37 protein-coding genes and 3 tRNA genes are annotated in these 41863 nt (G+C 47.0%); 14 read left to right on the top strand and 26 right to left on the bottom strand.

The annotated features are described in order from the left end of the window. The 19 genes from ABY044_RS10350 to ABY044_RS10260 all read right to left on the bottom strand — a co-directional run. Positions 1-434 (bottom strand): GTP-binding protein (locus ABY044_RS10350; RefSeq protein WP_373020463.1); only part of this gene is annotated, 434 nt, incomplete at its 3' end. Between the two features lie 65 nt (positions 435-499). Continuing rightward, positions 500-575: transfer RNA gene (locus ABY044_RS10345), tRNA-Thr, on the bottom strand. A gap of 62 nt (positions 576-637) precedes the next feature. Further along, a tRNA-Gly gene (locus ABY044_RS10340) sits at positions 638-712 on the bottom strand. A gap of 1 nt (position 713) precedes the next feature. Further along, a tRNA-Ser gene (locus tag ABY044_RS10335) sits at positions 714-803 on the bottom strand. A gap of 56 nt (positions 804-859) precedes the next feature. Continuing rightward, positions 860-2374, bottom strand: a complete 1515-nt coding sequence (locus ABY044_RS10330) for a hypothetical protein (protein ID WP_373020462.1) — start codon at positions 2372-2374, stop codon at positions 860-862. Then, positions 2375-3016, bottom strand: a complete 642-nt coding sequence (locus ABY044_RS10325) for a tetratricopeptide repeat protein (protein ID WP_373020460.1) — start codon at positions 3014-3016, stop codon at positions 2375-2377. Beyond that, positions 3017-3922: a type II secretion system F family protein gene (locus tag ABY044_RS10320; RefSeq protein WP_373020459.1), complete on the bottom strand. Its 906-nt coding sequence runs from the start codon at positions 3920-3922 to the stop codon at positions 3017-3019. Beyond that, entirely contained in the window at positions 3919-4860 is a 942-nt protein-coding gene (locus ABY044_RS10315) for a type II secretion system F family protein (RefSeq protein ID WP_373020457.1), read from the bottom strand. Before ABY044_RS10315 ends, ABY044_RS10320 begins: the two co-directional genes overlap by 4 nt. Then, positions 4860-6275: a CpaF family protein gene (locus tag ABY044_RS10310; RefSeq protein WP_373020455.1), complete on the bottom strand. Its 1416-nt coding sequence runs from the start codon at positions 6273-6275 to the stop codon at positions 4860-4862. Before ABY044_RS10310 ends, ABY044_RS10315 begins: the two co-directional genes overlap by 1 nt. Then, positions 6276-7559 carry a CpaE family protein gene (locus ABY044_RS10305; protein ID WP_373020453.1) on the bottom strand — a complete coding sequence of 428 codons (1284 nt, stop codon included), beginning with the start codon at positions 7557-7559 and terminating at the stop codon, positions 6276-6278. 1 nt (position 7560) lies between these two features. Further along, positions 7561-9129 (bottom strand): type II and III secretion system protein family protein, encoded by a 1569-nt coding sequence (locus ABY044_RS10300; protein WP_373020451.1) that lies wholly within the window; start codon positions 9127-9129, stop codon positions 7561-7563. Next, the gene (gene cpaB / locus ABY044_RS10295; protein ID WP_373020450.1) at positions 9126-10010 is read right to left on the bottom strand and encodes a Flp pilus assembly protein CpaB; all 885 of its coding nucleotides are present in this window, start codon (positions 10008-10010) and stop codon (positions 9126-9128) included. Before cpaB ends, ABY044_RS10300 begins: the two co-directional genes overlap by 4 nt. 53 nt (positions 10011-10063) lie before the next feature. Next, positions 10064-10567, bottom strand: coding sequence for a hypothetical protein (locus ABY044_RS10290; protein ID WP_373020448.1), 504 nt, complete (start codon positions 10565-10567; stop codon positions 10064-10066). Further along, the gene (locus tag ABY044_RS10285; protein WP_373020446.1) at positions 10567-10764 is read right to left on the bottom strand and encodes a hypothetical protein; all 198 of its coding nucleotides are present in this window, start codon (positions 10762-10764) and stop codon (positions 10567-10569) included. The genes ABY044_RS10290 and ABY044_RS10285 overlap by 1 nt, the downstream gene beginning before the upstream one ends. Positions 10765-11098: 334 nt before the next feature. Next, entirely contained in the window at positions 11099-11602 is a 504-nt protein-coding gene (locus tag ABY044_RS10280) for a heme-binding protein (RefSeq protein WP_373020444.1), read from the bottom strand. Between the two features lie 261 nt (positions 11603-11863). Then, entirely contained in the window at positions 11864-15187 is a 3324-nt protein-coding gene (locus ABY044_RS10275) for an efflux RND transporter permease subunit (protein ID WP_373020442.1), read from the bottom strand. Positions 15188-15192: 5 nt separating this feature from the next. Continuing rightward, the gene (locus tag ABY044_RS10270; protein WP_373020441.1) at positions 15193-16287 is read right to left on the bottom strand and encodes an efflux RND transporter periplasmic adaptor subunit; all 1095 of its coding nucleotides are present in this window, start codon (positions 16285-16287) and stop codon (positions 15193-15195) included. Between the two features lie 78 nt (positions 16288-16365). Continuing rightward, a complete protein-coding gene (locus tag ABY044_RS10265; RefSeq protein ID WP_373020440.1) occupies positions 16366-17787 on the bottom strand; it encodes a TolC family protein in 1422 nt (473 codons plus the stop codon). A 243-nt stretch (positions 17788-18030) separates the two neighbouring features. Next, positions 18031-18663 carry an alpha/beta hydrolase gene (locus ABY044_RS10260; protein WP_373020438.1) on the bottom strand — a complete coding sequence of 211 codons (633 nt, stop codon included), beginning with the start codon at positions 18661-18663 and terminating at the stop codon, positions 18031-18033. Between the two features lie 72 nt (positions 18664-18735). Here ABY044_RS10260 and ABY044_RS10255 point away from each other — a divergent pair, with 72 nt between their 5' ends. From ABY044_RS10255 to ABY044_RS10240, 4 genes are all read left to right on the top strand, one after another. Continuing rightward, positions 18736-19869: a 4-phosphoerythronate dehydrogenase gene (locus tag ABY044_RS10255; RefSeq protein WP_373020436.1), complete on the top strand. Its 1134-nt coding sequence runs from the start codon at positions 18736-18738 to the stop codon at positions 19867-19869. A gap of 225 nt (positions 19870-20094) precedes the next feature. Next, a complete protein-coding gene (locus tag ABY044_RS10250; RefSeq protein ID WP_373020434.1) occupies positions 20095-20592 on the top strand; it encodes a DUF302 domain-containing protein in 498 nt (165 codons plus the stop codon). Positions 20593-21089: 497 nt separating this feature from the next. Further along, positions 21090-22346 (top strand): OmpP1/FadL family transporter, encoded by a 1257-nt coding sequence (locus ABY044_RS10245; protein ID WP_373020432.1) that lies wholly within the window; start codon positions 21090-21092, stop codon positions 22344-22346. A gap of 193 nt (positions 22347-22539) precedes the next feature. Next, complete coding sequence (locus ABY044_RS10240; protein ID WP_373020431.1) at positions 22540-23379, top strand: SDR family oxidoreductase; 840 nt, start codon at positions 22540-22542, stop codon at positions 23377-23379. 40 nt (positions 23380-23419) lie between these two features. On the opposite strand, the gene ABY044_RS10235 is transcribed toward ABY044_RS10240, so the two are convergent. Beyond that, complete coding sequence (locus tag ABY044_RS10235) at positions 23420-23920, bottom strand: FxsA family protein (protein ID WP_373020430.1); 501 nt, start codon at positions 23918-23920, stop codon at positions 23420-23422. A gap of 248 nt (positions 23921-24168) precedes the next feature. Between ABY044_RS10235 and ABY044_RS10230 the strand changes: the two genes are divergently transcribed. The 10 genes from ABY044_RS10230 (at position 24169) to ABY044_RS10185 (ending at position 34830) form a co-directional block, all read left to right on the top strand. Further along, entirely contained in the window at positions 24169-26397 is a 2229-nt protein-coding gene (locus tag ABY044_RS10230; protein ID WP_373020429.1) for a protein-disulfide reductase DsbD, read from the top strand. A gap of 204 nt (positions 26398-26601) precedes the next feature. Beyond that, positions 26602-27039: a type II 3-dehydroquinate dehydratase gene (gene aroQ, locus ABY044_RS10225; protein ID WP_373020427.1), complete on the top strand. Its 438-nt coding sequence runs from the start codon at positions 26602-26604 to the stop codon at positions 27037-27039. 96 nt (positions 27040-27135) lie between these two features. Then, complete coding sequence (accB, locus tag ABY044_RS10220) at positions 27136-27588, top strand: acetyl-CoA carboxylase biotin carboxyl carrier protein (protein ID WP_373020425.1); 453 nt, start codon at positions 27136-27138, stop codon at positions 27586-27588. A gap of 12 nt (positions 27589-27600) precedes the next feature. Continuing rightward, complete coding sequence (gene accC / locus ABY044_RS10215) at positions 27601-28950, top strand: acetyl-CoA carboxylase biotin carboxylase subunit (protein WP_373020423.1); 1350 nt, start codon at positions 27601-27603, stop codon at positions 28948-28950. Positions 28951-29127: 177 nt separating this feature from the next. Then, positions 29128-30003 carry a 50S ribosomal protein L11 methyltransferase gene (gene prmA, locus ABY044_RS10210; protein ID WP_373020421.1) on the top strand — a complete coding sequence of 292 codons (876 nt, stop codon included), beginning with the start codon at positions 29128-29130 and terminating at the stop codon, positions 30001-30003. A gap of 106 nt (positions 30004-30109) precedes the next feature. Then, a complete protein-coding gene (dusB, locus tag ABY044_RS10205) occupies positions 30110-31108 on the top strand; it encodes a tRNA dihydrouridine synthase DusB (RefSeq protein ID WP_373020419.1) in 999 nt (332 codons plus the stop codon). A 26-nt stretch (positions 31109-31134) separates the two neighbouring features. Then, entirely contained in the window at positions 31135-31380 is a 246-nt protein-coding gene (locus ABY044_RS10200) for a helix-turn-helix domain-containing protein (protein ID WP_373020418.1), read from the top strand. 53 nt (positions 31381-31433) lie between these two features. Further along, complete coding sequence (gene purH / locus ABY044_RS10195; protein ID WP_373020465.1) at positions 31434-32996, top strand: bifunctional phosphoribosylaminoimidazolecarboxamide formyltransferase/IMP cyclohydrolase; 1563 nt, start codon at positions 31434-31436, stop codon at positions 32994-32996. Between the two features lie 159 nt (positions 32997-33155). Then, on the top strand, positions 33156-34445 hold the full coding sequence (gene purD, locus ABY044_RS10190; RefSeq protein WP_373020417.1) for a phosphoribosylamine--glycine ligase: 1290 nt from the start codon (positions 33156-33158) through the stop codon (positions 34443-34445). Positions 34446-34554: 109 nt separating this feature from the next. Then, positions 34555-34830: a late competence development ComFB family protein gene (locus ABY044_RS10185; RefSeq protein ID WP_373020415.1), complete on the top strand. Its 276-nt coding sequence runs from the start codon at positions 34555-34557 to the stop codon at positions 34828-34830. 137 nt (positions 34831-34967) lie between these two features. Here the strand turns inward: ABY044_RS10185 and ABY044_RS10180 are convergent, their stop codons facing one another. Genes ABY044_RS10180 through ABY044_RS10155 form a run of 6 tightly spaced genes read right to left on the bottom strand, consistent with a single transcriptional unit; the run spans position 34968 to position 41447 of the window. Next, on the bottom strand, positions 34968-35774 hold the full coding sequence (locus tag ABY044_RS10180) for a sulfite exporter TauE/SafE family protein (protein ID WP_373020413.1): 807 nt from the start codon (positions 35772-35774) through the stop codon (positions 34968-34970). Between the two features lie 10 nt (positions 35775-35784). Then, positions 35785-37380, bottom strand: a complete 1596-nt coding sequence (locus tag ABY044_RS10175; protein WP_373020411.1) for a gamma-glutamyltransferase family protein — start codon at positions 37378-37380, stop codon at positions 35785-35787. Positions 37381-37383: 3 nt separating this feature from the next. Then, positions 37384-38709, bottom strand: a complete 1326-nt coding sequence (locus ABY044_RS10170; RefSeq protein ID WP_373020410.1) for a TRAP transporter large permease subunit — start codon at positions 38707-38709, stop codon at positions 37384-37386. A gap of 3 nt (positions 38710-38712) precedes the next feature. Next, the gene (locus ABY044_RS10165; RefSeq protein ID WP_373020409.1) at positions 38713-39219 is read right to left on the bottom strand and encodes a TRAP transporter small permease subunit; all 507 of its coding nucleotides are present in this window, start codon (positions 39217-39219) and stop codon (positions 38713-38715) included. A 1-nt stretch (position 39220) separates the two neighbouring features. After that, positions 39221-40315: a TRAP transporter substrate-binding protein gene (locus ABY044_RS10160; RefSeq protein ID WP_373020407.1), complete on the bottom strand. Its 1095-nt coding sequence runs from the start codon at positions 40313-40315 to the stop codon at positions 39221-39223. A gap of 28 nt (positions 40316-40343) precedes the next feature. Further along, the gene (locus ABY044_RS10155) at positions 40344-41447 is read right to left on the bottom strand and encodes a hypothetical protein (protein ID WP_373020405.1); all 1104 of its coding nucleotides are present in this window, start codon (positions 41445-41447) and stop codon (positions 40344-40346) included. Positions 41448-41863 lie beyond the last annotated feature (416 nt).

Genomic DNA, 41863 nt, shown 5'->3' with positions numbered 1-41863 from the left:
TCTTCGTCGTCAACCATGTCGGCTTTGTTTAGGAATACTACGATGTACGGTACACCTACCTGACGAGATAGAAGGATGTGCTCACGTGTTTGTGGCATTGGGCCATCTGCGGCAGAACAATCTAGGATCGCGCCGTCCATTTGAGCGGCACCGGTAATCATGTTTTTAACATAGTCGGCGTGACCTGGGCAGTCTACGTGCGCGTAGTGACGCGTTTCTGATTCGTATTCTACGTGAGCCGTAGAGATCGTGATACCACGCTCTCTTTCTTCCGGTGCGTTATCGATAGCGGAATAGTCTTTTGACTCCCCACCAAACTTCTTACCTTGTACGATTGTTAGAGCCGCTGTAAGAGTTGTCTTACCATGGTCAACGTGACCAATCGTACCAACGTTTACGTGCGGCTTACTACGTTCAAACTTTTCCTTTGCCATGATGCAAACTCCGTTAAAACAGCGACAAACCTCTAAAGGCACGCCCGCCTATATTAAATGAAAAATGGAGCTCTCAACCAGGATCGAACTGGTGACCTCATCCTTACCATGGATGCGCTCTACCTACTGAGCTATGAGAGCAAATAACAAAAAGGCCCTCCCTATCGGCCAAATAAAACAACCAACAAAGAGAGCCTAGAAACTGGAGCGGGTAGGGGGAATCGAACCCCCCTCATCGGCTTGGAAGGCCGAGGTAATAGCCAATATACGATACCCGCATGGCGGAGAGCGGGGGATTCGAACCCCCGATAGGTTTGACCCTATACCCGCTTTCCAGGCGAGCTCCTTCAGCCGCTCAGACAGCTCTCCAAAAGGAATGGCGTATTATATAGATACGTCCGGTAATTGTCTACAGGTACTTAGCATTATGAAATCTGCCAAGTAAACCCACCTCCCAGAAAAGGCAGTTTGATACTGAAATAACGCATTTTCTGCACACTGCAATCAAGCTGCTCGTAACTGGTATCAATACTGGTGAAAGGCCCAAAGAAAATGCTCATCATCCACTGGAAAAAGTTAAGCCGGGTCTTTTCATTACTATTAAAGTCGATACAACTTTGTTGGGCGTAACCGGTTACGTCGGACGTGACCGTTTTGGTTCCGTCCCAACAATCCGGATTCATCATGTCTAACATATTAAACATATTACAGGCGACTTCCGTGGTGGTCGTGCCAACCGTCTTCTGATAACTCAAACAGCGAACCACTTCCGGATCACTGGTTGATTGCGCCACATTGTTGATATCCGTTAAACCGCCCGATATATTCGGTACATCGGAATCCGCGGTGCCAGTCACGCAAGTCCCCTTTCGACCTACATAAAAATAACCGTCAACAAAGACCTTATCAGCCGTCCAGCTCCAACCATCACTATCCAATTCATAAAAAGCCTTATAGCTACTCACATAACTATTATTTTCTTTAAGGTCGTTACCAAGCCAATCCTTTGCATAATAACCGCTGGTTCCAAACAACCAACTCAGCATCCAAAAGTTCCATTGCTGCTGTCCTGAAAACGGGTCGGTGCCGCTAACCACTTCCAAGGGTTCCTGATTAACGACCGTTTCATAACTCGCTTTTTGAGTTGCGTTAGAAAAATCAATTAACACGGTACCGTCATCGGCCTTATCTTTACCAAGCCACTGAGGGGAAAGAACGACGGATGGATACTTGGTTTTATTGACATTTCCGGGATGAGAATCGACATAACCGTATTCACAATAATTTTGACGCGCAACAGAACCTACTGTACCAACGGTGCCTGGAAAGCTTGCCGTCACACCGGCCATGTCCGAAACCAAACACATTTCATAGCGCTTATCGCAAAAGCAGTTGGCAATATCGGGGCTGTTAATATCGGCTTCGGGCAGACCGTATATCGCTTTGCCCGACGGAATAAAAATCGGCGCCTGACCGGGAATTACGGAATACCCTTTTGACGTACTCCACAACTCCACGGCTACCGCGCTAAATTCGATATAGTCGTCACTCGCTTTCGGGTTATCTGCAAAACTGTTCAAAGGCACAAACTTGCCGTCGACGATATTTCCAAAAGTAATTTTCTTTTCCAAATCAAAAGCCGCATCCGGATTGCCCGGATTGGGAAGTGCCATCCCCCCTGCATTCAACAACTGGGTCACCGTCGTATCGGTCAATCCTCTATCCATATCCTGAGTAATGGCTAATTCCGAACGCAACGCCACGCTGGCAACCGTTCGAGCATAGTTGTCCAGTTGTCGGTCTAAAATCTTGGCGTTACCGTACTCCAAAACTTCCGTAAACCCGAATAAAGAAAGCACGATCGAAGCGGCTCCCAATAACGAAATCGCGCCCTTCTGCTTTTCCAAAAACCGATTAAACAACCACCCGCTTTGCTTCATTTAATTCACCAGAGTTTTAACCAATTTCAGATTATTTAACGCTTTACCATTTAGCGGGTCTTGCTGTAACGCCTGCTCAAAATAGTTTTGCGCCTGAACATAACGCTTTTGCAACAAGGCACTAAATCCCAGGTTGTTCAATGCACTGACGTGAAGAGTCGCGTCCTGTTTCTTCAACCACCCTTGATAAACATTTTCCGCAATCGAGTATTGACCCTCGACCAAGGACAATCGCGCCATTTCAGATTCGTCGTCCAAGGTTTTATCCGCCAACTTATTGGCTTCCTGCCAAGCAATCAAAGCCCGATCATTTTTTTTCTGAGCTTCATAAACCTGCCCTAATAAACGGTAAAGACGAATGTCTTTGGATTCCGCCTTACGTAACTTCTGCAACAACATTTCAGCCCGTTGGTAGCGCTTTCGATCAACCTCCAGACGTGCTAAGTCCAACGCGAACTGATACTCTTCCTTTTCACCCAGCTCTGTCGCTAAAGGCTTTACCTGCTGCGAATACTTGGCGTAATCGATTTGACTAACCGGTTTTTTGGGCATTTGCGAACAACCGGACAACAACACCAACAGAACGGCCATAAGCACAGCCTTCACACTCAGATCATGGTGACCCAGCACATCAATATTCATTTAAAATCCTCTCCCCAACATGACCATCTTTTCGCCCAACAGTAAAATCAAATACGGCACCATTAAAAACGGCATGATCACGATCGCCATCTTGGCCGATGTTTTGGCCGCCTTCTCTTCCATCGCCTGCTCCCGGTTCAAATACATTCTTCGCGAAAATTCGCTCAACGCATCCCCGATCGAACTTCCCAGTTTTTCATTTTGGATCAACACCTGTACCAAGCCCTGAATATCGCGCGTTGGATTACGTTCCGCAAACTGGCGAAGCGCTTCGATTCGCGGCACGCCCAACTGAATCTGATCCAATAAATATTCGAACTCGTAACAAATTTCCGGGTGAATCTCTTTCAACTCTTGAGCGACGCGCTTCACCGCCACCAAATAACTTAACCCCGCATTCATGCAGATATTGCACATATCCAAAAAGTCCGGAAGGTTCTGGCTGATTTTGCTCAGCCGACTCTGTCCCAGATGAATTAACATTCGCTCCGGCAACAAGAGCATCGCCGTAGGCGCGACCAGAATCCAAACGGCGGAAAACCCCGTCCAACTCCACAATAGCGCCATAATCAAAGCCGACAGTAGCACCGCGCCGTATTTAATGAAAAAGTAAGCTCCGATATAACGTTCATGACGGAAACCGGCACTGATTAACTGGCGTTGCACCGTAGCGATCTCTTTTGCACTTTTAGATCCGATGGCTCGTCCCAAAGTGCACCACCAACAGTTCGAATTGCCGACTTTCTGCTTAGCATAATGATTCGCAAGCCCCACTCTGGCCTTAAGGCGTTCTTTCTGAACTTGTTTATTTTGAGCTTGCAATAACCGGTTAAGCAGCAACCAGGTACTAAAAAAAACCAGGCCGGAAGTCAGCAGTAATAGCGTCGTAAAAGAGAGCAATTTCAAAACCTCATCTTTAACATATATCGCAGAATCATCGTTCCCGTTCCGATTAAAGTAATCGAGAGCAGAAACAACTTATAACCCATCGGATCGTTCAAAAAGAAATCCATGGATTCGGGATCAAAAAAATATTTGTAGCCAAGATAAAGAATCGGTGCTCCGCCGATAAACCAAGCGGTAAAACGCGATTCGGCCGTTAAGGTTTTGAGTTTGGCCTGAAAGTTTTCGCGACGTCTCATCAAGCGCGAAAGTTCAGTCAAAATCGCAGCCAACTGCCCGCCGGTTTCCCTCTGGATAATCAACGTAATGACAAAAAACTGTGCTTCCGGTAAATCCACTCTGCGCTGAAATTCGCGCAGGATATCCCGCATACTGATACCCAGCGTCAGTTGTTTATTCACTTCTTTCAACTCCTGCGCCAACGGCCCTTTCATATCTTCACCGATCGCCGCCAAAGCGCCGTCGATGCCGTAACCGGAATGTAACGAACGCACGATCGAGTCCAACATATCCGGAAACTGTTTACGCAATTCGCGCTGTCTTCTGCGAATTTTCAACGCCACATAAAACATAGGAAGCAATGGCAGCACCATGCTGACGAACACCATCTTTTCGTTAAGTACGTTGTATTGGGTCGAAAAAATAAACGCGCTGACGAATAGCAAGACTGCCTGAATCACTAATAAACGGACTATCTCGTTTTTTTGGTTAATCCCCGCCTGCTTGAATTTACCGCTTAGCCACACAAACCAGGGCTTTTGCTGCTGCGACAGTAATTGGTCTTGAATGCTCTTTTGCTCGGCCCGATTAATCCCGACTCGAACCAGCAAAGCCTGAAGTTCCTGCTGTTTATGCCGTTGACGCTTCAACGTCAACGCAAAGCCCAATAACAGAAACGGCAAACAGATTGCCAACGCAACAATCACAAAGCCGACGTCCATTAAGCGACTTCCTGAGTAAAGTTAAATAGATCCGCAGGAAGACGATAGCCAACCGCCTCACATTTCTTGCCGCACCCCGGGCGTAACCCGGTGGCGCGGAACACGCCACGCATCCTGTCGGTGGTTTTATCCAAGACATTCTCGAACACGAAAATTTCCTGCAAGACCACGTTGTCCTCTTCGATACCGACCACTTCAGTGATCGATTCAACACGGCGCTTTCCGTCCTTACCGCGATTAACGTAAATAATCAGATCGATCGCACTGGCGATCTGCTTGCGAATTGACGCCGCCGGAATTTCCACCCCACTCAAGTTAATCATCAATTCCAAACGGGCAATGCTGTCGCGCGGGCTATTCGCGTGAAGCGTCGCCAAAGAGCCGTCATGCCCGGTATTCATCGCCTGCAACATATCCAACACTTCGCCGCCTCGCACCTCACCAAGCACAATGCGATCAGGGCGCATACGCAATGCGTTTTTCAACAACTCTCGCTGAGAAACTTCACCCACGCCTTCCGCATTCGGCGGGCGGGTCTCCAAACGCACCACATGAGCCTGCTGCATTCTCAACTCGGCGCTGTCCTCAATGGTAACGGTTCGTTCGTTTTCGGGAATCAGCCCGGAAAGCATATTTAAGGTCGTCGTCTTACCGGAACCGGTACCACCGCAAACCAGGATATTCAAACCGGCTTTTACCGCATAATCCAAAAATTGGAACATCTGCTCGGTCATGGAACCGAAAGCGATCAAATCTTTGGGACGTAGATGCTGTTCGGGAAAACGGCGGATCGAAACGCTGATACCGTCGACCGCCAAAGGAGGAATAATGATATTGATACGCGAGCCGTCGGGAAGACGAGCATCAACCAACGGCGAGGATTCATCCACACGGCGCCCGGTGGTGTAGAGCATTCGATCGACTTTGTTGCGCAAGTGCTCTTCACTAATGAAGCTGACATCGCTTAACTCCAATTGACCGCCGCGCTCGACGTAAATCTGGTTATAGCCGTTAATTAAAATATCGGAAATCGTCGGATCGGCCAACAAAGGCTCGATCGGCCCCAAACCGTAAATCTCATCCAGTAACTCGACCCCCAGTTGGCGTACTTCGATGTCGGACAACGGGTACCCCATATCCGCAGCAATCTCACGTACCAACAACTCCAATCTGGGTTTAAGTTCCTGGCGGGTTTCCTTACTGTCCGCCTGATAAAAAGCATCTTCTTCCGCCGCTTTTTTCTGGCATCGACGTTTGATTTCAAGAAAAGAAGAATTTTGCGCCATATTGACGTCGTTCATCGCACTGCGAGCCGCCGAACCAATGCCGGAACCTTCAGAGGGTTTCTTCTCACCTAAATCGGCAGCAACCTGACGTTGCTGCTCAACTTGCCGTAGACGGTCTCGAATACTCATTTAAGACACCACAACCTGCTTATCGTTCAACGTGGAGGATCTTTTTTTCGAAACGCCTTTACCTTTTGATTTGAACTTTTTTCGATAAGCCGACAACCAACCGCCAAACACGCCCTTCACGGCATTAGACTTAACGGCTTTCTGTTCAACCTCCAGTTTCAAACTGCCGTTATGCAACATATTGGCGATATTGAGCAACTGCTTATTCACGATCGACTCCGGCTTATAATCTTTAAGCAGACGGCCTTCTTTCAACGATTCGTTAAAGCCCAAATAGTCGTTTGCAACACGTGCAACCGTACTGACATCAAAAGCGTCGATTACTTCTTCAAGCAGTTCGTCGTCCTGACTGGTACTGCGGTTGACGACCAACTTAACGGAATCTTTTAAATACCCCAGTTTCTGGGTCAATTGAATTGCGGTATTAACCGCTCTGAAAGACGATAACGAAGGCTCAGCCACCAAAACGATATTGTCGGATTCGTCCAGGCAACTCAATGTCATATCGGACAGGTCGCTGGCACAGTCGATAATGACGTGATCGTAATAACGGCGCAGCGATTGAATGATGGTCTTAATCAATTCGCCGTTCAGATTATCCAGCTCACTGACTTCGCTAGGTAACGAAAGCACATAAAGTCCGGATTCATGACGACTTAAGGATTTATAAATCAACTTCTCGTCAAAGCGATTCAGGTTATAGACAAAGTCGGTCAAAGAGTACAAGCGCTGACCTTCCATATTCAGATACAAAGAGGTGTCCCCCAATGGCATATTCAAATCGACCAGAACGGTTTTCCCTTCGGTCAAATCGTTCAGATGCGACGCCAAATTAGTGGCCAAAGCGGTACAGCCCACTCCGCCTTTCAGGCTGAACATAGAGGAGACATTACCGTTTTTACCCTGGCGGCGGCGATCTTGCATGTGCAAAATCGAAAGAATGCTGAATACTTCGTTAGGACATTCGATAAAACCTTGCACCCCTTGATGGTTCGCCTCGATAATGAAATCGACATCCTTTTCCTTTAGCAGAATATAGACGGAAACACCTTTCGCCAGAGTCAAAATCTGGTTGGTTTTTTCTAAAATCTCTTCCGAATTACCATGGTATTCAAGCAATACCAAACTGATGTCTTCCGGCCAGATATGAGGAATTTCTTCCATCGTCTCTAAAATATATTTAGACATGACCGAGACTCTGACCGCCTCTTTCAGGTCTTCGTCCGCGCCGAAATAAAGGGCCTGTTTCAGGGCTATTGAATTGGTAGGCAGTGATTGGCTCATATTATGGTTTCTCCAATCCGATCTTAACGGAAAGTTCCGGTAAAACGCTCTCTCCTTCCGGCAGTAATTCGGCGACTTTCCCCATAAAAAATCCGTCAGCGGCACTTGGGCGATCCAATCGTTCCCCCGGCAAGGTGACTTTTGTTCCTTTTTCAATCGGCTCAACAAAGGTCGGCGTTACCAGTATCGCCAATTCCGATTGATCTTTTTCATAGCTGGTCGAACGGAACAATGAACCAATGATCGGAATATCGCCTAGAAAAGGCACCTTTGAAACCGATGAACGCAGCGTATCTTGAATCAACCCACCAATCACAAAACTTTGTCCCGGAGCCAATGTAATTGTCGTATTCGCTCTACGCGAGCGGAATCCCGGCACCACGATGCTCCCTGTCTGCGCTCCGGCACTTTCGTCGATATTGCTGATTTCCGGTGCCACCGTCATTTGAATATCGCCGGATTCCGTAATAACCGGACTAAAACGCAACCGTACACCAAACTCTTTGTAGGTAACGGTAATCGTATCTTGGTTTTGAGCGGTAGGAATCGGTACTTCTCCACCGACAAGGAAGTCTGCCGTTTCGCCCGACTGCACGATCAATTCCGGCTTAGCCAATACCCTTGCCAGTTTATTGCCCTCCAAAATCGATAAAACGCCGAATAAGTTTCCACCACTCGGCTGGATACCGATTTGAAATGCATCCTGATGCGCAACCGGTAAAGTCGCCTTAGACAAGTTGGAATCCAAATCCAGTAGGAAATCCATAGTCGATCCAAGCACTCCGGCCGACACCAAATTAAAGCGATCACGACGATCCAGAATTGATGCACCGCTTCTAAACGGATTCCCTTTAACTACTTCGGCGACGCGCACCGATAACTTGACCTGTTGAGGACCGTTCACCTTAACCATATTGACCACACTCAGTCCCAATGCCGAAATGACCGAATGAATGCGTTTTTTCTGAGCCTTATTCGGTACCTCACCGCTGAGTAGAACCATGTAGTTTCCAGCCAACGGCTGGATGCTCAAGCTACCGGCCGACTCTTCCGACTGCAAAATGCTTTTGTCTTTACGCTTAAGCGCCTGCAAAGTGGCGTCGTCATCAATCTTGTTTCCGATCTGATCCACTTCCCGGCGCACCGCGCTTTCCGAACTCACCCAAATGTTTTTTAATTCAAATTTGACCGTTCCCTGCGGATTCAATTCTTGAAGCAACTTGGTCAAAGTCGACTCGATCTCCTCGCGACGCGACTGGTCGGGTGCCACATTCAATACCACCTGGTGATCGACATTCGGGGTATCTCGATAGGTCACGATCAATTGCGTGCGCCCCGCGCCTTTCCCGGTCAGCAATAACTCTTTATTATTCAAAACCTTAACCGCAGCCAAATCGGGATTGGCAATCAGAGCGCGCTTTAACGGTTGCTCGAACTTGATAATTCGGCTATCGGTTTCGGTCAGGTTATATTCCTTGTCCAGTTTGGCATGAACGTCAAGCGGTAAAACAATCAACCCAAGGCTTGTTATTAATGCGGTCTTTTTAATCCAGTTCGAAATCAAACTCATTGCGTAATCACCTCTTGAACACTATCGCCTTGCATAATTTGAATCACTTCACGTTTTTGCTTAGGTTTAAATTTTGGCGGACGCTGTTTTCCGCGTTCCATGACTTTGACATTCACACCGTCCGTTTCAACCAAGCCGACATCAGAAGGTCCTCTCAAAGCCAAATGAATCGCTCCGACGTTCATAGCCAGTGCGACTTGTTCCGCCTGTTGCGTATTCACATTCAGGGCAACCATCGATGCTTTAACGAAAGCCTCGCCCTGGCGGTTTTTATTCGCCTCCTGAACTTCTTCCTGCTTCATTTGTCCCATTCGATTCGTCTGTCCGATGGATAACACTTCGATATTCTGCAAAATAGTACGGCTGATCATGCGCTTGCCGTCCGCGCTTTCAAACACACTGATTACATCGACGTGATCGTTCGGGTTCAACATACCCAACAAACCGCTCTCTGCCGAAACCGGAATACGAATCGCACGCATCCCTTTTTCCAACAAAGCCTCCACACTGTTTTCCGCTTCCTGTTGCACACCGACCTTCTGATCGATCAACCACTCGCCTGCAAAAATATGCTGTTTGGCTATGTGCCCGACCACGGCATCCGGTTGCGTCACCACACCTTTCGCAATCACCCCTTCGGTTGGCACCATCAACACTTTAATATCATCGAGCTCGATCTTTTCGCCCCGGTATAAATCACGGTTAGCGACGACCACCGAACGCAATTCCGGCTTTTCGATCACGGTTACCGTTTTGACTTCGGTCTTGCTTTCCGCTTCGGCAACCCGGTTTTCCACATAACCGTATACCAAGCCTACCGCCAAAACGGCAGACAAAAGCGCAACGCCATACAGGATGAAATCACTGCGTTGAATTTTCATAAACCACTCTTAAATTAGGATTTCGATGATCCACAAGGTTCATCGCAAAGAATTTAGTGACAGCTGTCTTTAATGCTGATAATCGTATCGACGCTCATTGGAAGCATCGCCTCTAATACGCTTGGCAATACTAGAGAATTGGCTGTCGCCTTAAAATTAATCACATAGACTTCAAAACCTGAAATCGTACTGTTTGTGACCGTTGCAGCAATCGGCTGGCTTGCATCAAACGTTACGCCTTTCGTCTCTAAAGACTGTTTGATAAAAGTTGTCAGCTCCGCACCTGCCGTGGATTTAAGCGCCACTTTCCCTGTCGACCCGCACTCAACGTACTTAATACTCGGATCGGGTGTAGCCCCTGCCGCTAAGTTACTGACTTCCGATACCTCTACCAAAATGGCACTATGAACATCGGTCAGTACATCATTGGCCGCGAAACTGTTCATCGCATAAGCAACCGCCTCTACCACAAACAGAATCACACCCAGCATAATCGGCAAAACATAGGCCGTTTCCAACATCACGGCCCCACGCTGCCTGTTTAAAGCTAACATCATTAAGCGGCTGTAATTCCGGCTGCAGTTAACTTGTCGTTAATGAACCCGCCGACACCTGTCGTTGTTCCGGTAAAGAATGCCGTACCGATAGCGATAACAACCGCAATGACCAATGCATATTCGATCATCGAAGCGCCTTTTTGCTTTTTGACTTGTTTCGCTTTAACCATTTCTAATACTTTTGCTTCATTCAACATATCCAATTCCTCATTTTTTCTAAAAGGCCGTTTCCGGTGGAGGCCATTTAATAAGAATCGATTTTGAACTTCAATAAAATTTATGAGGTTTTATAAACAAATCTTTTGATTGCTTAATAAGTATTTTTTGTAGGGTTAAATAGACGTATTTAATAAGCGGTTAAGTGGCTGTTATTTAAGGACATTATTTTTTTTCTATGGACATAAGTTATTGATATATAGTTATATTCTAATATTATTACTTTCTAATATTTATAGGCCCATAAGGCGCTTAAAAACAAAAAAAGCCAGCAAAATTGCTGGCTTTTTAAATAAATCGACGACGGAAATCGCATTACTGCATTTCTAAATCATCCTGGACCGATTCCACTCCCGCAACCGCACAAGCTTCATCATCTTTACCATCCGGAGCACCACTTACACCCACTGCGCCATACAACTTGCCGCCTGCCTGAATAGGCGTAGAACCGGCCATGAATGCCAACCCTTCACCCATGCTTTGCAAAGGGCTGTTGGCACGATCGCCAAGCTGAGAACCTTTAACGTTAAACATCACAGCGGTATAAGCTTTCTTCTTACTAATACCCAATGAAACCGGCGGAGCAATCGTATCTCTTAACTGCGCCTGAACAATACCATTACGGTCAACCACCGTCACACTGACAGGAATTCCTTTCTCACGGCATGCATTAATGGTGTTGACAGCGATCGTGTTCGCTACATCCATAGAAAGACGGGAAACATTCACCGTCATCGGCTCTTCAGCCATAACCGGTGCACTAACCATGGCACCAAGCCCAAGAATTGCCACAACTCTTTTTAATTTTCTAACCATCATACCTGCTCCTTATTCAAGTTTAGTATTCGTCCAACATCCAGAGTAAGATCATCTTTTGTATTTGGATATTAGAAACTACATTCTAACAATCGTTTTTACAAAAAACACCTTTAAAATCCCTAGTTTTAAGCTTATAAGGAGCATTTAAGACATTCGTCCATAAGACATTTGCCTCAAATAATCGGTCAGCTTAAAAGCAAAAACGCCCCGCTGAATCACTTCAACGAGGCGTGTTTGAACATTAATAATTAAATAGCTGTTTTATTGACGGGCCTGCGCTTCCAACGCTTCCTGCTGTTTCACACCTCCGTGCCACTGCCAAATGTAATATAACAGCGGAATTACCAGCAAAGTCAGAACCGTTGATGACAAGGTTCCGAAAATTAAGGATACCGCCAAGCCGCCGAAGACCGGATCGGTAATCATAATCATCGACCCGAACATGATGGCCAACGCCGTCAACAAGATCGGACGGAAGCGTACCTTACCGGCCTCAATGACGGCATCTTTCAACGACTGGCCTTCCTTACGGTATTCCAAAATAAAGTCGATCAACAGCAAGGAGTTTCTGACGACGATCCCGGCAAGTGCAATTACCCCGATCATCGACGTGGCGGTAAAGGCCTGTCCCGTCAACCAGTGCCCTGGGAAAACCCCGATCATGGTTAACGGAATCGCTCCCATTACAATCACCGGCATCATGAACGAACGGTAGTAACCGACCAATATCAAATAAATAAAGATCAAGGCAACAATGAAAGCACTCCCCATATCTCGGAACACATCCAGTGTAAGACGCATTTCTCCACCCCATAATAAGGTGTAGTCCATCACATCATCCGGCTGAGCGGTCACAAAGCCCAGGTTCGCAGTATGGAAAGTCACGCCGGAATCAGGCAACGTGACGCCATCCAACATTTTATCCAGCGACAATACCGCGTAGACCGGACTTGAACGCAACAACTCGCCACCAACCATGACCATCTGATGCTGATCACGATCCATAATCGGCTTAGCGTATGTTGTCTCTTCAATGCTTGCGACTGCGGACAAAGGCACTGCCTCGCCGGAGCGTGCCTGTACACGCAACGACAGTAACTGCTCGGCAACCGTACGTTCGGACTTAGGTAAACGCACCAGAATATTGACCGACTCGCGGACATTATCCAAGTGCATATAACCCAACTCGTAACCATTAATGTAATCCCTCAACATCTTAGCCACTTGCGCAGGTGCGACACCCAGCAAATTCGCCTGCTCACGGTCGATATTAATTTCGTAACTGCGCACATCGGACGTCACCGAATCGTCGACATTAACCATGCCATAGATACCGGCAAACTTTTCATCGATTTCAGACGCAGCCGCACGAAGCTTATCGTAATCCGGCCCATATAACTCAGCCATGATCTGCGTGGTAACAGGTGGCCCAGGAGGGGTTTCGTAAATTTTAATATTCGCTTCCGGGAAGCTCTTACGAATTTCATCCAGCTTTTCATCCAGCATAATCGCGATATCGTGCGAAGATTCGTCACGGTGGTGCTTGTTGACCAAATTCACGCGAATCTGTGCAAAGTTAGGACCTTGCTTAATCAAATCGCCACGAACCAAAGCGGCAAAATCGATCGGTGCCGGCTTACCAAGATAAATGCTGTAATCCGTTACATGAATTGTTTTGGCGATTTCAGCACCGACATGGCGCACGACTCGATCCGTCGCCTCCAGAGCGGAATCTTCCGGCATATCGATTTGAACCAGGAACGTGCTGGTATTGTCATAAGGCAACATCTTCACTTCCACACCGGCGGGATGCAACGGATTATTCATGCCGTCGTCGCGCATAAATTGCAATGCAGGCTGAACCATCGCCGCAAACAACGCCATCAAAACCACAAACAAGAATACGTTTCGTTTGGTACGGCTTTGAATCATCGGCGTGATAATCTTCACGTACAATTTTTGCATCCAGTCTTCTTCATGAACATGATGAGCTTGAAGACTTTCGCGCTCCTGCATCTCTTTGATGGCTTTTTTGCCCAACCAGCGATACGCCGCATACGGCACAAGAATATAGGCCACGACCAACGAAGCGATCATCGCAACCGGAACATTGAATGGAATCGGTGCCATAAACGGCCCCATCATCCCGGTGACGAACAGCATCGGAATGAAGGCAAGAATAACCGCCAGCGTCGCAACGTTGGTCGGATTCCCGATCTCGTTCGTTGCCTTAATCATCAGTTCATCGAACTTCTCGGGATCAAACCCTTCGTGGATATGCCGATGAATGTTCTCGATCACCACGATGGCGGCATCGACCAACAACCCCAGTGACAGAATCAGAGCAAACAACGTGATTCGGTTAATGGTTTGATCGGCGATCATTCCCACGAAAAGCACCACAAACAGAATCAGCGGAACCGTCAGCGTCACGATACCGGCTTCTCGCCAACCTAAGAAAAGAACCAAAATCACAATGACCGAGCCAACGGCAATAGCCAAATGCTCCATCAACAAATTAACGGCTGCATTGGCTTTATCCCCGTCGTTACGGGTGACGATAACATCGACGTTAGCCGGCACCACCGCTTTCTTGAGGAAGTCCATTTTTTCCAAGACGGCATTAGCCACTTCAACCGCGTTGGTTCCCGGTTTTTTAGCGATCGTAATGGTAACGGAAGTCTGCTCGCCGCGGACGCCATGGTGTCCGTGAGGACCGAATCCGATACGGGTATAGGAATCGGCTTCTTCCGGACCGTCTTCAATCGTAGCAATATCACGCAAATAAATCGGACGCCCCATATCGGCACCGATAATGATGTCGCCGACTTCCTTTGCATTGCCTAAATAACCGTTCACACGAACCAGTTGGTTTTTATTGTTATTGACTAAAGAACCAACCGGCAAAGAGACGTTACTGCCCTGCAGCATTTTACTGATTTGCTCCAGCGTCAGTCCGGTCAAGGCGATTTTCTGTGCATCCAACCAGACATTTACCGCACGGCGGTCGCCGCCGACCACTTCCGTGAAAGAAACACCCGGTACGTTACGCAGATGCTCGACGAGCTTCAACGACAAATCACGTAAAGCCACGCCCGGCAATTCACTGGACGTAACGGCCAAAGTCAGAATCGGCACATCATCGACGTTAATCGGCTTAATCAACGGTTGCTGAGTATCCGGCGGCATCTTATCCATATTCTGCATAAGCTGGTTATAGACTTTAACCAAACTGTCCACCTGATTCTCACCCACCTCGAACTGAACCGTGACCACACCAAAATCGTTGGTTGCATAACCAAAGGTATGATCCACGCCCGGCAAGGCGTTCATAATCGCTTCCAACGGCTTGACCGCCATATTGGAGACTTCTTCCGGCGTTGCCCCGCCCTTCGGAACAATGATATTTGCTGCCGGAACGACGATTTGTGGATTGTATTCACGAGGCGTAATCAAATACGCCATCATGCCCGCAAGCGTAATGGCGATCATGATCATCATTGTGATCTTGGAATGAATAAACGCCTTTGCCAGTTTACCGGCGATATTCAAATCCGCCTTAGACGTATTCTGTGTTTCGGCCATACTGATTAAGCTCCTTCACTTTCCGGCTTAACTGGCTCAACCAAATCGCCGTTCAGCATGCTTTGGTTATTATCGATGACAATATGCTCGCCCAGACCCAAACCGGCCTGGATTTCCGTCATACCGTTCGCCGACATGCCGACTCGGACCATCGCGAACGTCGCCTTTCCGTCCTTCACAACAAATACCCCGGAAATTCCGGCACGATCAAGCACAGCCGAACTTGGAATCATAATCGTTTGACGCTCGCCGCGTTTGAAGCTCACACGCGCAAACGTACCACTATTAATGTTACCGACGGCAGGCAAACTCAATTTAACCGTATGCGTACGCGTTTTCGGATTTGCAGCACTGACCAAAGTATAAATAGTTCCAATCAAAGGCTTAGGCTGAGCATCGATCACCACCGTCGCTTCATCGCCATTTCTCAAAACGGCAAACAGATCCTCGGCTACTTCGGTTTGGACACTCACACTTTCCAGATTTTCAATCACAACGATTGGCTGGCCGGGCGAGGCTAATGCACCGGCATCCGCCAGTTTTTCGACCACAACACCACTGAACGGCGCACGAACGTCGGCATACGACAATTGAGCTTTAGCCTGATCCAAGCCCGACTTCGCCGCGGCAAGATTCTCCTGGGCAACACTGTATTGAAGCGTAATTTTGTCGTACTGCTGTTTAGAAACAGAGTCATCCTTATAAAGTTTAGTGAAGCGATCGTAATCCAACTTGGCGTCTGTCAGCGCGGCTTTAGCCTGCTGATAAGCGGCTTGCGCCTGATTGATCTGACTTTGTACATCCGTTGAATCGATGCGGAAAAGAAGCTGGCCGCGCTTAACGGTTTGACCGGCCTTTACGTTAAGGTCTTTAATATAGCCGATCAATCGCGAAGAAATCTGCGCTCTTTGATCCGAAACAACCGCACCCGGCACGACAGCCGTCATCGGCACCGTACCCAATTCTACCGTGCCGATCGTCGCCTTGATTACCTGCTGTTTTTCCGCCTCAATCGTGTGCCCCTCATCCTGGGAGCATCCCGTCAGCGCAATTGCCGAAATCAACGTACCTAACGTCAATACTTTTTGTAACCGCTTCATTTTCAACCTCAATACAATAATTAAATTCTTTTAAGTCCACTTTTATGTGGCAAACCAAACTGTCTAGCTAATATGGATTTACAATTGAGAAAGACTCATCGTACCGGTATTCAAACGCAATCTAGCCGCCTGAATATTTCGATCATAAGTGGCAGCCACCACCTCGGCACGCGCTTTATCCAACAAAGCCTGCCCGGCTAATACTTCAGTAATCGTCGCCACACCGTTTTTATATCGCTTCAAAATTAAACGTTGAGCTTCTTCGGCTTGCTGCGCAGCCAGCTGGTTAACATGCACCTGTTTCTTGTCAATATCCAAAGCATGCCAGGCCTTAATAACCTCAAGACGTAACTGGTTCTCTCTAGAGCGCAATTCGGACTCTTTCATCTTCGCGGCCGCATTCGCCTTATCGACTCCGCTCGAGGTGACGCCAAAATCGGTAATCTTCCAAGATACGACACCGGCTACGGTATATGAGCTGTTATCAAACCCGACTTGATCGTCATTCCAATCCTGACGCGCCATCAAGTTAAAACTAGGATACAAACCCGCTTTCGATGCGCCAACTGCGGCAAAACTTGAATTCACTTCATTGCGTTTTGCTTCCAATTCGGGATTACTGGCCAATGCCATCGCAATCAAATCTTCCACATTATCAACCGGGATGGCGACATCAACGCGATGACCCACATCAATTTCAGCCTTCGGCTCCAATGCCATCAGCATTTTCAAACTTTCCAAAGCCACCTTTTCGGAGTTTTTCGCTTTTTCCAAAGCCATACGCGCATTGGACTGATTCACCTTGGCACTGAGTAATTCGGAACGCACCAAGATTCCCTCGTCAACCAGATTGCTGGTGGTTTTTACATAGGAATCCGAAGCCAACACGGCCTTTTCGGCAACATCAATGTAGGCACGTGCGGTATGAACCGCTTCGTAAGCTTGATAGACATTAAAAGTCAGAAATTGTTTCACTGCGACATCGCCGTGCTCGGCCGCCTTAATCATCGCTTTGGCCTGCTCCTGATAAGCGCTGATTCTTCCGCCGTTATAAACGGGAATCAACATTTCCAGGCGGGTATTGAAATCGGTATGGGCATCAGGGTAATTCAAAGCTTTAGGCTGATATGCAAAATCCCCGGAACCAAAAGCCGAAGCCGTTGCACTATCAAAGCCAAAATCCGCCAAAGCTGCTTGGCGTTGCTGCAATTTCATACCGAATACATTTAACGGATTATCCGAATTAGATGCGGTAAACGAAGCGGTAATCTGAGGCAAACGACTGTTTGTAGCCTCTTTAAGTGCAGATTTTGCCTGCTGGATACGGGATGCGCTAACGGACATTTCAGGGTTCTGACTTAATGTCTTTTCCACGCAACTTTTGAATTCAAGCGTTTCAGCTTCAACACTCCATGATAAAGACAAGGAAATAGCTAACGCTAGGCCTTTTAATTTCAATCCGTTTTTACTGAATTGCTCCATAATGACTCCGTTCGCCATGTACAACCTTCCACTTAACTTTATTTAAACCGATCTAAAACAAAAATTAACACTTTCCGATACAAGTAAAAAAAGGATGCCTCAAACATCCCTTCACATCTCAATATAGGCGCCTAAATTCGGCCAATCATTCTTTACAATTCATGAGGCGAATTAACCTTATCGAGTTTCAACTTATAACACAAGTTTATTAACATATAAGAATTTGCTTATATTATAGACAAACAAGCATATAAGTAAACGCTAATATTCAGACAATATGATTTTTTTCAACCAGACCAACTGCCCGTGCAAAAAATGGCTGGCATTAGCACGACAATATACGCTCGGCTGGTTCTGTCTGGAAAACACCCAATCCAACATCTCGCCAACATCCACAACTTCATCACTTAAGCCGACGATGACCTGCCAAGGGATCTCGACCTCGGCGATTTTAGAAAAGTCGTACAAGCCTACCGGCGGCGCCACGACAAACAGGCTCTCGGCCTGCACTTCCGGCAAAGCGGATAACGCAACATAACTGCCGAAAGAAAATCCCCCCAGAACCAACCCTTCATACGACAAAGTCTGACGCGCCCAGTGCACCACCGCTTTTAAATCACGCTGCTCACCATATCCGCCATCATATTCACCTGCACTTTGGCCGACACCACGAAAATTATAAACAACCGTACTGTAACCCAGGCCTTGGAACGCCCGCTCGATGGTCGTAACCACTTTATTATCCATCGTCCCGCCAAATTGAGGATGCGGGTGACTGATCACAATTAATTTTGGCTTATGCCCGGCTTCATCATTTTGACCGGCATCAGACAATCGAATTTCGATAGGGCCGACTTCGCCTTCGACCAGTATTTTTTGACTCTTTGAACGCATTCTTGCCCCAATTTTTTTCGCTAAAAACATGATACCTTATAATAAGCGTATTTATTAACCGAGTAATCTCCAATGCCTCAACAGAAAACCATCGTAATCGACGATGCCGTACCCTATGCAGAAACTATGTTCCAGCACCTAGGCCATATCATTTGCTTGCCAGGTCGTGACATCGATGCCGACGCAGTCAAACAAGCCGACGCGATCGTCGTTCGTTCGCGCACCCAAGTGAACGAAGAATTGCTTGAACACAGTCAAGTGTCATTTGTAGGCAGTACGGTAGTTGGCCTTGACCATGTAGACCAAAACTATTTAAAAAAACGCGGCATTGAATTTTATTCGGCTCAAGGCTGCAATGCCAACTCGGTTGCCGAATACATTATTACCTGTTTACTGGAAGTGGCCGAAGATAAAGGTTTCGAACTTAAAGACAAGACCCTCGGCATCGTCGGAGTCGGTCATGTAGGCAGCCTCGTCTATGAAAAAGCCAACGCGCTCGGCATTAAATGCCTACTCAATGACCCGCCAAAAGTGGACAGATTACCGGAACTCAAAAATATTTATGTTGATTTGGACGATTGCCTCAAGGCAGACATAATCACTTTCCACACGCCATTAACAAAAGAAGGTGAATATCCAACCTATCACTTACTTTCTGCGGAAAAACTGAAACATATACAGCCCGACCAAATCCTGGTCAATGCCGCTAGAGGCGGAATAATCGACGAAAAGGCTTGGATTAAAACCCCTACCCTAGCCAATATTATTGATTGTTGGGAGAACGAACCTTTCATTGATCCCGAACTGTATCAAACCGCTTATATTGCTACTCCCCATATTGCAGGACACTCGCTTGACGCTAAAATCGCCGGCGGTGAAATGGTCTATCAGAAATTATGCAAATTTTGGGGAGTGGAACCTCAGACACAATGGCAAACCCAACTACCTGCCGAACCGGACATATTGACCGTCGATCCGCAGGGGACATTTCAAAGCACCCTCTACAAAATCCTTAAATCAACACACAATCCTCGTAATGACGACATTGCAATACGCAGTACGGATATGAAAAAACTTTACGAAAAATACGAATTCTATCGTCGAAATTTCCCCATTTATCGTGAATGGAGACACCATAAATTCCACACTAATTCCAATGAAATACTCACGCAACGCTTAATCAGCCTAGGCTTCACACCCCATTAACCTTATTTATATAAGAGTATTAGAATCTTTTAATAAGAAAAAGTTATTAATCAACAAAAAAATTAGTATTTCATTTTAATTACGATGGGGGTAATCTAGCTGCCGAACATAAGTTGAATACTCAACACATAGACAACACGGAGTACAAATATAATGAAATTCACTCATGCAATTAAAGCAGCGTTACTAGCGGCAGCAGTCTCAACCCTATCTGGTTGTGGAACTATGAATGCAATCGGCAACTTGAACGATGGTGCCGGTGAAACATTCATGCAAGTTTGGGACAAATGGGTAGATTCTGAAGGTGACATCGCAGACGCTACCATGTGGGAAGTAAAAGTTAATGACGGCGTTTCTCTAGAAGACGTTATTGATGCGATCAACTCGGTAGGAACTAACCGCAACCTTAAGAACGTAGGTGAGCTTCCACTTTCTGAAGAATTGAAAGCGCGTGGCATTGAGTCAAAAACCATTCACGTTATGTCTTTCTGTAACCCTGAAACAGCTCGTAAAATGGTTGACTTCTCTCCTGCAATGGGTGGATTCCTTCCATGTCGTGTAAACATCATTGAAGAAGAAGATGGTCTACACATCTATTCAATGAACATGGACATGGCGATCAAGATGGGTAAAAAGATGCCTCCTGAGTTGCAAGAAGCAACCATGCAGGTTCGTGACACCATCTGGGAAATGTTACAAAAAGGTAAGTCTGGCGAATTCTAATCCCAGCAGCCTTAAACCTGAATTCAAAATGAACAGTCACCCTGTTCATTTTGAAACTAAGAAAACCGCGCGCGACCATTTGATTGCCCGCGGTTTTTTTATACCCATTAATTATCTAACCATAAAAAATTAACTTCAGCTCTCCACCTTATTGATATAGCAAATTCACCCATCCATTTTTCAAAAAAAATAAAACAAAAAAATTATTTTTTTAATCACTCCAGTCAAAATTAAAATCTGACCGACCTCTAAAAAAACAATTTCAAACCAAACTTTTTTACTTAAAAATCAATTATTTAAAGAATATTATTCTAAGCTTAAGTTATCGGCCCATTAGGTGTCCTTATTACGCATAAGGTTAATCAATCATACTAATACCAAGGAAAAATCTTTTGATTATCTAACCCCCAAAATTTAGGGCATAGTTACTCACGAAATTAATAAGCAGAATCTAATCTGCTAATACCCAAACAACGACAAAGAGAGAGATACAACTCATGAAAAAAACCAAACTGGCTTTGGCCATTGCAACATCAGCTATGATTTCAACACCTGTTTTTGCAACAAACGGTGATGTACTAATCGGCCTTGGTGCACATGCGCGTGCATTAGGTGGTACTGGTACTGCGGCTTTCTTCGGCTCTGAGAACGCATTAACTAACCCTGCTCTTCTAGGTAAATCTCAAGGCACAGAATTCACTATTGGCGGAACCATTTTCAAGCCTAATGTAAAAGCTACTTCTGACGTTGTTACTGGTGGACAACCAGCACAATCACAAACCAGTGATAATGACATGAACATCATTCCTGAGGTTTCTTTATCAACTCGTATCAACGATAACTGGACATTCGGACTTGGTATTTTCGGCTCTGCAGGTATGGGTGTTGACTACCGCGACACTGATGCTCTATTCAACGGCTACAGCAATCTTCAGATCATGAAATTCGCTCCTTCTTTAGCTTATAACGATACCAATTTCGGTTTCGGTTTCGCTCCTGTAATCCAGTATGGTGCTCTTGACATCAACTACAAAATGGACACTAACGCTAACGGCTCTACTAGTGATCAAACGGACATGAACGTTGGTAATGGCATGTCAACAGACATCGGGTTTGGATTTAACCTTGGTGGTTACTTTGATGTCACTAAAGAGTTGACTCTAGCGGTTGCTTACCAGTCTGCAATCTCTATGGAATATAAAGATCAGATTTCTGGTGCATCAATGCCATTTTACGGAATGGGCGCACTTGACGCTCCATTCGGTGACAAACTTGAACAACCTGCAGAAATCAAAGTTGGTGCTGCTTATACCACAGGAAGCTGGATGCTGACCGCTGATGCCAAACAAATCAAATGGGGCGACGCTGCTGGTTATAAAGACTTCAACTGGAAAGATCAGAACGTCTTTGGAATTGGTGCTAAATACACCGGCCAAGGCTACTGGTTAGGTGCAGGTTATAACTTTGGTTCTGACCCAATTGAGAAACTATCTGACACGTCACCAAACAACCAAACAATCAACATGTTTAACAACCATTTCTTCCCAGGTATTGTTGAAAGCCACATCACAGCTGGTGGCGGATATAAGCTAACTAAGAACATGGCACTTGATGCTGCGGTTGTATACGCACCAGAAGTTGAGAAAACCGTTAACACCGGTTTCCTTTCACAACAAGCGGATCCAGCTTTCTCATCTCATAAAGTTACCCACTCACAAATTGGGTACACATTATCTCTACGTATGAACTTCTAATCTGATCAAGATTTTGGGTTCAAACAAAAAAGCCGCTTCTAAGCGGCTTTTTTCATTTCAGACTTCCCAATAAAGCCCTATGAAACAATCTTCAATACCCATTCAAAATTTATCAATTTTTTTAACTATCGCATCTTCTTTGTTTGGCTCTTTTTAGGCATACTATGCCAAAAAGCAACTGAGGAAAAACATAATGGCGAATATTCTGATTGTAGGTTGTGGCGGCATCGGCTGTGAGCTAGGCCTAACCTTAATTCAACAAGGCCACACGGTATACGGCATACGTCGACACACCGATCTCCTACCTGACGGAATTCAACCCATCGAAGCCGACATCGCCCACCCACTCAATGACTTACCGGAAAACCTGGATTATGTCTTTTATTCGGCATCCGCAGGGAAACACAAAGACGTCGCTTACTACCAAGCCTACGTTTCCGGCGTAAAACACACACTTAAAGCGTTGGAAGGCCAAAACATCAAGCGTATTTTCTTTATATCAAGTTCCTCGGTATTCGGACAAGACGAAGGAGAAAAGGTCACGGAAGAAAGCCCGACATCCGGCAATAACTTCTCGACCAAACGACTTCTTGAAGGCGAAGAATTGATAAACAACTCTCACTTTGCCAGTACCGTCGTTCGATTCGGCGGCATTTACGGACCGGGACGCACCCACTTGATCGATTTAATTCAACAAGGCAAGGCACACTGTATGGAGGATGTTTACAGTAACCGCATCCATTCGGCTGATTGTGTCGGCATACTTGCACACTTACTGAACCTGAACGAACAAGACCCCAAACTGGTCGATTCGCTATACATCGGTGTCGACGACCAACCGACCCCATCATGCGAAGTTTACGAATGGCTTGCAGAACAACTTAGCGTAGGACATATCGAGCATATCGAACCAACAGAAAACAGCCGCTTGATGCGTAGCAACAAACGACTATCCAACGCAAAAATCAGAGCGACGGGGTATGACTTTAAATATCCGACTTACCAAGACGGCTACAGCGAACTAATTCAATAAAAATAACTCCGCCGTAAAATCGACGTTACTTATATCAAACTTACTTTCGGGGAGGTTCCTTATCATCCAGCACCTCTCCTTCGATTACGTCCCGATGCTGTAAAGACTCGGGACGTTTCGACTCGGCCTGAGTCCATTCTCCCTCATAATAATCACCGTTAGAATTGCGGTAATGATAATGACCACGTACCTTATATCCCTTCAATGTCTGCTTAATCAATGCCCTACGCACCCACGGAATCAAAAACAACAGTCCTAACGCATCAGTCATCAAACCCGGAACAAATAACAGCACCCCACCCAAAAAGATAAACGCACCTTCCATCATGGTAGATTGAGGCATCTCTCCCATCGCCAGAGAGGTCTGGGTTTTTTGTAAAATTGCCGCGCCCTGACTGCGCATTAACATCACACCGATTACCGCGGTCGCCACCGTCAACAACACCGTAGGTAAAGCCCCGATCTCGCTACCCACCTGAATCAAAACGTAAAGTTCCGCCAGAGGCACCAACAAAAACAACAGAAAAAAAACTTTTAACATAAGAATCTCAATATATTAAGGTGATAAGGTTTGATTTTAACGAGTTTGAAACACCCCAATTAAACTTTATTTTTACCAAGTAAAACTCACTCAAACCAATGGAAGTAGTATAGAATTGATTGGATTTATTTTGAATAATCTAATCGCTATTATCATGGATTACTTCAAATAATACAGGAAGTTTATAGGGGCCAATAGAATGGCTTTCAAGCTCCAAATCAAAGAAGATCATAGAGAGATTTTAAAACATGCGATTGCTTAATGCTTTAATCACCTTCCTTTTCAGTTCATTACTGTTTTTAAGCACCCCCTTCATCCATACCGCACATGCGGAAGACCTTCTGGACGTCGACGATGCTTTCCAACTCCAACAACCTATGGTTGAAAACGGCCAAATCGTCGTTCACTGGAAAATAGCCGACGACTATAAACTTTATAAAGACAAAATTTCCGTCACTTCCGACAACGCCAACCTGGGTGAAGCCACTTATTCCCCAGCGAAACAAGTGGATGACGCCCTATTCGGTAAAACGGAAGTGTATGTGCATGAAGCCACTGTATCGCTCCCATATAACACCGATCAAAACAGCGCGGACCTGACGGTCAAATATCAAGGCTGCGCGGATAAAATCGGGGTTTGCTACCCACCGCAAACCCGTACATTTACTGTATCGCTACCTGCGACCTCTGCAACGAACAACGGTTTTAACTCTTTAACGGAATTGAATAACTTACTCTCCGCCAACAACAACGAGCCGGAACTGCTTGAAGCGGATGACGCCTTCCAATTTTCGGCCCAAGTAGTCAACGGAACCGTACAGGCCAATTGGAATATCGCCCACGACTACCACCTATATCAAGATAAAATTAAAGTCAAAGTATTAAACGGCGATGCCACTTTGGGCGAATTACAACTGCCTAAAGCCGAAGAAATCGATGATCCGCTATTTGGCAAAACGTTTGTATATCACGGTCAAATTCAGGCCGTTCAACCGATCTCTTCAATAAACGGTAACGCGGTCATTGAATTCGAGTACCAAGGTTGTTCGGCAGCCGCTGGCGTCTGCTACCCTCCAGCACGCAAAACCATTGAAATCAGTGCATCGGAAATTCAAGCCGCGCCGCAAACTGAAAACGCAGCGGCCACATTGGCAACGGCAACGGTCGCAAACTCAACCGACCTATCGGAAACCGACCAGATTGCAGATACCCTAAAAAATAGCAGCGTCTGGATCGTCATTGCGACCTTCTTCGTTTTCGGATTACTACTCGCATTCACGCCTTGCGTCTTCCCGATGATTCCGATCCTATCGAGCATCATTGTCGGCCAAGGCGATCAACTCACGACGCGTCGCGCTTTTGTCATGTCACTTGTTTACGTATTAGCCATGTCGGTCACCTATACCGTTGCGGGCGTACTGGCCGGCGTATTCGGTGAAAACTTGCAGGCGGCCTTCCAAAACCCATGGATTATCGGTAGCTTCAGCGTTATTTTCCTTTTACTGGCGTTGTCGATGTTTGGCTTCTATGAACTGCAACTACCGAGCAGTCTACAGTCCAAGCTCACCAACCTGTCCAACAAACAGCAAGGCGGCACTTTGACCGGCGTTGCCATTATGGGCTTCTTATCCGCTCTAATCGTCGGTCCTTGTGTTGCACCGCCGCTTGCCGGCGCTCTAATCTACATCGGCCAAACCGGCGACGCCTTGTTAGGTGGTATCGCCCTCTTTGCCATGAGCATGGGGATGGGATTACCGCTACTGCTTCTGGGCACGTCTGCCGGAAAACTATTACCACGCGCCGGCGCTTGGATGGATGCCGTCAAAGCCGTATTCGGTGTCATGCTGATCGGGGTTGCAATCTGGATGGCGGAACGCATTCTGCCAGCCGAAATCGTCCTACTTGCCTGGGCGCTGCTATTCATTATTTCGGCGGTTTATCTCGGCACCTTTGAAAGTACCGAAGGCAAATCCGGATGGAAAAAACTGTTTAAAGGGTTCGGAATTGCACTTCTACTTTATGGCAGCATGATCCTGATCGGCCTACTGGCTGGAGGAAACTCTTTATTCCAGCCACTTAAAGTCTTCCAAGGAACGGGAGCATCCGGCTCACAGCAAGCACAGCACCTAAACTTTCAAACCATTAAAAGCATCGAAGATTTAGAAAATCAACTAGCCAAAGGCCAACCGGTCATGCTGGACTTCTATGCCGATTGGTGTGTAAGCTGTAAAGAGATGGAAGCTTTAACCTTTACCGATACCAGCGTACAGGCATCGCTTGAAGGCATCACTCTGCTTCAGGCCGATGTGACCGCCAACGATGCCATCGACAAGGCGCTGATGAAAAAGTTCGGCATCATTGGACCGCCGGCTATCCTGTTCTTCAACCCACAGGGACAAGAACAAAAAAGTCTACGTGTCGTCGGCTTTAAAAACGCGGAAACATTTGAAAACATCACCCGCCAAGCTTTCCATTAACGGCCCCGCCCGGTCAGCCTCAACTCTGACCGGGAAAATTCACTCCCCTTACTTCCCCCCATCAATAAAATCAATCCGTTCATATCAGTTCACAACAGTACGCAACATTTCAAGCAAGAAATTTGTTTTTTAAACACTATTTCATAGTGTTATCCGGGCACTTAAGCTATAATCTTGTCAATCTTTAATCAAGGATTTTGAATCATGGCAAGCATTCTGGTGATAAACGGTCCCAATTTAAACATGCTCGGTAAGCGTGAACCCGAAATTTACGGCCGCCAAACCCTTGCAGACATCATTGAAGACCTTGAACAACTTGCGGATCAATACAGCGTTCGCCTGCGAAACTTTCAAAGTAATGCGGAGCATGAAATCGTAGACCGCATTCATCAGGCGATGAGCGACGGCACCGAGTACATCATTATCAATCCGGCAGCGTTCACTCATACCAGTGTCGCGATCCGTGATGCCTTGGCAGCCGTCAACATTCCTTTCATAGAAGTTCACCTGTCCAACATCCATAAAAGAGAACCGTTTAGAGCGCACTCCTATTTTTCGGATTTGGCTGAGGGCGTAATCGCCGGCCTGGGCAGCAAAGGCTATGAACTGGCATTGGAAGCCGCTGCTGAACGTATCTCATGATCCGGAAACCAAACAACAAAAAACACAAAAAAGTAAACATTAAAAGAGCCTGAAACTTCCCATTTAAGAACCAGGCCCATAATCAAAGGAAAGAAAATGGATATTCGTTCAATTCGTAAACTGATTGAAATTGTAGAACAGTCGGACATCGCCGAAATCGAAATCAAAGAAGGCGAGCACAATATTCGCATTACCCGCAGCAAAGAACCGATCATGATGGCGGCTCCTGCAGCAGTTCAATATGAAGCACCGGTACAAAGTGCTCCTGCTCCAGCATCCGCTCCGGCTGCGGCAGACGCTCCAGTTGAAATCAGTGGCCACCAGGTTACTTCGCCAATGGTCGGTACTTTCTACGAAGCACCGTCCCCGGATGCTCCTGCGTTTGTTAAAGTCGGCGATAAAGTTGCCGTAGGCGATACACTTTGCATCATTGAAGCCATGAAAATCATGAACCCAATTGAAGCGGACGTTGCTGGTACCGTCAAGCAAATCATCGGGGTAAACGGTGAACCTGTCCAGTATGGTCAACCGCTATTCATCATCGAATAAGGACGACCCACTATGATTGAAAAAATTCTAATTGCAAACCGCGGTGAAATTGCCCTACGCGTTTTAAGAGCCTGTAAAGAGCTAGGCATTAAAACCGTTGCGGTACACTCCACTGCGGATGCCGACTTGAAACACGTATTACTGGCCGACGAATCGGTCTGTATCGGACCGGCACCCTCTTCGGAAAGTTACTTGAACGTTCCGGCAATCATTTCGGCGGCCGAAGTCACCGACGCCGAGGCGATCCACCCGGGTTACGGTTTCCTATCCGAAAACGCCGACTTTGCGGAACGCGTTGAAGAAAGCGGTTTCAAATTCATCGGCCCTAAGGCAGAAACCATACGCATCATGGGCGACAAAGTGTCGGCCATCCGCGCAATGAAAGCGGCCGGCGTTCCTACCGTACCCGGTTCGGGCGGCCCTTTAGGCGATGACGACGAAGAAAACCACCGTATCGCACGTGAAATCGGTTATCCGATTATCATTAAAGCTTCCGGCGGCGGCGGCGGACGAGGCATGCGTGTCGTCCATACCGAAGCCAACCTGTTGAAATCGATTCAGCTAACCAAGTCCGAAGCGGGTAGCTTCTTTGGCAACCCTGAAGTTTACATGGAAAAATTCCTTGAAAACCCGCGCCATGTCGAGATCCAAGTATTAGCCGACGGTCAGGGCAACGCAATTCACCTAGGTGAACGTGACTGCTCAATGCAGCGCCGCCACCAAAAAGTGGTCGAAGAAGCGCCTGCTCCAGGGGTTACTCCTGAACAACGTGCAAAAATCGGTGCGGCATGTGTTAACGCCTGTAAAGAAATCAACTACCGCGGTGCCGGAACTTTTGAATTCTTATACGAAGACGGCGAGTTCTACTTCATCGAAATGAACACGCGCCTACAGGTTGAACACTGCGTTACCGAAATGGTGACGGGGATCGACTTAGTTAAGGCTCAAATTGAAATCGCGATGGGTATTCCTCTAAGCTTGAAGCAAGAAGACATCGTTATCAAAGGCCACGCAATCGAATGTCGTATCAACGCCGAAAACCCGGCGAAGAACTTCATGCCGTCGCCTGGTAAACTAGAGCGTTTGCATCTGCCTGGCGGTCTAGGTGTTCGTTGGGACTCCCACATTTACACCGGTTACACCATTCCTCCGCATTACGACTCCATGATCGGAAAGCTCATCTGTTTCGGCAACGATCGTGCAACGGCAATCGCGCGAATGGATGTGGCATTACAGGAAATGGTTATTAAAGGTATCGATACGAATATCCACCTTCAACGTGAAATCATGAATGATCATGGCTTCTGCGAAGGCGGTATGAACATTCATTACCTGGAACACCGTCTGGAGCATCTGATTTAAGCTAAAAGCAAAATCAGAATGCCTGTAACTCAAAGGTGAAAACCTTTCAAACCTCTCTGGGATAACCACGAGAGGTTTTTTGCTTTTAAGTAAACCCATATTTTTAGGAACGAGCCTCAATATAAACTCGTTTCGACCAACCGAATAAAACAATACCGACGTTCATAGGGAGAGCAAATGGCTTGGATTCAAATTAATACGGTCGTCAAAGAAGAACTCGCGGAACCGCTTTCCGACGCTTTCATGGAAGTCGGGGCTTGCTCGGTCACGTTTGAAGACGCCAAAGACCAGCCGATTTTTGAACCGGACATCGGTACCACTCCGATCTGGGCGAACACGAAGGTCGTCGGATTGTTTGATGCCGAAACCGACAGCCAAGCCGTCATCGATACGTTAGTTCAATTACTGCCTGCCGTTCCTGCCGAACAATACAAAACCGAACAACTCGAAGACAAGGATTGGATTCGCGCCTGGATGGACCAGTTTCAACCCATGCGTTTCGGGGAACGTTTGTGGATTGTTCCTAGCTGGCTGAAGCCACCGCAACCCGAAGCGGCCAATTTAATGCTGGACCCCGGCATGGCTTTCGGTACGGGCACCCACCCGACGACGGCGCTTTGCTTGACTTGGCTGGATCAACACGCACCTAAAGACTTAACCGTGATTGATTACGGGTGCGGATCCGGAATATTGGCGCTCGCCGCCGATAAACTCGGCGCTCGTTCCGTTTCGGGAACCGACATTGACCCTCAAGCCATCCTTGCCAGCGAGCAAAATGCCGAACGCAATCAAGCCGACATTGATTTCGCTTTAGCCAAAGACTTCGACTCTCAGCCGGTTGACTTGCTGATCGCCAACATTCTTGCCGGTCCGTTAAAAGAATTGGCACCGGAATTCGATCGTCTACTCAAACCGGGCGGAACCTTGGTTCTTTCAGGACTATTAGCGACTCAGGCAGAGGATTTGCAGGCACATTTTCAATCGATCGGGATTCCTCTAGATACGTTTGAAACCAAAGACGAATGGGGCTTGCTTGCAGGCACCAAACAGTAAGTGGTTTTTTGTGTTTTTACCGAACTTACCCGCTCGGCTTAAATTACAACACGACTTAACAGAACGACAAACAAGACTCCATTCGAGACGGAAAATCGGTTAAAACATGCTTAAAATCGGTCCTTATACTTTTGCTCACAATCTGGTACTGGCTCCCATGGCCGGTGTGAGCGATGCCGTCTATCGAAAGATCTGTCGAACCTGTGGTGCCGACTACACGCTTGCGGAAATGGTCGCCTCTCAAAAGCAACTTTGGGAATCCAAAAAATCGTCTACCCGCCAAGCCGATCGTAGCGATCCCGAGCCGCGAGCCGTCCAATTGCTAGGCACCGACCCTCAAGAATTGGCGGACGCAGCGAAATGGCAGGCGCAGCAAGGAGCACAGATCATCGACCTGAATATGGGCTGTCCGGCGAAAAAAGTCTGTAGTGTCGCAGCAGGATCGGCGTTAATGGGTGCACCCGATAAAGTGGCCCGGATATTTGATGCCGTCGTCACCGCGGTGGACGTACCGGTCACAGTCAAAATCCGCACAGGACTGGATGTCGAAAATAAAAATGCCCTTGAAATCGCCTTGCTCGCTCAACAGTATGGCCTGCAAGCCGTCACCATTCACGGCCGAACCCGGGAAGATAAATTCAACGGCTCAGCCGAATACGACACGATCCGCAAGGTTAAACAAAGTCTCGATATACCGGTCATTGCAAATGGTGATATTAACACCCCCGAACAAGCCAAATTTGTATTAGAATATACGTCTGCTGACGGGCTGATGATCGGACGCGCATCGCAAGGTTATCCTTGGATATTTCGTGAAGTAAATCATTACCTTGCGACTGGAACCACGTTGCCACCTCCAACCCTGGATGAATTCTATAACACCATAATAGAACATACTCGCGGCCTGCATCAGCTGTATGGTGAAATGCTCGGTGTGCGGATCGCCCGCAAGCATATTGGCTGGTACAGCCAACACCTGGAAAACGGAGTTGCATTGCGTAAGACGTTTAATCAGCTCACCGACCCATTAGAACAACTCAAGTTAATTGAGCGTTTCTTTGATCGCGCCGAAAACACGGCTCCCGCTCAAACCGCAGTCAATTAACCCGACATATTTTAAAACGTAAACTTATGACAAAAACGATTGCCAAACACTCCCTGAGTGAACAAGTGACCCTGACCTTAGAGCACTATTTCGAAACGCTGCAGGAAGAGTCCGTCTCCGACCTCTATGAAATGGTTATTCAGCAGGTCGAAAAACCGCTAATCGAATTTGTTTTGGAAAAGACTGAACAAAACCAGTCCAAAAGCGCCCAAATACTCGGCATCAATCGTAATACGCTGCGCAAGAAAATGCACAAGTACGATCTGATCTAAAATACACGCCTTATTTTTATAACTTTTAGCTTTATTTTTTGGAGAAAAACATGATGAAACCAGTTCGTCGCGCTCTAATCAGTGTCTCGGATAAGACCGGTATTCTTGAATTTGCGGAATCGCTTGTTGCGATGAATGTCGCCATCCTATCGACCGGCGGCACTTACAAAGTACTTTCAGAAGCCGGATTACCCGTAACCGAAGTGTCTGAATACACCGGTTTTCCTGAAATGATGGACGGACGCGTTAAAACTTTGCATCCAAAAATTCACGGTGGCTTGTTAGGTCGTCGCGGAACCGACGATGCCATCATGTCGGAACACGGCATCGATCCGATCGATATGGTTGTCGTCAACCTTTACCCATTCGAAGCGACCGTTGCCAAAGCGGACTGCTCTTTAGAAGATGCGATTGAAAATATCGATATCGGCGGACCGACCATGTTGCGCTCTGCGGCTAAAAACCATAACGACGTTGCCGTCGTTACCGATCCGGCCGACTATGCCCGCATTCTTGAAGAACTACAGGCAAACAATGGCCAACTTGCGCATGCAACCCGTTTCGACCTAGCCATCAAGACATTCGAACAAACGGCACGTTACGACGGAGCCATCGCCAACTACTTCGGCACCATGTTCAGCCAGGAAGAGAATGATGCTTTCCCACGTACTTTCAACACTCAATTCGTGAAAAAGCAGTCCATGCGTTACGGCGAAAACCCACATCAGGCCGCGGCTTTCTACACCGAACGCAACCCGACCGAAGCGTCGATCTCTACGGCAGTGCAAATCCAAGGTAAAGAGTTGTCGTTCAACAACATCGCCGATACCGATGCCGCTTTGGAACTGGTTAAGACATTCGACGAAACCGCATGTGTTATCGTCAAGCACGCGAACCCATGTGGGGTATCAATCGGGAACAGCTTATTCGAAGCTTACGACCGCGCTTACAAAACCGACCCGACTTCTGCATTTGGCGGAATCATCGCCTTCAACCGCGAGTTGGATGCAGAAACCGCACAAGCCATCGTTGACCGTCAATTCGTTGAAGTCATCATCGCACCAAGCGTTTCGGCAGAAGCTCAAGCTGTTGTAGCGGCAAAACAGAATGTACGTCTATTGGCTTGTGGCGAACTTGGCGAACAGCAAGCCGCTTACGACTATAAGCGCGTGACCGGTGGCCTATTGGTTCAAGACCGTGACTTGGGATCGGTTTCACAAGATGAGCTTAAAGTCGTCAGCAAACGCGCTCCAACCGAAACGGAAATGTCCGACCTTATGTTTGCTTGGAAAGTCGCTAAATTCGTGAAATCCAACGCCATCGTCTACGTTAAAGACGGCATGACCATTGGGGTAGGTGCCGGCCAGATGAGCCGCGTTTATTCAGCCAAAATTGCCGGTATCAAAGCGGAAGACGAAGGACTTGAAGTCCCTGGTTCCGTTATGGCTTCTGACGCTTTCTTCCCATTCCGCGACGGCATTGATGCCGCTGCGGCTGCGGGTATCACGGCAGTAATCCACCCAGGCGGATCAATGCGTGACCAGGAAGTCATCGACGCAGCGGACGAGCATGGTATTGCAATGGTGTTTACAGGAATGCGCCACTTCAAACACTAAGCGACACAAGGGGCTAATTTGTCCAACTTCGTTGGATAAAAGCTTCCGGTGCTCACGTACATTCAGTACGCTCCGCGCCGGGTCTTTTATCCGCCTAGAATTTGAACAAAGCGCCTCCTTCTTAAGAATTGTTATTCTAAAAAGAAAGAGATTAAACAAATGAAAGTATTAATTATTGGTGGCGGCGGTCGTGAACACGCTTTGGCTTGGAAAGCGGCACAATCGCCTAAAGTTTCCAAAGTGTTTGTTGCACCGGGTAACGCAGGTACGGCACTTGAATCCAATTTGGAAAACGTCAACATTTCCGTTGAAGATATTACGGGATTGGTGAATTTCGCTAAAGAAAACGGCATTGATGTCGCCATCGTCGGCCCGGAAGTTCCTTTGGTATTAGGCGTAGTCGATGCTTTTACCGAAGCCGGTTTAAAATGTTTCGGTCCGACAGCGGCCGCGGCGCAATTGGAAGGGTCAAAGGCCTTTTCTAAAGACTTCTTAGCCAATCACAATATCCCGACCGCAGCCTATTCCGTCTTTACCGAAATCGAACCTGCCGTCGCATACATTGAAGAAATGGGCGCGCCGATTGTTATCAAGGCGGACGGTTTAGCCGCGGGTAAAGGGGTTATTCTAGCCGACACGAACGAAGAAGCGATCGAAGCGGTCAAGGACATGCTGGCAGGCAACAAATTCGGCGATGCCGGCGCTCGCGTTGTCATCGAAGAATTTTTGGTGGGTGAAGAAGCCAGCTTTATCGTCATGGCGGATGGCAAAAACATCTTGCCGATGGCGACGTCTCAAGACCACAAAGCACGCAACAACGGCGATACAGGGCCAAACACCGGCGGAATGGGGGCTTACACGCCTGCTCCGGTCGTCACGCCTGAAATCCATGACCGCATCATGAAAGAAGTGATCGTACCAACCATCGAAGGTATGGCTAAAGACGGTCTTCCATATACCGGCTTCCTATATGCCGGCGTTATGATTGATGCTTCCGGCGCACCAAAGGTGCTTGAATTTAACTGTCGTTTCGGTGATCCTGAAACCCAACCGATCATGATGCGCCTTCAATCGGATTTGGTTGAGCTGTGTCTGGCTGCCATCGACGGCAAACTGGATACGGTTGATGCAAAATGGGATAGCCGTGCCGCATTAGGCGTCGTTATGGCAGCCGGTGGATATCCGGATGATTACCGAAAAGCGGACGTCATCTCCGGATTGGAAAATGCCGACGCCGAAGACCTTAAAGTCTTCCATGCCGGTACTTCATTGAATGAAAACGGCGATGTAATCACCTCCGGCGGACGCGTTTTATGTGTGACAGCGTTGGGCGAAAATGTTACCCAAGCTCAAAAACGTGCCTACGAAGGCGTCAACGCAATTTCTTGGGATGAAGTCTATTTCAGAACCGATATCGGCCATCGTGCAATCAGTCGCGAACAAGCCTAATAAATTCTGAATAACTTTGCATAAAAAAAAGCACCTACACAGGTGCTTTTTTTATAGGTAATTTTTAGGTATAGTGAAACTTAAACCACTCTTAAATTAAGGAAAAATCGTGTCATTCGATACCGTCCATAACTATTATGAACGCTTGGTTTTTAACGAAATCAACGAAAACTATCTTGAAAAAGAATTGGATTCGCAGCAACTTGCCGATATGGCCTGCATTGCCCTCAATCGAATTCCTCCACGCTATATCCGTTTTGATATCGACATGTCTTTTTATATGACGACGGACGAACACAAGGAACATGAAGAAATCGTTCGTAAAGCGGTACGTAAAGCGTATAAAAAACTTCTCAAACTCGATCGCGATGAAACGGATGAATAAATTCTAAAATTGACCATTCAGACAAACCATCGATTCAAACTGAATGGCCGTAGCATAAAGTCATTTTCTGAAATGACCACTAAAATGCTTTTACGAATCAACATCAGCGATAGAGCGTGATCCCCTTTCAGCCGCCATTACATTAAAAGCATTTTCAGACCGACCAAAGCCAAGAAAATCGCAAACGCCGTTTTCAACTGTTTAACATTTAGGCGATAAGCCAACTTAGCTCCGATCGGGGCAAAAATCATCGTCATCGGTACCAGCGCAATAAAACCGAGCCAGTTAACATAACCCGTTGACCCTAACGGCAGATCGGCAACACCCCAGCCACTTACAACGTAGCCCAAAGTAGCCGGAACACTGATAATCAGACCGAATAATGATGCCGTTGCCACCGCCTGATGAATCGGATAGGAAAACAACGTTAACAGAGGCACCATAAGCGTCCCTCCGCCGATTCCTAACATCGATGAAAACCCACCCAAGAACGTCGCAAACAATGATTGGATTTTATTCCCCGGCAAGCGTTCCGCCAGAGCAATTTTTTTGTAACTGCTCACCAGCATATGCATCGAAACCAACACCAATAAAACACCGAACATGACTTTTAACGTCAATCCGTCAATAAAGTTGGTCGATACCGCACCAATCAACACACCCAATAATACGAAAGGAAGCCAACGCTTGGCCAACTGCCAATCGATCCCGCCCTTTTTATGATGGGCATTGGCGGACATAATCGAGGTCACGACAATCGTCGACAAGGAAGTACCGATGGCAAGCGGCATTGCAATCGCAACATCAATCTTAAGATAAAGAAAGATGTGATAAAGCATCGGCACAATCACGATCCCACCACCAACGCCTAACAGGCCTGCCAATAATCCGGCGACGATGCCGCTCACTAGCAAAATGGGTAACAAAATGAGTAATTCGTTCATTCAATATTCCTTAAAAACCGGCTGCTTTGCCGTCACTTCTAGGGTCAAAAGCCCCTTCAATTTTCAATGAAGGGTGGCGCACCAATGCACCCGCGTGTCCCACTGAAGAATCCAATGGGCCTAACCATTCAAAATCATGTCCTTTACGTTGAAGTTCGCTCGCGTAATTTTCGGGAAAACGCGATTCCAGCTTCAAGCTTTCCGACGCATTTCCCCAGGTACGACCCAACAACCAACGCGGTTGATTAATAGCCGTTTGCAGATCTTCATCGTAATAGGCATAACGCGAAAACACTGCGGCTTGTGTTTGTGGCTGACCGTCACCGCCCATGGTTCCGTAAGCCATCACCCTACCGTCCTTAAACAGTGCAATCGCCGGGTTCAAGGTATGAAACGGTTTTTTGTGGGGTGCGATGCTACGTACGTGGTTAGGATCAAGCGAGAAACTACAACCGCGGTTCTGCCAAACAATACCGCTTTCGGGCAACATGAAACCACTGCCGAATTCGTGATAAATGCTTTGGATGGCGCTGACAACGCGGCCTTCCGAATCCATTGCGCCAAACCATGTGGTATCGCCGGGAGCTGTTTTTTCACCCCAAGGCAATGCCTGATCCAAATCGATACGCTGGCTTAATTCATCCAAATACTCCGGAGCCAACCAGGCTTGGAGCGCTTCCGGAGAAGCCGATGTATCCATGCGATCCCGGTGTTCGAATGCGATTTTCGTCGCTTCGACCAAAAGATGCACATAATCCACGGAATCCTTTTCAGGTAACTTCTCAATCCAACGGTCAAATAAGCCGAGAATCATCAAAGAGGCGACCCCTTGAGTAGGAGCGGAAGCGTTAAACAGCTTGGCATGGGTGGTTTCGATTTCAAGATGAGGCTTAACGGCCGCGTGATGCTCCTGTAAATCTCTGCGCTGAATAAACCCTTCCCGGCGTTCGAAATCATTACAGATACTCTCGGCCAAATCACCGCGGTAAAAATCATCAAAGCCACGCTCGCCCAATTGCTTTAAGGTACGTCCCAGAGCTTTTTGATATAAAGTCTCGCCGGCTTCGGGAATACGACCTTGCGGATAATACACATCGGCAAAAAACGAATCCTGCTGAAGCTCCGTCGCTTTATCCGCTAAGGTATCCGCTAACGACGGCGTCACGACAATGCCATTATCGGCAGAGTCGACCGCCTCGGCCATTAACGCCTCCGCACTCAAACATCCCTGCCAGTCTTGCTGACTTTTTAGATAGGCCTGCTCCCAAGCGGACACGGCTCCGGCAACGGTATTGGCCGCCAGTTTCCCTCTAAACGGAATCGTCTCGACGTCCGCATACAGTTCGGGCTTAACATCAAACCCGGAATGGCCCGAAGCTTCAATAAAACTGACGCCTTCTTTAGGATCATAGACCAACCAGAAGGCATCACCGCCAATCCCCGTCATATGAGGATAATGAACGGCCAACGAAGCTGCAGTGGCAATGGCGGCTTCAATAGCGTTCCCCCCCGCCTTTAAAACATCAAGTCCGGCATCCGCTGCCGCATGATGCGGAGCGACAACCATGCCGTTCTCCGCAACTTGTGTAATAGGTAACTTACTCATTTATTAACTCCAACCAATAGCCTTAGGCAACCATAGCGCAATTTCCGGAAAGATCATGACCAAACCGATCACTGCAATCTGCATACCGATGAACGGTATGACTCCTTTATAAATATCAATTGTTTTAATTTCCGGCGGGGCGACGCCCTTGAGGAAAAACAACGACCAGCCGAACGGCGGGGTCAAAAAGGAGGTTTGCAGGTTCAAGGCAACCAAAATCGCCAACCAGACCATGTCTACGCCTAAAGCATGAAAAATCGGCAACATCAAAGGCAATACGATGTAGGAAATTTCAATCCACTCCAAAAAGAATCCAAGGAACAGCAAAATAGCCATCATGAACAAGATCGCGCCCCACTCTCCGCCGGGAATGACTGAGAACATGTCTTCAATCAAATAGTCCCCGTCCAATCCTCTGAAACTCAACCCGAATACCTGGGCGGCGATTAGGACGAACATGATCATCCCGGTGATCTTCAAGGTCTCGTTCAAGGTTCCTTGCAACACTTTAAAAGTCAGGCGCTTGCTTAAAAATACCAGAATCAAAGCACCCAAGGCCCCCATTGAAGCAGCCTCGGTCGGTGCGGCAACGCCCCCGATAATCGACCCTAAAACGGCAAAAATCAGAATGAAAGGCGGTGCGACCGACTTAAAAAACTCCATCCATAATTCGCTCCGAGAATAACTATCCCTTTCTTCTTGATCTATAGGCGGTACTTTTTCCGGCGACTTCCATCCCAGATACAAAATATACAACACATACAATGCAGCCAATATCAGACCCGGAACCAACGCCGCCGCAAACAACGGACCGATAGCCTCGCCGGTAATGTCGGCAAGCAGAATCAACACCAGACTCGGCGGCAGTATCTGACCGAGCGTACCGGATGCACAGATGGTTCCGCATGCGACCGAATGGCTGTAGCCACGTCTAAGCAGAGTCGGTAAGGTAATCATACTCAAGGTGACGACGGTTGCACCGACAATCCCGGTGGATGCCCCCATCAATACACCGACGGCGATGATCGCGATCGCCATTCCGCCCGGGGTTTTTCCTGCCAGATGCCCCAAAACATCCAGCATCTTCTCAGCCAACCGCGACTTTTCGAGCATGACGCCCATGAAAACAAAAAGCGGTATAGCGAGCAAGGTGTAGTTGGTCAATACACCGAAAATGCGTGCCGGAAGCAGGTTAAACAGGTCAAAGCCCATTCCGATGAGGCCAAAGCCCAATCCCGCCGCCGCAATCGCAAATGCGACCGGCACGCCGATTAAAATCAGGGTAAAAAGAGAAATGACCATTAATATGGCCAAAAACTGTGGTTCCATAAATCAATACTCTCGTTGAGGATGAGTGACGGCTTTCAATAGTAATGCCAATCCTTGAACAGCAATCAATAAAAAGCCCAACGGCAATAGCGCCTTAACTAAATAGCGATAACCCAGACCGCCCGGATCAGGGGAAACTTCGCCCATGCCGTACGACTGCAGTACATAATCCATAGAGAGGTACATCATGAAGCCTGAAAAAGGCAAAATAATGAAAGCCGGAATGAGAACATCCATCCAACGTTTAACTTTATTAGAATAACGATGATAAAAAAGATCGACTCGCACATGCTCACCCTGTTGCAGGGTATAAGCTGAACCTAACATGGCGATAGCCGCTAGTAAATGCCACTCGAATTCTTGCAAACCTACGGAACTGATGTGAAACAGATATCGAAACAAAACGTTCCCTGCCACCAACAGCACCAAAAATAGAATTAGCCAAGCACTCAAGCGGCCAACGCGTTCAATGAACGCGTCAAGCCTATTTGCAAAAACAGATAACTTCATATTAAAGCTTAGTCATCACAACTTCTTCACTACGAGCCTGCCAAGCATCATGCTTTTCTTTAAAAGCAAAATAACTTTCGTGAACCTTTTTAACCAAAGGATCTTTTGCGGCATACTCTTCCAACGTTTTGAAAGTCAGCTCTTTCAATTTAGCAACAACCGGATCAGGAAGGGTTTTCACTTCCACGCCAAAGTTCTTAACCAAATCATCCAACGCTTCGGAGTTATGCGCTTCAGACCAGACATGACTCATCAAGTTACATTCCGAAGCAACCGCTTCAACAATCGCCTTAAGGTCATCCGGTAAGGAATTCCAGGCATCCTTATTGATCAGACACTCTGTCGTGTTGCTTGGCTCTGACCAACCGGTCGTGTAATAGTATTTAGCCGCTTTCTGCAATCCTAAACGACGGTCTTGATAAGGTCCGACGAACTCGGCCGCATCGATAACGCCACGTTCCAGAGCCGGGAAGATTTCACCACCAGGAAGCAACTTAACGCTGACACCCAACTGTTCGTACACCTTACCTGCCAAACCAGGAATACGCATACGAAGACCTTTTAAGTCTTCAACCGATTCAATCGGCTTACGGAACCAACCGGTCATCTGCACACCGGTATTACCCGCAGCCAGACCGATCACGTTAAACGGCTTGTAAACTTCATCCCAAAGCTCTTTCCCGCCGCCTTCTTGCAACCATGCATTGGTTCCCTGGAAGTTCATTCCGAAAGGCACTGTCGTGAAATATTGCGCTGCAAACGTTTTACCGGCCCAATAATACGAGTTTGCCCAGTTCATTTCGATCGTGCCCTTAGACACCGCATCAAACCCTTCCATCGCAGGAATCAATTCGCCCGCTGCATAATGCTTGATACGTAGACGTCCGCCCGACAACTCTTCTACGCGTTTACAGAAATAACTCGCACTACCCGGTCCGGTTGAATAGAACGGTGCGCCCGCAGGATAAGCGTTGGTCATTTTCCAACGAAACGTTTTCTTATCTCCGGCATTTGCAATTGCCGGTGCTGCAACCGATCCGGCTGCTGCTAACCCTGCCAAACCACTTTTTAATAGATCTCGTCTTTTAATCGACATAACAAACTCCTAATGTTTTCAATCTTGTTTAAAATTGGATTTGAGTACCAATTTTCAATGCATTAACCGTATCCGATCCAGTGTTCTCCGTTGCGGAAAAGACGGCAGAAATTAAAGCGTTGTGGCTGGAAATAACATAGTTCAGACCCAACTCTGTTTTGTCCATTTTTCCACCATCGTCATAATCAAATTGCTGTACACGCGTAAAAGGCTGGAATTTACCCATACCGACTTTCTGAGGGAATAGATAGGAGGCCAATGCTAAATAAGCGTCTCCGGCCTTAAGCGTTTCGTCAACCGCACCATCCAAGTCATACGAATAATAAGCACCTTCCAATGTACCTACTCCACCGGAAGCCAGTTTCTTCTCTAACAAGAAATCCGCGTTCCACGCAGTGAAGTCACCCTGGTTAGTAGCAGCATCCGTTCCAGCTCCGTCAGCCTGGTACGCACCGCCGATTCCGAATGCCAAGATATTTTTGCTGCCATGGTAGGTACTACGGTTGAAGTAGCCCGGTTCGGCATCCCATAAATTAACGGAAATTCGACCTGAATATAACAAGCTACCCTTATCATTCGGACCGTCCGTACGACCCTGTGTCGCACCAAAGTAATACTTCACTTTTTTATCGTTCGCCAATCCCCAGAAAATCACACCGTCATCACGACCAGCAAAAATAGCCGGATACTTGCGCACGGAAGGGAAATCATAAGCGGCTTGATAGAAAGGGCCGTCCAAGTTCGCTCTATCGGTCGGAATCAATACTCGACCCGCCCACAAATTAAAGTTATCAGTCAATTGGAACTTGGCCGCGGCATCCAGCAGCTTGATGTTATCGTTCGAATCTTTTTCTGTATTAAATGTAAACTGCACCCCTTTCATCGCTTGTGCAGTCAGATATAAACGCATATTCTGAACGGAAAAATCCGTGTTGTTATCCGACCCGCTTGGCGCACCATCCTCAACAACATTCATGCTGGCTCTCAATCCGGCACCCAGCTTAACCCAACGATCTTCATCCGCTTTAAGGGTTACGCCTGCATAAGATGCCGGTGCCGCAGCCATTAAGCCGCTACCTGCGATTGCACAAGCCAAGATACCAACAGCTCGGTTATTTACTTTAGTGGTCATTCATTCTCTCCCAAATGGTTTTAATTACGTTTGTAAACTAAGCGAGAAAACCAGAGCAGATTCAATGCCACAACCAAAAATGAAGTACAAGATATTGAAATATAAAGATTAATTTAAAAATAATATTTAATTAACCTGTTTGTCATTTTAACAGTGCACCATAGAAGAACTGAATTTTTAAGACCTTTTGTAAACTAAGCGCTATAAAAATCAACCATTTGCTTTAATTTTGATCTTATAATGAAAAAAATATTTCGATAACGATCTCAAAAAAATTGATCTGTTTACATTTGACATCAATGCGACAGATCGACTTGCGCACCAAAAGAGAGCGAAAAAATAAATTAGCTAGGAAAGAAAGACCCATGAAGATCGACAATCACATCATCAACCTATTAATCAAAAATGGACGTGCC

Origin of the sequence: Thiomicrorhabdus sp., from assembly GCF_041583835.1 — a bacterium.
Lineage (GTDB): Bacteria > Pseudomonadota > Gammaproteobacteria > Thiomicrospirales > Thiomicrospiraceae > Thiomicrorhabdus.
This window is presented reverse-complemented; position numbering and strand designations above follow the sequence as displayed.

Coding starts and splice junctions, on each gene's coding strand:
- ABY044_RS10260 (WP_373020438.1), bottom strand. CDS start 18,663: ATGCGTTCAAAGAGTCAAAAAATACTGGTCGAAGGCGAAGTCGGCCCT.
- cpaB (WP_373020450.1), bottom strand. CDS start 10,010: ATGAAAATTCAACGCAGTGATTTCATCCTGTATGGCGTTGCGCTTTTG.
- ABY044_RS10160 (WP_373020407.1), bottom strand. CDS start 40,315: ATGTCGATTAAAAGACGAGATCTATTAAAAAGTGGTTTGGCAGGGTTA.
- ABY044_RS10280 (WP_373020444.1), bottom strand. CDS start 11,602: ATGATGGTTAGAAAATTAAAAAGAGTTGTGGCAATTCTTGGGCTTGGT.
- ABY044_RS10305 (WP_373020453.1), bottom strand. CDS start 7,559: ATGAGCCAATCACTGCCTACCAATTCAATAGCCCTGAAACAGGCCCTT.
- ABY044_RS10245 (WP_373020432.1), top strand. CDS start 21,090: ATGAAAAAAACCAAACTGGCTTTGGCCATTGCAACATCAGCTATGATT.
- aroQ (WP_373020427.1), top strand. CDS start 26,602: ATGGCAAGCATTCTGGTGATAAACGGTCCCAATTTAAACATGCTCGGT.
- ABY044_RS10230 (WP_373020429.1), top strand. CDS start 24,169: ATGCGATTGCTTAATGCTTTAATCACCTTCCTTTTCAGTTCATTACTG.
- ABY044_RS10255 (WP_373020436.1), top strand. CDS start 18,736: ATGCCTCAACAGAAAACCATCGTAATCGACGATGCCGTACCCTATGCA.
- purH (WP_373020465.1), top strand. CDS start 31,434: ATGAAACCAGTTCGTCGCGCTCTAATCAGTGTCTCGGATAAGACCGGT.
- accB (WP_373020425.1), top strand. CDS start 27,136: ATGGATATTCGTTCAATTCGTAAACTGATTGAAATTGTAGAACAGTCG.
- ABY044_RS10170 (WP_373020410.1), bottom strand. CDS start 38,709: ATGGAACCACAGTTTTTGGCCATATTAATGGTCATTTCTCTTTTTACC.
- ABY044_RS10315 (WP_373020457.1), bottom strand. CDS start 4,860: ATGGACGTCGGCTTTGTGATTGTTGCGTTGGCAATCTGTTTGCCGTTT.
- ABY044_RS10300 (WP_373020451.1), bottom strand. CDS start 9,129: ATGAGTTTGATTTCGAACTGGATTAAAAAGACCGCATTAATAACAAGC.
- ABY044_RS10240 (WP_373020431.1), top strand. CDS start 22,540: ATGGCGAATATTCTGATTGTAGGTTGTGGCGGCATCGGCTGTGAGCTA.
- ABY044_RS10275 (WP_373020442.1), bottom strand. CDS start 15,187: ATGGCCGAAACACAGAATACGTCTAAGGCGGATTTGAATATCGCCGGT.
- ABY044_RS10325 (WP_373020460.1), bottom strand. CDS start 3,016: ATGAATATTGATGTGCTGGGTCACCATGATCTGAGTGTGAAGGCTGTG.
- ABY044_RS10285 (WP_373020446.1), bottom strand. CDS start 10,764: ATGTTGAATGAAGCAAAAGTATTAGAAATGGTTAAAGCGAAACAAGTC.
- purD (WP_373020417.1), top strand. CDS start 33,156: ATGAAAGTATTAATTATTGGTGGCGGCGGTCGTGAACACGCTTTGGCT.
- ABY044_RS10250 (WP_373020434.1), top strand. CDS start 20,095: ATGAATGCAATCGGCAACTTGAACGATGGTGCCGGTGAAACATTCATG.
- ABY044_RS10235 (WP_373020430.1), bottom strand. CDS start 23,920: ATGTTAAAAGTTTTTTTTCTGTTGTTTTTGTTGGTGCCTCTGGCGGAA.
- accC (WP_373020423.1), top strand. CDS start 27,601: ATGATTGAAAAAATTCTAATTGCAAACCGCGGTGAAATTGCCCTACGC.
- prmA (WP_373020421.1), top strand. CDS start 29,128: ATGGCTTGGATTCAAATTAATACGGTCGTCAAAGAAGAACTCGCGGAA.
- ABY044_RS10270 (WP_373020441.1), bottom strand. CDS start 16,287: ATGAAGCGGTTACAAAAAGTATTGACGTTAGGTACGTTGATTTCGGCA.
- ABY044_RS10330 (WP_373020462.1), bottom strand. CDS start 2,374: ATGAAGCAAAGCGGGTGGTTGTTTAATCGGTTTTTGGAAAAGCAGAAG.
- ABY044_RS10175 (WP_373020411.1), bottom strand. CDS start 37,380: ATGAGTAAGTTACCTATTACACAAGTTGCGGAGAACGGCATGGTTGTC.
- ABY044_RS10155 (WP_373020405.1), bottom strand. CDS start 41,447: ATGACCACTAAAGTAAATAACCGAGCTGTTGGTATCTTGGCTTGTGCA.
- ABY044_RS10165 (WP_373020409.1), bottom strand. CDS start 39,219: ATGAAGTTATCTGTTTTTGCAAATAGGCTTGACGCGTTCATTGAACGC.
- ABY044_RS10265 (WP_373020440.1), bottom strand. CDS start 17,787: ATGGCGAACGGAGTCATTATGGAGCAATTCAGTAAAAACGGATTGAAA.
- ABY044_RS10200 (WP_373020418.1), top strand. CDS start 31,135: ATGACAAAAACGATTGCCAAACACTCCCTGAGTGAACAAGTGACCCTG.
- ABY044_RS10310 (WP_373020455.1), bottom strand. CDS start 6,275: ATGAGTATTCGAGACCGTCTACGGCAAGTTGAGCAGCAACGTCAGGTT.
- ABY044_RS10180 (WP_373020413.1), bottom strand. CDS start 35,774: ATGAACGAATTACTCATTTTGTTACCCATTTTGCTAGTGAGCGGCATC.
- dusB (WP_373020419.1), top strand. CDS start 30,110: ATGCTTAAAATCGGTCCTTATACTTTTGCTCACAATCTGGTACTGGCT.
- ABY044_RS10290 (WP_373020448.1), bottom strand. CDS start 10,567: ATGATGTTAGCTTTAAACAGGCAGCGTGGGGCCGTGATGTTGGAAACG.